Raw genomic sequence first — 54,098 nt, 5'->3', positions numbered from 1 at the left:
CTGGCGCTGGACGGGCAGTCCGGCACGACCCTGCACGCCGTGACCGCCGGCCGGGCCTGGCTCAGCGTGCCCGGTGCGGAGCCGGCCGAACTGGGCAGCGGCGACGTCGTCCTGGTGCCGGCCGGTGCGGCGCACCGCCTCGGTGACCAGCCCGGCTTGGCCGAGCCCGCCCAGCCCGCCGGGCCGGCCAGCGGTGAGGCGGGTGAGGTGATCCGGCTGGGCACCGGGCCGGTCACCACCCGGATCGCGACCATCCACTACCGCACCGACCCGGTCACCCTGACCCAGATCCTCAGCGCGCTCCCGGCCCTGGTGCACGTGCGGGCCGACTCCGGCACTGCGGGACTGAACGACACGGTGCGGATGCTGGCCCGCGAGCTCGCCGACCCGGGGATCGGCACGTCCGCGGTGCTGCGCAGCCTGGTCGACATCGTGCTGGTGGAGATGCTGCGCGCCTGGCTGTCGGAGAGCCCGCCGGAGTGCTTCGGCACCTGGCTCGGGGCCCTGGGCGACCCGGTGGTGGGCAAGGCCCTGCAGCACCTGCACCAGGACCCGGCGACCCCGTGGACGACAGCCTCACTCGCCGAGGCCATCTCGGTCTCCCGGGCAACTCTGGCCCGCCGCTTCCCGATCGCCGTCGGCCAGACCCCGGCGGCCTATCTGGCTCTGTGGCGGATGGACCTGGCGGCGGTCCGGCTGCGCGACACCCACGACTCCCTGGAGACGATCGCCGAGAGCGTGGGCTACGGGTCGGTCCCGGCCTTCACCCGTGCCTTCACCCGGGCCCACGGCCGCACCCCGGGCCGTTACCGCAGCCAGGCCCGTAGCCACTGATCGGCCTTCGGCCCGCCCTCCCGCCGTTCCTGCCGCACGCGCAGCCGATCAGGAGGGCACCTCAAGGTGTACAAACGGTACGCAGCGTCCCATGTGTACACCTCGCAGTTGGGCTCGGTGGTGGCCGGCACCTCCAGGTAGGCGAGGTGCCGCAGGAAGCTGCTGAACACCTCGGCGGCCTGGCTTTCACCCGGGTGGGGTGCGTTTCTGCGCACGGGCTAACGGCTTTCCGGGAGGCACGGCCTGGTCGCTCCTACGATGAACGGCTGATCCGGAACATGTAGCACCCGGCCATGGGGTTCCGGGAGTGCACGAAGTCGATCTCCGGGTTCGCCAGCAGCGCGGTCAGTTCGGCGTCGGCCTGGGCGCCTTCGACGAGGGTGTTGCTGAACTGGTGGCCGTTGCGGTCGTAGGCGCGCAGCAGTTGCCGGCGGTGGCGGAAGGCGGGCGGGTAGCGGTCGGTGTCGCGGTAGCCGCCGCAGTCGTGGGGGTGGACGAAGATGGGCCCGACCTCGGCGTAGGCGCCGCCCCGGTTCTCGGGACGGTAGGCGATCAGGGCGATCTGCTCACCCACCTCGGCCTCACGCAGGCAGCAGCGCAGCGGTGCTCCCTGAGACTCGGTGTTCACCAGGCTCCGGACCGGGTTGCCGTGCTGGTCCACGCCCTGCTCGCGTACCTGCGCCAGCACCGGTGCGGGGATCGCGCTCACCTGAAAGGTGTTCATCTGTTGTGTTCTCGCTTCTCGTGGTCGAGGAGGGACTGCTTCACGCTCAGGCCCCAGCGGAAGCCGCCGAGGGTGCCGTCGCTGCGCACCACGCGGTGGCAGGGCACGACCAGGGCCAGGCGGTTGCGGGCACAGGCACTGGCCACCGCACGCACCGCGGTGGGGGCGCCGATCTCGGCGGCAACCTCGCCGTAGCTGCGGGTCTCGCCCGCCGGGATACGCCTCAGGGCGCTCCACACCCGGGCCTGGAAGGCGCTGCCACGCACGTCGAGCGGCAGCGCGGCGGCGGCCGGATGCCCGGCGGCGAGGGCGGCCAGACCGCTCGCCACGTCGGTCAGGGCCTCGTGCTCGGGGGTGAAGGTGGCGGCGGGGAACTCTGTCTGCACCTCATCGAGCAGACGCGGCAGGTGGGGCCCGATGCGGACCGCGCACAACCCACGGGCGCTGGCCACCGCCAGAACGGTTCCCACGACGGTGTTCACACTGGTCCAGCTCAGGTGCTCACCCACGGCGCCGCGGGCGTAGGAGCTGGGCGTCATGCCCAGGGTGGGGGCGGCCGTGTCGTAGAAGGCCCGCACCGAACCGAAGCCTGCGGCGAAAACTGCCTCCGTGACCGGGCTCCCCGTACGCAACAGGACTCTGGCCGTTCCGGTGCGGACAGCGTCCCCAAAGGCTCTGGCACTTGTTCCGGCGACCGCCGCGAAGGCGCGGGAGAGGCCACGCTGACTGAGCCCCGTGATCGAGCGCAGTTGTGCGGCCGGGAGTGGACCGCCGTGGGCCCGCATCGCCCGGCAGGCGGCAATGACGGCTGCCTCGGCCGACGTGTGCCCGGCTTCCCCCTGCCGGTCGGGTTCGCAGCGCAGGCAGGGCCGGTACCCCGCAGTGCGGGCCGCGACGGTGGTGTCGAAGAACGAGACGTTGGCCGGTAGCGGGCGGCGCGAGGGGCAGGTGGGCCGGCAGTAGATGCCCGTGGTGCGCACCGCGTAGACGAACGCCTGCTCGGGTTCCTGACGCGCCAGCACCAGACGCCAGCGCGCCTCCTCGATGTCCGCAGCGGTGTTGCTCACGACGTAGACGTTAGGCAGTGGCCTGGGGGCTCGGCACTCCACTTGCGGCCATCGAAGTCTGGGTGGCGCCGGCGCGCAGCAGTTCCAGTGCCCGCGCGGCCGGGCGGTTGCGGGCACTGGATTCGCGGACGATGGCGTAGATCGAGCGCACCGGACGGGGCCGGATCAGGGGGACGATCACCAGGCCTTCGGGGATCTCCTTGGCTCCCAGCCGCGGCATCACGGTGATGCCGACGCCGGCGGCGACGAATGCGATCCCGGTGGGGTAGTCGTGCGCCTCCACGTGGAAGGGCGGGCTGAAACCGGCCGCGGCGCAGGCGTCCAGCAGGTTCTCCCGGCACCAGCCGTGGGCGAAGTCGTTGTCGATCCAGCGTTCCCCGGCCAGTTCGGCCATCTCGATCTCGGCGCGAGCGGCCAGCGGATGGTCGCGGCGCAGCACCACCACGTACGAGTCGTCGAGCAGGTGGTGGGCCACGAAACCGCTGCCCGGCACGAACGTGCGATTGGCGACGGTCAGATGGATGTCGGCGCGCTCGTCGGGGTTGTCCGGCGGAGTGTCTCTGAGCTGCAGGTCGAGCCGCAGACCGGGGAACTCCTCGGTCAGCCGGCTCACCACCGGCGGTAGCCAGGCCGCGCCGACGGAGGCGAAGTAGGCGATGGACAGGCCGCCGGTGCGCCCCGAGCGAAGATCGGCCACCAGGGCCTCGGTCGCGCCCAGCCGGGTGAGCAGTTCGTCGGCCTCGGCCGCCAGCGCCAGACCTGCCGGTGTGGGACGGAGCCCCCGGCCCACCCGTTCCATCAGGGGCAGGCCGGTCTCTCGCTGCAGGGCGGTGACGTGCTGACTGACGGCGGACGGGGTGTAGCCGAGGTTGGTGGCGGCGGCCTGGACCGATCCGCTGGCCACCACCGAGCGGAACACGCGCAGTCGATGCAGATCGAGCATGCCCCGACAATACAGTCCGGCTTAAGAGTCAGGAAGAAACTCGCGCTGGTGCTTAAAGGTCTGCAGGCTCGACGATCGGTCCATGACCGCACTGGCCAGTCCTCCGGCCCCCTCCACGTCGCCCCGGCCCGCACCCACGTTCCTGCCGATCGCCGCCACGGCCGTGACCATCGTCCTCTGGGCCTCGGCGTTCGTCGGGATCCGCTCGGCCGGGCACGACTACTCCGCCGGGCCGCTGGCCCTGGGCCGACTGCTCGCCGGCTCGGTCGTGCTGACCGTGGCCGTCCTGATCAGCGGCCGCCTGCGGGCCCGGCGCCCGGACCGGCAGACCCTGCTCTGGGCCCTGGTCTGGGGTGTGGCCTGGTTCGGCCTGTACAACGTGGCCCTGAACCTGGCCGAACAGCGCCTCGACGCCGGAACCGCCGCCCTGCTGGTCAATCTCGCCCCGGTCCTGGTCGCGGTGCTGGCCGGACTCCTGCTCGGCGAGGGCTTCCCAGCCCGCCTGATGATCGGTATGGCCGTTGCGTTCAGCGGCGTCACCATCATCGCGGTGACCACCTCCACCGGCCGTGGTGACCTGCTCGGCGTCGTCCTGGGGGTGGCCTCGGCGGTGCTGTACGCGCTCTCGGCGACCGGTCAGAAGCGCCTGCTGGCCCGCATCGACGCGCTGACCCTGACCTGGATCGGCTGCCTGACCGGCACCGTGGTCACCCTGCCGTTCGCCCCCACCCTGATCAGCCAGGCTGCTGAAGCGCCCGCCTCGGCCACCCTCAGCATGATCTACCTGGGCGTGTTCCCGACCGCCGTCGCCTTCCTGACCTGGGGCTACGCCCTATCCCGGACCAGCGTGGGCCGCCTGGCCGCCTCCACCTACGTGGTGCCGCCCCTGGTGGTGCTGCTGTCGTGGACCCTGCTCGGCGAGGTGCCCGGCCTGCTCGCCCTGGCCGGTGGGGTGCTCTGCCTGAGCGGCGTGGGGATCGCAACCCTGCGTCGTTCGGCCCCGACGCCGCAACGTCAGGTCTCGAACAGCTGATCCTGCTCACCGTCGGGCACCGCCCGCGTGGGCGGTGCGGCCATGTCCTGGTCGCGGGTGGCCAGCTCCCAGCGCATGGCGTACTTGTCGTGCCGCACCACACCTTCGCGGGCCAGCTGGTTCAGCGAGCGGCTGACCTGGTCACCCACCAGCAGCACCTTCCAGGACGAGCGGATCTCGGCCGGGATCTGCGCCCATAGACGCTCGCGGATCTCGCGCAACGTCATCGGGGCCGGGCCGGCGGCGAGGCACGCCAGGATCCAGGTGTCGGTCTGGGCGCTGATCTGCTTGCTGTCCATCGCCCGTCATCACACCACACTCGCCGCCGGCCGGGCTGCGTCTTACCGGCCGGCGGCCAGACCTCGCAGGAAGCCCTCGACGTCGCGCTCGTTCTCCAGGGTCTGCATACCGTGCTCGACCGCCGCGGCCATGATCTTGGCCGACCTCTCTCCGGTGACCAGGGCCGACCACTCGTCGTGCTCGACGCGCAGGCCCGGGGTCAGGTCGGCGGCGGGCAGGGCGCGCTTGGCCGCGGCGATGAGGTCGGAGCCTACGGCGGCGATGTCGGTGGCCAGCTTGTCCACGTAGGCGTCGAGTTCGGCGGCCGGGATCGCGCGGTTGATCCAGCCGTACTGCGCGGCCGTGTCTGCGTCGAGCAGTTCGGCCGACAGGACCAGTTCCAGGGCCCGGCTGCGGCCGACCCGCTCGAGCAGGTACTGCGTGGCGCCCCCGCCGGGCAGGATGCCCAGGAGCGCCTCGGTCTGGCCGATCCGGGCGGTCTCGGTGGCGGCGAAGGCCAGGTCGGCCGCGATCACGAACTCCGCGCCCCCGGCGCGGGCGATGCCCGACAGCTTGACGATGCTGACCTGCGGCTGGGTGCGCAGGAGCTCGCCGATGCCCTGGTGCACGTTCACCTGCGGGAAGCGGGCCGCGACCGGCTCGAGTTCCTTCAGGTGCTCGAAGATGCCCATGTCGACGTGGGCGAGGAAGAACTCCTCGTGGGAGCTGGAGAACAGCAGGACGCGTACGTCGGTGTCGTCCCGCAACCTCTCCAGGAGGTCGTGCAGTTCGATCATCATGGCCGCCGAGAGCGTGTTGACCGGGGGGTTGTCGAGCTGGATCCGGGCGATCCCGCCGGCGACGGCGACGTGCAGGGTGGTGTAGCGGGGGAGGTCCATGGCTGCTTCCGTGGTTGTCGAGAGGCCTGTAGGTTCCTGATGCATACCTACCGTCCCCCGGCCCGGCGGGAACGGGCAAGAACGCACTTTCCGCATACCAGGTATCCGAAAGGGAACCGATGGCAACGCCCTTGGACCGCCCGCAGCCGCGCTTCTACGTCAACTGCCCGACCCGGCCGATCCTCGACCAGATCGCCGACAAGTGGTCGATGATGGTGATGACCGTGCTGGAGGAGCCGACCCGGTTCAACGAGATCAAGCGGCAGCTGGAGGGCGTGACCCAGCGCGTGCTCACCCAGACGCTGCGCCGGCTGGAGCGCAACGGCATGATCCAGCGCCGCATCCTCGAGACCACACCGGTGGGCGTGGAGTACTCACTCACCCCGCTCGGGCGTTCCTTCCGCGAGCCCTTCGTCCGGCTCTACGAGTGGACGCTCGAGAACAGCGACGAGATCACCCGGATGCAGGCGGACTACGACGCCCGCAGCGCCGGCTGAGCCGGCTGAGGCGTTCAGGTGTTGCGCTGCAGGGCCTGAAGGGTGCTGGTCGGGTCGGCGTTGAAGGCGAAGCGCGCCTGCGGGGCCAGTTCGTGCCCGGCGTTGACGATCTGCTCGAACAGTTCGGTGAACTCGGCCCGGCCACGCACCCCGTTGCCGATCATCACGATGTCGATGGTGGGGTCGGCCAGGAGCCGGCGGATCTCGGCGAGGCCGGCGGCGTGGTCGTTGCCGATCAGGGCCCGCACGATGTCGTAGCCGGCCTGCTCCACCGCCGCATTGCCCTCGGCGATCCGGGCCCGCAGGGTCTCGGCGTCCAGGCCGGGCGGCAGGGTTACGGCTTCGGGGGCGAGCCCGATCAGCAGAACACGCGTCATACCGTCATGCTAGGCAGACCGTCCCTGGTCGTGGGGGGCGGTTCAGCCCACCACCCGCAGCCCGCTGTGCTGCGAGATCATCGAGCGCAACGCCTCCTCGGACTGGGCGTCGGCCGGGGTGATCGCCGAAAGTCGTTGCTCGGAGCCGTCTTGCACGGCCAGCACGTCGTAGCGCAGGGTCATCACCCCGGCGGTCGGATGTAGCACCCGCTTGGTCCCGTTGGTGCGTTCCTGCACCGTGTGGTCGTCCCACCAGGTGGCGAAATCCGCACTCTTGCGCCGCAGATCGCCGACCAGGGACTTCAGCCGCGGATCGTCGGGGTGCCGGGCCAGGTTCGCCCGCAGGTTGCCCACGTGCTCCTGCGCGATGCGGGTCCAGTCGAGCTGGAACTCGCGGGCTCCCGGATCGAGGAAGAGCGGTTCGGCGGTGTTGGCCGTCTCGGCGAACCCGGGGCCGAACAGGGCCAGAGCGGCGGCGTTGTGGGCCAGCTTGTCGAACCGGAAGTCGACGATCCAGGCCGGGGTGGTGGGCATGCTGCGCAGCAGGGTCTGCAGCGACTCGCTGGCGGGGGCGGGCACGTGCCGGGCCGGTGGGGCCTCGCCGCGGGCGATCAGGTGCAGGTGGTGGCGTTCGGTCTCGGACAGCATCAGGGCCTGAGCCACGGCGTCGAGCACGGCGGCGCCGGGCACACCCACGCGCCCCTGCTCGAGCCGGATGTACCAGTCGATACTGACCGCGGCCAGCTGCGCGACCTCCTGGCGGCGAAGGCCCGGTGTGCGGCGCCGGTCGGAATCCGGAAGCCCCACGTCGGCCGGCTGCACGCGGGCCCGCATCGCCCGCAGAAAAGCCGACAACTGGGGACGATGGGTGGCACGGATCGCGGTCACCTCGCCAGCCTGCCTCACCCCCTGGGCGGTGGTCGACCGCTCAGGGTGGTACTCCGGGCACCAGCATGCCGAGGATCTCCCTGCCCCCGGCGGTCGGCCGCAGATTGGAGGTGTTCACCGAACCGTCCGATCGATGGAGCACAACCAGCATGAACAACCCGTTCGACCGTCTTCCCCAGGTGCCCGCCTTCGAGCTCAGCAGCTCGGCCGTCGTCGAGGGACAGCCCCTGGCCCCGGCCCAGATGTCCGGCGCCTTCGGCATCCCCGGAGGCCAGGACATCTCGCCGGACCTGACCTGGTCGGGCGCCCCGGAGGGCACCCGGAGCTACGCCGTGACCATGTACGACCCCGACGCCCCGACCATGTCCGGCTTCTGGCACTGGGCCGTCGCCAACATCCCGGCCTCGGTGACCACCCTGCCCGCCGGTGCCGACCTGCCGGCCGGGGCTGTGCACCTGCCCAACGACGCCCGTATGCCGCAGTACATCGGTGCGGCCCCGCCCGCCGGGCACGGCCCGCACCGCTACTTCATCACCGTGCACGCCCTGGACGTCGAGGACATCGGCGTGCCGGCCGAGGGCACTCCGGCCTTCCTGGGCTTCACCATCGCCGGTCACATCCTGGCCCGCGCCACGATCGTGGCCACCGCCGAGACCTCGGCCGCCTGAACCGGATTGGGGCTGGGTGCTTTCACAGCACCCAGCCCCGTGGTTTCGCGTCAGCTCACGTGATCGAGCTGGGACTCCCGCGTTCCCGGCTCGCCCGGGTCACCCGTCCTCTGTTTCTGCTGTGCCTGAACCACGAGAACCGCGGCGACGGACCAGAGAACGATCAGACCGGGCAGCGCCAGCACGCCGAGCTGATCGGCCACCTCGGCCACCGGGTTCGCCGCGCCCAGCCGGTCGGCCAGCCAGCCCAGGGCCGCCACCGCGGTCAGCGCTGCGGCGGCGTTGCGGGCCACTGCATACCGGCCGGAGCGAGCCAGCACGATCAGCGGGGGCAGGACCAGCACGACGACCAGCAACTGCATGGCCTCGATGCCCAGGTTGAAACCGAGCAGCGACCAGGCCAGCTGGGCCCCGGTCAGGTCCAGCTCGCGCAGCGCCTCGGAGAACGCCAGCCCGTGTACGAGCCCGAAAGCCCCGGCCACCAGCGCTTCCCGGCCGGCGAAGAGCGGACGGACGGCGTGCAGCGCGGCGACCAGGATGCTGACCGCGATGAGGGATTCGACGAGCTGTTGCGGCACCGGCGCACCGAGGGTGCCCAGGGCCAGGGTGAGCGAGTGGCCGAGGGTGAAAGACAGTGTGATGGCCGCAATCCGGTGAACCGCCCGCTGAGCCGGGGCAACGCCTGTCCAGCGCCGGCCGACGGCCAGCAGGGGAGCGGGCAGCAGCAGTGTCAGCAGGAACAGCTGATGGTCGGTGCCTTCCCGGATGTGCTGCACCCCCAGGCTGAACATCGCCGAGAATCCGCTCGTGGCCGTGAGATCCACGTGCAACGGCTGCACCTTGTTGGTCACCGTACTGCGCCGCACCGTACCCACCGTGCGGACACTGTCGTCATTTTCGGTGCGGGCCGTGACGATCACCGTGTGGGTGGCCACCCGGTCGACCACGGCGTCGTAGCCCAGGTTGAACGACTCGTGCTCGCTCCCGGCCGGGGGAGTCAGGGTGAACGTGGTCTGCACCTGCTCGTACAGGCCAGTGGTTGCCTTGTTGCCGGTGGTACTCACCGTCAGCGAGCCCATGCCGACGTCCCAGGCCTGACCGTCGTCGCTGGTCGGGGTGAAGTGGGCGAGTAGGTACTGCTGAAGCTGCTCGCTCTGGGCGTCCACGTCGGCCTGCGACTCCAGTGTCGTTCCGGTGGAGTCCTGCAGGTCCGACAGCGGAATGGCCACCGCGGCGTCGATCTCGTCCTCGTGCACCAGGAGCTGGATGCTCGAGGTGGGCACCACGTGCGCCGAGGCGGCCGGGGCGAGCGCGAGCCAGACGATCGCGCCGGCCAGCATCAGGACGAGTACGCGCAGGGTTCGGCCCCGGGGTGCGATCAACTCTGCGTACCGCCGTAGTCGCTGGTCCGGTCGCGCCAGACCGAGTGCGGGTGGTTGCCCGACAGCACGATGCCGTTCTGCATGGAGAACTCGATCCACACCGACGGCCCGTCGATCCGGATGTAGTCGTTGCGCTCGGTGAGGGCGGTCGTGCCGGAGTAGGCGATGTAGGTGTCGTCCAGTTCTTCCTCGTACTTGGCCAGGACGGTCGCGGCATCGTCGTCGGCGATGTCGTTCACGTAGCCGGCGATCGCGGCGAGGGCGAGCTTCTTCTGCTTGGCCGAGAGCGTGGAGATCTGCACGCCCTCGTACTCGGTCGGGAAGGCCCAGTCGTTGCCCGGGCCGAGCACCAGGTCGGAGTAGGTGTCGGCGAGCTTGGCCGCGGTGAGCTGCTTCGTGTTCAGGCCGGCCAGCAGCGCCGCGAACGCCTGGTGCTTGGCCTTCATCGGCTGGTAGCTCTGGCCGTCCAGCTCGAACTTCTGGAACGGCTCGGAGCCCCGGAACGAAGGTGTGGCGCCGGCCAGCTTGCCGTCGACGTAGGTGTTGGCCACCGCCATGTGGTGCCCGCCGAACTGGAACTCCCAGGTGCCGGAGTCCTGCGGGCTGCCCAGGATGGCCACGTAGAACTGGCCGCGGCCGTAGGTGTCGCCCCCGCCGTTGTCCTGGAGGTAGTCGTCGGCGGCCAGTTGCTGCTCGATCTCGTCGTACCCCAGCCCGGACGTGGTACCCGTGGCCGCCTTGAGCAGGGTGGTGAACGCGGCCAGTTGCTCGTCGCTCAGCTCGCCCAGAGCGATGCCTACCCGGCCCTGGCTGCTGCCACCTCCGCCGCCAGGGGCTCCGCCGCTGGTGCCGCTGCCGCTGGGCATGCCGCCGCTGGGAGGACCGCCGCTCGGCATCTCACCGGTCGCTCCACTGGGCATCCCACCGGAGGGCATCCCACCGCTGGGCATGCCGCCCCCGCCACCGGCGCCGCCGGTGATCAGGCCCTGCGGCAGGTTGGACCAGCGCTTGGCGTTGTCGAGGGTGTAGTCCAGCAGCACCGTGGTCTTCTGGTCGGCGTCCAGGGTGTTGTAGAAAGCCTGGGCCAGCGCCGCGACACTGCCCGCCGCCGCCTCCCCGTCGGCCGTGGCGGTGGAGGTGCCGGTGGACGTGGCCGTCGAGCCCGTGCTGCTTTCGTCGTCCGAGCTGGAGCATCCGGCGACCAGGAGGGCCAGGCCCGGGATGCCGGCCAGGAGGGCCCGGCGCCCCAGGGGCCGGTCGGCGAGATTCAGGTCGTTGCTGGTGGACATGGCGCGAAGCTAGGAGTGACGCACGAGTAATTCCTGCATGCTGGCTATGCGCCTTCTGTGATCACGCGTGGCTGACCCCTCAAATGGGGACGCGCCGTCTACGAGCCGCCGCCCCCACCGCCGTCGCCGCCCCCACTGCCACCGTCGCCACCGCCGTCCCCACCGCCGTATGTGCCGGCCGCCGCAGCGCCGCCGGCGATGGTGGCCACCGAGGCTGCGATGGCCGCACTGGCCACCCCGGCGCCCCAGTCGCCCTTCTGGATCTCCTTGGCCCGCTGCTTCACCTCGGGTGTCCAGGACACGTCCTGTTCCTTCAGCACGTGCTTGAGCGAGTTGCCGGCCGACAGCAGCGCGATCAGCGCGGCCACCCGCGACCGGGCGGTCAGGCCGTCGGCGAGCACGGCGCGGATCTCGTTGCGGACCGCGCGTTCGCGGGACTGGTCGATGCTGGGGTAGCGGGTCTGGGAGAAGATCCGCATCACCTTCTTCTGCTCCAGTCGCACCAGACCGCGTTCGGCCAGCCGGGCCGGTACCCGCTTGTGCAGGTCCTTGCTGATCTTGGAAAGTACCGACTGCGGGTCACGGGGTTTGTCGACGACCTCGTCGTACGCCTCCTGCAGTAGGGGGTCGGGCAGCGGCCCCTGGCCCAGGGGCAGGAGCTTGCGCCGGCCGAAGAGGCCTTCTTTCTCGCCCTGGGCCACGCGTTCCAGCAGCGTCAGTTCCGACAGCAGCGCCCCGGCCAGCAGATAGGGCGCGCTGGACTCGCTGTGGATCGTGCCCTTCTCGTCGTCGAGCAGCAACAGCATCAGGTCCTCGGCGATCAGGAAGTCTTCCAGCCCGTGCCCTGTCATCGTCCCCTCCAGCATCCGTCCGGTCGGCCTCCAGTCAATCTTGATCGCCCGGGTATCTCAATTGAGGACGTCGGTGGCGGGCTTCCGGGGTCCCGCACCTGCGCGGATAACTGGGTTGGCATCGACAGTGCACCCATCGTGTCTTTTTTGCCCGCTTTGATTAGCCTGGCCCGCGCGTGGGGTAGTGCCAAGGTCGCAGACCGTGACAAGTGCGCAGGGGGTGGGATGAGGATCGACGATCGGGTGGAGGGCCTGGTGCGCGAGAGCCTGGCCGCGGTGATCGCCGCGGACCCGGGCCGGATGACCGTCGCCGGGCAGGCCGTCCTCGATGCGGGTGAACAGACCCTCGACGAGGCTTCCGACCTGCTCTTCGCGCTGAACGACCGACTGCTCGCCGATCTGCACGACGGCCCGGTGCGCCCGGACAGCGTGGCCGCCCTGGCCGAGGCGGTCGCCCGGATGGAGGCCTGGACCGGCCTCGACTCCTCGGTCGCCTGGCAGTTCCTGATGGCCCTGGCCCAGGGCCGCGACCCGTCCGAGGCCCTGCCGCCCGACGAGGCGGTGAGCACGGGCCTGGTCGTGGGCGGCTGGCTCCTGTCCGCCTTCACCCCGGCCGGTCAGCACTGGGAGAGCGTGCTCGACGAGTGCCTGGACTGCCTCGAGAACAACGTTCTGCAGGGTTCTTTCGCGAGCTGACCGGCTCCCGGGGGGCCGTCTCGAATGGTGATGCCCGGTCACGGCGGGTAGACGTTGGGCATGTCCCGTCTAGCCAACGCGCTCGAACGTGTCGCCACCAAGGTCGAGAACCTGAGCGCTCTCGACCCGGCTGCGGATGCGGCCCAGAAGGTGACCGGGGCGCTGCCCGCGGGCCGGGTCAAGGACCTGCTGTCGGGCAGCGACGTGGGCCATCCGGTGCACCCGCTGCTGATCACGGTGCCGATCGGCGCCTTCACCTCGGCCGCGGTGCTGGATTTGACCGGCGACCACGCCGCCGCCCGGCGGCTGATCGGGCTGGGCATCCTGTCCACCCTGCCGGTGGCCGCCACCGGCGCCTCGGACTGGTCGGACACGGCCGGGGCCGAGCGGCGGGTGGGGCTGGCGCACGCCGCGCTGAACACGGTCGCGCTCGGCGCCTTCGCCACCTCGTGGGTGCTGCGGCGCTCGCCGGGGCGCGGCAAGATCTCCAGCCTGGTGGGCCTGGGCATCCTGGGCGCCTCCGGGTGGCTGGGCGGGCACCTGTCCTACGCCATGGGAGTCGGCGTCGACACCACTGCCTTCAGTCAGACCCCGACTGACTGGAGCGACGTGTGCGACACCGCCGACCTGGTCGACGGCAGCCCGAAGGCCTTCACCGTCGAGGGTGAGTCCGTCCTGGTGGTGAACCGGGCCGGGCGGATCCACGCCCTGCTGAACCGGTGCACGCACCGCGGCGCGCCGCTCAACGAGGGCCAACTGGTCGGCGACTGCATCGAATGCCCCTGGCACGCCAGCCGTTTCCGCCTGGAAGACGGCATGATCGAGCAGGGCCCGGCCACCCGTCCCCAGCCGGTGCTACAGACCCGGGTCGAGGGCACGCGCGTGCAGGTGCGCCGGTCCGAGCCCCGCGCGCTCCGGGTGAACGCTGTCTGACGGAACGTTGGTGGTGCACGCCGGACGGGTGGAGGGTGTCGGCACACCACCCTGGACAAGCGTGAGGACGCCGTCGAGTCACTCACGGCTATCGAACGCCTCGCCCTGGAATGGCTGAAAGTCCAGGCCTACCCGCGGACCATCATGCGTGGACTCATCGAACGAGAACGCCGCGGCAGAACCAGCCAGTTCCACGACCTCGCCGAACGAGTTGGCGTGCTGACGTAAACTCGCCTCAATCCAGCGCCCAAGGGAAGGCCCTTCGGGTGCAGCGTCATCTCAGTAACAGGTTTAGTACGATCGCGCACGCAGTGGTCGTGCAGCTTTCGCAGGTCAGGCAGCGTCTTCGACGCGAGCCCGGATCACCTCATCGACTGTGACCCCACGCTCCGCCGCCTCGGCCCGCAGGGCCCGCTCGGCCTCTGGCGACAGATCCAGCACATGCCGGTGCACAACCGGCGCGTCCAGCGGAGGCAGGGCGTCGATATCGAATCCGCCGGTCTCACCCTCAGGCAGAAGTTCCAACCGGTGAACATCCAGCGGCAGCCGCGCGCGCTCCGCCGCGCTCAGTTCAGGCATCATTCCGTCGGGCACGGTCAGCCTCCCATCCAGCAAGCTCAGCATCTTCGGCAGCCGTCAGAGGACGGGCACCAACGATTTCCCAGTCTCTCCCACTCAACGGCCGCGTCGCCACCAGAACTCCCCGGCCGGCCGACGTCCGCCCCCAGACCGTCAACGTGAACACCCCCGTATCCGGCGCACGCATCGGCCTCGGCCACCGCGGATCATGCGACAGCACCCACAGCACCTCCCCCGGCTCCAGCCCCTCAGCCAGGACGCTCCGCATGATCGGATCCGGCCCCCACGTCCACACCATGCCGCCGACAATACCGGAAAATCACAAATCGCCCGGGGTCGTGCAGATCGCAGACGAACAGCCGGCCTGTCACGCAGTTCGCTAGCTGAAGTCGGCTGCCCCGTACATCGGCCGCTCAGTCGGACTCAGTCGAAGCTGTCCGATCACTACGCTTTGTCATCGAACGATGCTAATGCCGTTCACGCCCGGTGGCCTGAGCGGGCCCGGCACGGAGCAATACATTGAGGGTTTCGCCCTCTCGCCCAGCACGATCAACTGGGTCACCTACACCGTCGACGGTAGTGGGACCTCAAGCCTGGGGAACTACATCCTTCATCAGCGCCCGCGCAAGGGTGGCAACGGTCCTGGCTGGCGCCCCGGACACGGTCCAAGTGTTCGACGGCCGCACCTGGTGGACCGTGACCCTGCCCGGGGCCGCGTCGGGCCTGGCCGGAGCTGGCTACACCTTCGTGACCGCCGTCAGCGGCTCTTCTGCCACCGCGGGTGTTTATCAAATCAAGGCCGGCGCCAACACGGCTCAGCGAGTAGCTACCGCCCCAGGGCCTGACCCGGCTCCCTAACCCTGTCCGTAGCCGATTCACACCCCAAAAATGTAACGCGAACCCCCGAGCGTGTGGCAAGGGCGCGGTCACGGGCCCCGTTACACCGGCGTCCAGGGACGACGTTCGAGCCTTCGAAGTGTCTCGCAAACGATCGTTACTGCCGTCACCACGGATCGGTCAGACTAGGCGCCATGAGCAGAGCGGCTCGACGCACGGTCGGCGTGGAGGAGGAGTTCCTCCTGCTCGACAATCAGGGGGTGCCCACTCCGGCGGCGCCTGCGGTCATCGCGCTGGCGGGGGAAGTCGCGCACGGTGAGCTTCACCAGGAGCAGATCGAGATCGCCTCCCGGCCCGCCGCCGATCTGGACGTGATCGCCGCCGATCTGCTGCTGGCCCGTCAGCAGCTGGCCGAGGCGGCCGCGGGCGCCGGTGTGCGGGTGGCGGCCTCGGCGACGAGTCCGCTGCGGTGCGCCCCACCCCCTCATCCGATGACCGGTACCAGCGGGTGGTCGACAGGTACGGGCTGACCGCCCGGCAGAACCTGATCTGCGGCTGCCATGTGCACGTGGGCGTCAGCTCAGAAGCTGAGGGGATCGCCGCGATCAACGGTATCCAGCCCTGGCTGCCGGCTCTTCTGGCGCTCAGGGCGAACTCGCCGTTCTGGGACGGCGCCGACACCGGGTACGCCTCGTACCGGCGCCAGCTGTACGAGCGCTGGCCGACCACCGGCGCGAACAGTCCATTCGCCGACCCGGCCGAGTACCACGCCCTGGTGGCGGATCTGGTCTCCACCGGCGTGCTTCTGGACGCGGGGATGGTCTCGTTCGACGTCCGGCTCTCGCACCGGTATCCCACCGTGGAGATCCGGGTGGCCGACGTGGGCCAGGAACCGGAGAGCGCACTGGTGGTCGCGGCCCTGAGCCGGGCCCTGGTGGACGAGGCCGCCCGGGCCGCTGTCTCGGACCAGCCGTGGCCGGTGGCCCGGCCGGAACTGCTGCGGGCGGCGGCGTGGCAGGCCTCCCGCCACGGCCTGTCCGGCGATCTGCTGGATCCGCTGACCGGCCGGCACCGGCCGGCGGCCGAATACCTGCAGCAACTCCTGGAACGGGTGCGGCCTTTGCTAGTAATGAATGGCGATCTACAGCGGGTGGAAACGGCTTTCGACGATCTGCTGAGCAACGGCACCGGTGCGCAACGGCAGCGGGCGGCGCATAGCTGGCGTGGTTCTCTAAAGGATGTGGTCGACGACGTCGTCGCCCGCACCTGCCCGCCGGAGCGCACCGGGGGTGTTCAGGCCCGGCAGCTGATCTCCATTCCGTCTTCCACCGGGAAGTCCACGCTCGCGTAGCCGTTGGCCGGGTCGCGGATGTAGGCCATGCTGTGAGGACAGGACGGCGGGTCAGGGCTGGGCGATCAGTTGTGAGCGGTTCTGCTCGAAGCGAGCGTAGAAGTTGTCGACGGTGAGCCCGAACGCCTGCTCGAAAGCGTCGTGCCAGGGCTGACCTCGGCCGACTGAGCGGCAGAAATCCATCATTGCGGACGCTTTCGGGGCCAGTGCGTCGAGGTGTCGGGTGGCGATGTGGAACAGGGCGTAGGCAGCGTCGCCGATGACCGCGCCGCCGTTCTCGTACGCCCTGAGCTGGTCGAGGTCAGGATCGGCGGCACCCCACTCCCGCATCAGCGGCACCGTGCGGGCGTCCGGCCAGCGTCCGGCCCGGCTCATCGCCTGGAACGACAGGTGCTCGGCCATGCCCTCGAACAGCCAGAGCCACTCGTGCTCGTCGCGGGCGGCGAAACAGCCCAGCTGAGCCTGGGCGTTGTGGACGTGCTCGTGGGCGGCCACGATCGACGCGAGCGCCGGGTCGTCGGCGAACTGCTCCCGCCAGCCCGGGGCCTTGGTGTTCAGGCACAGCCGGCGGGCATCGGCCCAGCCGGTGGGGGGCCCGGCGGGTGAGGTGAACGGCTCGCACCCGTCCTGGTGCGCGAGCCGCACCTGCACCCGCTGCCGGACACCGGCGTCCATCTGGGTGTTCAGGTACTGGAATCCGACGCTGAGCCCGTCGCGGACCGCCGCCACCTCGGCCTCGCTCACGCCCGGCTGGATCAGCAGGTCGAAGGGAGCCTGGGCCACGGCCTCGCGCCGGGCCTCGAACCGCAGCTCCTTCCAGGCCACGCTGGCCGCCGCGACCACCAGCAGCACGAGCGCGCCGGCGATCACCCGCCGCCGCGGCCAGTTCCTGGTCGGGCGATCTGGTGGGGCCGCCTCGGATCCGGGCATATCCACAGAATAGGCGAAGCGGACTGCGGGGAACCGGGGTTCGGGGCTACTAGGGCGTAGGCCGCGTGGGTGATCACGGCTCCGGTGTGGCGGCGCAGGTCAACCGGCCCCGGGCTCGGCCCGATACCCCCTGAGCACCGCATCCGGCAGTGCCGTCGAACCACCGGCGGTCGTGAGGAGCGGGCGAGCAACGGCGGACGAGGCGGCGTGACGTGATGGGAGAAGGCGGTCTGACGTACCGGGCTCTCTTCAGGAGCCTGGCGTTCGCGGTGGTCTTCGCGGTGGCGGTTCTCCTGGGGCGCCTGACCGTCCTGGAAGGCACGAACCTGAGCCTGGTCTGGCCCGCCGCCGGAGTCGCCGCGCTGTGGTTCGCCGCGCAGCGGGCGGCCGACACCCTGTATCTGGACTACGCGCTGCTGGGGGGCCTGACCTTCGCGCTCAACCTGGTGACGGGTGCCCCGCTGATGCTGGCGCTGTGTTTCGCCGGGGCCAACCTGATCCAGGTCGCGCTGCTGCACCACCTGCTGCAGCGCTGGAACCCCACGCTGTGGGGTGCGGGCGGAGACCGGCCGCTGACCGGCACGCAGCAACTGCTGGGGTTACTGCTGGCCGCGCTGCTGGCGACCGGCGCCGGGGGACTGCTCGGCCCGACCGCGGTGGGCGTTCTCACCGGGCAGTGGTCGCTGCTGTCGGCCGTGGTGTGGATGGTGCGCAACTGCGTGGCCGTCGTGCTGATCCTCGGGCTCGGCCTGCGGGTCGGGTACCTGATCAGCGCCCACCAACGGGCCCGCCGGGCCGAGAACGGCCCGCATGCCCTGCCCGCCCCGTCGATCGTCCTGCCCTTCATACGTCTGCATGGTTCCCGGGGTCTGGAACTGACGTTGTTCGTGCTGCTGTCGGTGACGGCCTACCTGCTGGTGTTCGTCCTGAGCTCGCAGTTGCCCATCGCCTTCGTGCTCATCACCCTGCCGGTCTGGGCGGCCCTGCGGTTCGACACCACCATCGTGGTCGTCCACAACTTCGTCGCCGGGGTGGCCGCGGTCGTCTTCACCCTGGCCGGGAGCGGACCCTTCGCCTCGGTGGCCGACTACGCCGTGCGGGCGCTGATCGTGCAGATGTTCGTGGGCGTGGTGGCGCTGGTCGGGCTGGCCCTGGCCCTGGGCCGGGACGAGCGCGAGCTCCTGCTGGCCCAGGTGCGCAGTCATGCCCGCGAGGCCGACGAGCGGGCCGAGCACGTGGAGGTCCTGGCCCGTCTGGCCCGGCAGCTGTCCACCTCCGACGACGTGCGCACCGACATCTGCGTGGCGGCCCGGCAGATCACCGGCGCCGACATGGCCTACCTGTTCGAGCCGGGCGGGGACGACGAACTGGTCACCGCCGCCTCCTCGGCGGGCGAGGGCATCGAGGTCCCTCCGGTCGCGTTCAGCCTGAACAGCGACGAGCCCTCGCTGACCGTCCAGGCCTTCCGGGGCCACGAGCTGCGGTTCGTGGCCGACCTGCCCGCCCGCGACGACGCCACCGTGCGGGTGGTCGAGGGGCTGAGGATCGTGGCGGCCGCCTGGCAGCCCATCCACACCCACACCGACCAGGCCATCGCCGTGCTCTCGCTGGCCTGGCGTCAGCCGGTGCGCTCACTGCCGGCCCACGTGGCGCCCATGCTGCAGACGCTGGCCGGTGAGGCAGCGGTCGCCATCGAACGCGGCGATCTGCTGGCCCGGTTGGCCACCGTTGCCAACCAGGACGCCCTCACAGGCCTACCCAACCGCCTGCGCTGGGACCAGGCGGCGGGGGAGGAGATCGCCCGCGCGGAACGCAACGGCCTGCCCTTGACCTTCGGCCTGATCGACCTGGACCACTTCAAGCGCTACAACGACAGTCGCGGGCACCTGGCCGGCGACGCGCTGCTGCGGGAGTTCGCGAGCAACGCGCGCCAGCACCTGCGGGTGGTGGACACGCTGGCCCGCTGGGGCGGGGAGGAGTTCGCCATGGCCCTGCCCGGATGCACCGCGGAGGAGGCGGTGGCGGTGGCCGACCGGATCCGCGCCAGTGTGCCGCGCGCCCAGACCTGCACCATCGGCGTGGCCCAGTGGCAGCCCGGGCAGAGCGTTCAGGACGTCCTCGACGAAGCCGACATTGCGCTCTACCGGGGCAAGAGTGAGGGGCGGAACACGACCGTCATCGCCCCACCGAAGCTGAGGAACACGGCCGCGCTCCTGCCGCACCAGCGGCGCAAGGACAACCACCCCCAGCTCAGCTGAGCTCCAGCCCGCCAGGCTCGGGCACAGATCCACCGAAGACGCCAGGAACTGCCCCGGCCGTGGGGTTCCGTGAAGTGAAGGGATGCCAGGTGCACAGTACGTATGCGTTCCTGGCCCTGTGCGGGGCGCTGCTGTGCCTGATGACGACCGCGTTCGTGTGGCGCCGCCGGCGGCAGGCCCGGGCGGCGACGGTGCTGGCCGGCACGATGAGCGCCACCGCCGTGTGGTGTCTGGCCGATGCGGCTGTTGCGTACTGGACGTGGCTCCCGCCCACCGCGTTCTTCCTCGTCCTGATCGCGAGTGTGCATGCGGTCTCGGCCGGGACCCTGTGTTTCAACTACATGGTGACCGATCCGCAGTGGCGGTTACGCCGTCGCTGGGGCTGTCTGCTGCTGGTGGCGCCGGTGCTGGCGTGCGCCGCCGTCGCCACCAACGGCCAGCACGGCCTGTTCTTCCAGGCGAGCACCGACCAGCCGGACGCGGCGGTCGTCCTCGATTTCGGGCCGTTCTTCTGGGCGCACACGGCCTACTGCTACGCCTTGGCCGGGTGGGCGCTCTCCCGGCTGGTGCGCGCCTGGTGGCGGGCGCCGTCGGTGTTCCGGCGTCAGTACCTGACCATGATCATCGCCGACCTGGCGCCCTCCGCCGCACTGGTGGCCGGGGGGTTGGGTGGGCACGCGTCCTCCGGTATGGACCTGACCCCGTTCGGGTTCGCGCTGACCGGGGTGCTGATCACGTATGCCCTTCTGGCCCAGGGCATGCTGCGTCTGGTCCCGGTGACCCGGGCCCGGATCGTCGACAGCCTGCCGGACGGGGTCTTCGTGGTCGATCCCGCCGGGACGCTGATCGATGTGAACACGGCCGGGCGCGCCCTGCTGGCCACCGCCCGCCCCGACCTGCCCACCGAGGTGGTCGGCTGGCCGGCCCGGGACCTGCTGATCTCCGCGGACCTGATCGCGGCCCTGGACAGCCGGGCCGAGACCGGCAGCGACGGCATGGTCAAGGAGGTCAGGCCCGGCCTGCACCTGGCCTTCCAGTTCAGCAATCACCACGACGAGCGCGGCCGGATGCTGGCCCGGGTGGTCACCGCCCGGGACATCAGCGCGGTGGTGGCGGCCGAGCGGGCGCTGCACGAGCACGTGCGCACGATCGAGGCGCTGCGGGCGAACCTGCAGGAGGAGGCCGTCCGGGACGCGCTGACCGGCCTGCACAACCGCCGGCACGCCAATGTCGTGCTGGAGGAGGCGGTGGCGGCCCGGAGCGCGTTCGCCGCCCTGCTGCTGGACGTCGACCACTTCAAGGCGGTCAACGACACCTTCGGCCACCACGGGGGCGACCAGGTGCTCAGGGCGGTGGCCCGGGCCCTGAACGGCTGCGTGCGCACCAGCGACCTGGTGGCCCGCTGGGGAGGCGAGGAGTTCCTGATCGTGCTGCCCGGAATGGATCTGGAGGCCGGAGCGGCCCGGGCCGAACGGGTCCGCCTGGCCTGTTCCCGGATCGGCCAGGGCACCTCCCGGCCCGGTGCGCCGCCCCAGCCCACGGTGACGGTCTCGGTGGGCGTGGCGGCCTACCCGCTCTGCGGGCAGAGCGGCGAGGAGGTGCTGGCCGCGGCCGACGCCGCCCTGTACGAGGCGAAAGGTTCCGGCCGCAACCGCGTTTGCGTGGCGTCGGGCGGCGTCTCCCACAGCTTCGCCCCGTTCCTGCCGGCCTGACTACCGGTTGACGGCCTGCACGAGCCAGACGGCGGCCGGCACTCGCAGCGTCCCGGTACCGGGGTCGCGAGCGGCCCGCAGGTCCTGGCGGATCTGCTCGACCAGGTCGTTCCAGCCAGCGGGCCCGAGAACCGGTTCCAGTTCGGCGCGGGCGTGCCGGGCGCGAGGCCCGCCGAGCACCACGGCAAGGCGTTCCTCCACGCCGTCGGTGCCGTTGAGCGCACCGAAGTCGCAGACGAAGTCCAGCGCCTCGATGCTGATCTGCTGCCAGCCGCTGTCGTCGAGGATGCCCCGCAACAAGTCGGGATCGGCGAACGCGACCGGGCCGGGAGCGCCCGGGCTCACGGGAGCGGCCGGTTGGGCCACCCGCTCGGTGAGCCGTTCCAGACCGGCGGTGAAGATGGTGTTCTCGCTCAGGCCGCGCCAGCAGGCGAACACCAGTCGCCCGCCGGTGCTGGTGGCCAGGCGCAGGTTGCTGAAGGCCGCCACCGGGTCGGGGAAGAACATCACCCCGAAGCGCGAGATCACCCGCTGGAACGGCGCCCCGGGCAACGCGTTCAGGTTCTCGTCCTGGGCGTCGCCCAGGACGATCTCGGCCTGCGGCACCCGGTTCTTCGCGGCCTCGACCATGGCCGGTGAGATGTCGATGCCGGTGGCGGAGGAGCCGGCGTGGCTCGCGGCCTGCACCAGCGTGCCGGTGCCGCAACCGACGTCCAAAATTGTTGTTTGAGGACGAAGATCAGCCGCGCCGAGAACGGCCGCGGTGACGGGGGCGTAGACGCTGTCGTAGATGGCCTCGTTGGCCACCCACCCGGCCGCCCCGGTGGCCCACAGCGCCTTCTGCTCGTTCGTGCTCACGATCGGCTCCTTCGCAGTCGAGACGGTCGAAACGGTCAGCGCCCGGTCAGTGCCCGGTGAGGCCCAGCCGGACCGCGGCCATCACCACCTCGGCGCGGTTGCCCGCCCCGAGCTTGCGGTAGATGTTGCGCACGTGGGTCTTGACGGTGGCCGGGCTGATGTAGAGCCGGCGGCCGATCTGGGCCACCGCCAGGCCGTTGACCAGCAGGTCGAGGACCTCGTGCTCACGCGCGGACAGACTCGGCCCGGCCGCCTCGTTGCTGCGCCGGTGCAGGGCGCCGGACAGGTCGTTCGCGGTGAAGGTGCCCGGGCTGGCCGCGGCATGGCGGGTCGCGGCCAGGACGTTCTCGGCCGGTGCGTCTTTCCCGACGAAACCGGAGGCGCCGGCGTCGAGTGCGGCGAAGAGGTGGTTGTCGTCGGCGTGCATGGTGAGCACGACGATCCCCACGCTGTCGTCGGCCGCGCGCACCTGGGCGGTCAGTTCGAGGCCGTTGCCGTCGGGCAGTTCGACGTCGGTGACCAGCACGTCGGGCCTCACCCGCTGCAGCAGCTGCAGCGTCTCGCCCACCTGCGCGCTCTCACCCACCACCTCGAAGTCCCCGGCCGACTGGAAGGCCTGGCGCAGCCCACTCCGGATTAGGTGGTGGTCGTCGACCAGGACGACCCGGATGCGCTCCCTGGTCGCTGTTGCTGTTGTGGCGTAAGTGTTCTGGGCCGTTCCGTTCACCGTGGCTCCTTCTGGCGAGAAGAGTGGGCCCCAGCCCCCGGATTCCGAGCCTAGAGGTGCCATCAGACGTATTCACGGTTTCTGCGCTCGACCATTCGGTTGAACGGTCGGCGCGATCTCGGCTTGGGTAGCGTGAGCCCGGTGAGCGCCGCGGGCAAGAGCTACGTGTGGGTGGACGCGTCGGAGCAACGGTGCTGCGGTGAGCCGTTCCGGACCGGGGATGTGGTCGCCTGGGAGGCGAACGAGCGCCCGGGGGCGCAGCGGGTGGTGGTGCGGCTGGGTCAGGACTGGGCCGAGCGGATCCGGTTCGCGCCGGAACACCACGGCGACGATCCGCAGGGAGTCCTGACCGGCACGGTGGCGCGGATCGACGCTGTGGCCTGCCGTAGGGAACCGCACGGCCGCAGTCTTGACCTGGTGGTCGGGTCGGGCCGGCTGTACGAGGTGCACGCCGACGTGCCCTGGGTGCCCCTGGTGCCCGACGACAACACCGAACTGTGGACGCACGAGGGCTGGGTGGTCGAGCTGGGGGCCGCCCGGTTCGAACGCTAGGACGGCCCCTCAGCTGCGGCACCGGTCAGGTGCCGGTCACGTGCTGGTCGGGTTGGGCCCGGGTTGGGCTCAGATCACGCTGGCGCGGGCGCGGGTGAGCCGCTGCTGCACGTCGGCCCAGTTGACCAGGTTCCAGACCGCCTTCACGTAGTCGGCCTTGACGTTGAGGTAGTCGAGGTAGAAGGCGTGCTCCCACATGTCCAGCATGAACAGCGGCACGATCCCGACCGGAACGTTGGCCTGCTGGTCGTGCAGCTGGAAGACCAGCAGCTTCTGCCCCAGCGAGTCCCAGGCCAGCACGGACCAGCCGGAGCCCTGGATCGAGGTGGCCACGGCGGCGAAGTGCTTGCGGAACGCCTCGACCGAGCCGAACTGGTCCTTGATCGCCTCGGCCAGCTCGCCCTCGGGCTCGCCCCCGCCCTCGGGCGAGAGGTTCTGCCAGAAGATCGTGTGGTTGACGTGCCCGCCCAGATGGAACGCCAGGTCCTTCTCGAGCATCGTGATCGCGCCGAAGTTCCCGGTGTCGCGGGCCTCGGCCAGCTTCTCCAGGGCGGCGTTGGCGCCGCTCACGTAGGCGGCGTGGTGCTTGTCGTGGTGCAACTGCATGATCTTGCCGCTGATGTGCGGCTCGAGGGCCGCGTAGTCGTAGGGCAGGTCGGGCAGGGTGTAGACGGCCACGGGACTTCCGTTCCTTAGTGATCGCACGGGCGCCCACGACGCTAGAAGCTCAACTCGACTTGAGGTCAAGGGGCTCGGGGGGCGAACTGCTGCTGCCCGAGAACGGCCAGCAGGGCCAGCTTCTCGCTGGCCTCGGTGCGCGGGGCGGCGGTGAGCACCAGCAGGGTCTGGCCCTGGTCCTCGGTGAACAGGGCCTGGCAGTCCAGTTCGATCCGGCCGACCTCGGGGTGCAGGAGCACCTTGTGGTCGGCGAAGCGCCGGGCCACCTCGTGCCGCTGCCACAGTTCGGTGAACTCGGAACTGACCTTGTGCAGGGCCCGCACCAGAGCCCCGGCGCGGGAGTGCTCCCCGCCCAGGCCGTAGCTGGCCCGCAGGCCGGAGACCAGCGCGCGGGCCTGGTGGTCGTGGTCGCCGGGCTCGTACACCTCGCGCTCGGCCGGGTCGGTGAACCACCGGTAGATGCCGCTGCGGGCCAGCCCGGTGTGCTTCGACTGGTCGCCGTGCAGGGCCAGGGAGAGGTGGTTCTGGACCAGGGTCTCGCTCAGGCTCGACAGGATCAGGGCGGGGGTGTTGTCGAGCCGGTCCATCACCCGCAGCAACCCCGGGGCCACGTGCGTGTCCAGGGGGCTGCGGTCCGGGGCGGACTGACCGGCCAGCCGGTACAGGTAGTCGCGCTCGTCGTTGTCCAGGCGCAGGGCCCGGGCCAGCGAGGCCAGCATCTGCTCGGAGGGCTGCCGGCTGCGGGCCTGCTCCAGGCGCACGTAGTAGTCGGTGGACATTCCGGCCAGCAGGGCCACCTCGTCCCGGCGCAGGCCCGCAGTACGCCGGCGGGGGCCCGTGCTGAGGCCGACGTCCTCGGGACGCAGACCGTCGCGGCGGGTGCGCAGGAACTCGGCCAGGGTGGTGCGATCCATGCCCTCACCATCTCGCAGCTACGCGGGCCGAAACAGGGACCCGCGGTCCTACGAAACGAAGTCCTCTCCCGCCGTCCGGGCCGCCGCAGCAGGCTGACGGCCATGAACATCAGCGGAAACACCATCTTCGTCCCCGGCGCCACCTCCGGTATCGGCCTCGCCCTGGCCCTGCGGCTGCAGGCCGAGGGCAACACCGTCGTGATCGGCGGGCGCCGCACCGAACTGCTGGCCGAACTGGCCGACAAGCACGGTCTGGCCACCGTCACCGTGGACACCACCGACCCGGCCTCGGTGCTGGCCGCCCGCGACGAGGTGCTGCGCCGGCACCCGGACCTGAACGTCCTGATCGCGATGGCCGGGATCATGCTGGTCGAGGACGTGACGTCGGAGCAGTTCCTGGCCGGGGCCGAGCGCATCGTCGAGACGAACGTGCTGGGCCCGCTGCGCCTGGTCTCGGCCTTCGTCGGGCACCTGCAGACCCGCCCGCAGGCCGCCGTGCTCACTGTCTCCTCGGGCCTGGCCTTCACGCCGCTGGCCTTCACGCCGACCTACAACGGCTCGAAGGCCTTCGTGCACGCCTTCAGCGAGACCATCCGGCTGCAGCTGGCCGCCACCTCGGTCCAGGTGATCGAGCTGGTGCCGCCGGCCGTGCGCACCGAACTGCTGCCCGGCGGCTCGGACGTGGAGCAGTACATGCCGCTGGACGACTACGTGAACGAGACCGTGGCGCTGCTGCAGTCCCAGCCGCAGGCCAAGGAGATCCTCGTCGAGACGGTCAAGTTCCTGCGCTTCTCCGAGGTCGAGGGCCGCTACGACGCGGCGGTGACGGCCCTTAATCATCACTGACTGACTTTGCGGGTGAGCCAGGTCGAGCTCGGCCGCTGGAGAAGTGCGGTTCCCTCGGCGTGGGCCCAGGTCTGGTAGTCGCTGGAGTACAGGCGTTCACCCACCCAGTGGTAGTTCCCGGCGACCGCAGCGGGCTTGTGGGGGACGAAGTTCGCTGCGTCGTCGGTACTTCCGCTCCCGTCGTAGCGGGCCACCGTGGGATAGGGGTACACCGGACGGGTTCGGGTGCCGGCCGAGGCGGCCACCCGGGCCGGGGCCTGGCCGTTCTCGGCCCAGGCCATCACCGGGCTGAAAATGTCGAAGGTGTTGGGGCCCTCGCCCCCTCCGCAGTGGGCCACGCCGGGGAACAGGTACAGCTTGGTGAAGGAGTCCACGGTGCGCGGGCCCATCGCCTCACGCATGGCGTCGTAGTAGGCCAGCGTCGAGCGCGGCGCGATGTGCTGGTCGTTCCAGCCGTGCCAGAGCACGAGTTTGCCACCGCTCTTAAGGAATTCGCTCAGGTCCGGGTCCAGGGCCGACATGTACGCGGACGACTGCACGGTCTTCCAGAACTCGCTCACAGTGAACTTCAGGTCGCTCAGCTGGAAGTCGGGGTCCTGGGCGCCCGGGAAGGCCAGGTAGCGCAGGTACGAGAGGGCGAAGTTCTCGCTCGCGACGCGCTGGCCCTGGGCGGTGGGAACGAACAGTGTCCACTCCAGTTCGGATCCCCACTCGTGCCCGACGGCCGGTTCCAGACGGCGGCCTTTCGCGTCGGTGGCCCCGTCATGCAGACGGCGCACCACGTTCGCCTCGGCCTTGCTCAGGCAGCCACTGGGATCCTGCCCATCACGACAGACAATTGAGGACGGGTCGAAAGCGCACCTACGGGGGTCGTCGATCACGCCGTCCTTGACGCCGTCAATGGCGTCGCACGTGGCCAGCACCGCGGTGTGGATCAGCGGGAGTTTCCCGGCCAGCAAAATGTACTTGCCGTCGGCGTCGAGGTTGGCGACCACGTTCCAGGCGTGGTGGTAGGTGTTCTGTACGGCCATGTTGTTGGCCGGGGCACCCGCGGCGATGCCGTCGAAGTCGTCGGGGAAGCGCTGGGCCTCCATCAGGGCTTCGCGGCCGCCGTCGGAGCAGCCGGTGAAGTACGAGTAGGCGATCTTGTGGTGGTAGAAGCGGGTGATCACCGCCTTGGCCACTACGCTGGTGAGATGCACGCTGCGGTAGGCGAAGTCGATCTGCGCCTGCGGGTTGGCCAGGGCCCAGGAGCCGTCCGGCTGCCCCTGGTGGCCCATGTCGGTGGTGGCGCTGGCCACCGTGCCGTCGCGCACCGGCGGGCAGGTGGAGGCCTGGGTGAAGTTGATGTTCGCGCTGCCGCACAGGCCGCCGCAGCCGGTCTGCACGTAGCGCTGGGTCCAGCCGTTCACCGGCAGCCGCAGCACGATCGTGCTGGCGGGGGCGATGGTGCCGCGCACCTCGCAGTACGGGGCGGCGGTGCCGGTGGTGACGACGGCCGCCGACTGCCAGGTCACTTTCGTTCCCGCGGCCCGGTCCACGTCCAGTTCGGTGACGTCCGCGCAGTCCATGGCCGGGGGCAGGGCCTTGAGGTCGGACGATTCGGCCTGTGCGGTGGCGGTATTCAAGGCCGACAAGGAGACGGTGGTCAGCACCAGCGCGGCGGTCAGGGCGAGGCGGCGAACCGCTCGTGGGCCGAAGATCGGAAACCGGTGCATGAAGGCCTCCTCGTGGGCGCCGTCGCCCAGTTCGGTCTGGTTCCAGCGACCGTAACCGCCGTGCGGAGATTGTTACAAGTAGTGTGGACACGATTGTTGACAGTTTCTGGACAGGCTCAGGAGGGGTAGTGGCGACGGACTACGAGGGCGCCGCCGGCACGCAGGTGGCCGGCCAGGCTCTGCGCGAGGCCATCGGCCGGGGTGACCTGGCGCCCGGTCAGCGGCTGGTCGAGGCGGAGCTGGCCGAGCTGCACGGGGTCACCCGGGCCAGCCTGCGAGCAGCGCTGATCGACCTCACCGCCGAGGGGCTGGTGGAGCGCATCCCCAACCGCGGCGCGCGGGTGCGGGTGGTCTCGGTGGCCGAGGCGGTCGCCATCACCGAGTGCCGGATGGTCCTGGAGGGCCTGTGCGCGGCGCGGGCGGCCCGGCTCGCCACCGACGCCGAGGTCGAGTCGCTGCTGGAGATCGGGGGCCGGATGCGGGCGGCGGTCACCGGTGGTGAGCCGGTGAAGTACTCCGAGCACAACCGCGAACTGCACCGCCGCATCCGGGAGATCGCCGATCAGCCGGTGGCGGCGTCCGTGCTCGATCGCCTGAACGCCCAGCTGGTGCGCTTCCAGTTCCGGCTCTCGCTGCGCCCCGGCCGCCCGCAGGTCTCGCTGGGCGAGCACCTGGCCATCATCGACGCGATCGCGGCCCGGGACCCGGAGGCGGCCGAGGCGGCTGCGCGCGCCCACCTGAGCAGTGTCATCGCCGCCCTGCAGGAGAGCGAAGGCTGACCCGCACCCGGCGCTACGACGCTACGACGAGCGATCGATGCGGTAGACAACGTGGGTGGCCAGGGGTGAGGCCGCCACGTCGACGGGCTCGGCCCTGAATTCGCGGACGCCGTCGAAGAGCCGCTCGCCGCTGCCCAGCAGCACGGGGGCGGTGCTGAGCATGATCTCGTCGATGATCCCGCGCTGCAGGCCCTGCCGGACGGCGCTCGCCCCGCCGGCGATGGTGACGGTCTGCTCGCCGGCTGCGGCCTCCGCTTGCTCGAGTGCCTCGTCGAAGTCGCTGACGAAGTGGAAGGTGGTGCCGCCCGCCATCTCGATCGGTTCGTGCGGGTGGTGGGTGAGGACGAAGACGGGTGCGTGGTAGGGCGGCTCGTCACCCCACCAGCCGCGCCAGTCGGAGTCGCCCCACTCGCCGCGGACCGGCCCGTACATGTTGCGGCCCATGACGAAGGCGCCGCGCGGTCCCATGAGCCGCTGGTTCATGCGGCGGTCGGCGTCGTTCGTGGGCTCGCCGAGGTGCCAGCGGTGCACCTCGATCCCGTTGGTGCCGAGCGGGTTCTCCTGGCTCTGGTCCGGGCCGGCGACGAAGCCGTCGAGGGAGATGGACAGGTGTGCGGTGACAAGAGACATGCCCTTGCAGACTGCGGCCGGCCGCCGATCTCATCGCACCGTCTGCGCACTGTCGAACAAATGGTTGACACGATTGTTGACAATCTCTAGCGTTCGCAGCGAACCCCCGGGCGCGTCCACTCAAGGAGGAGCTATGCACCCCCAGGTATCCCGAGCCCCCTCAGCCGCCGCCGGCACCGAACGAGGGCGGATCTCGCGCAAGGCTCTGCTGGCCGGTGGACTGGCCACGGCACTCCTGCTGGCCGCCTGCGGCAGTGACGACTCCGGCGACGCGGGCTCTTCGGACGACGGCACCACCGACATCTCCGTCGGGGCCATCCCGATCGTCGACGTGGCCCCGCTGTACCTCGGCGTCGAGAAGGGCTTCTTCGACCAGCAGGGCCTGAAGCTCAAGATCGAGACCGCCCAGGGCGGGGCCGCCATCGTGCCCGGCGTGGTCAGCGACCAGTTCCAGTTCGGCTTCAGCAACACCACCTCGCTGCTGCTCGCCGCCTCGAAAGGGCTTCCGCTGAAGGTGGTCACCTCCGGGGTCGCCACCACCGGCAAGGACGGGGCCGACTTCGGGGCCGTCGTGGTGGCCGAGGACAGCGCGGTGAAGACCGCCGCCGACCTGGCCAGCAAGCGGGTCGCGGTCAACACCCTGAACAACATCAACACCACCACGGTGAACAAGGCGGTGCGCGACGCCGGGGGTGACCCCAGCGGGATCAGCTACGTGGAACTGCCCTTCCCCGACATCCCGGCCGCCATCGCCAAGGGCGACGTCGACGCCGGACAGGTCGTCGAGCCGTTCCTGACCGTGGCCCAGAACCAGGGAATGCGGCAGGTGGCGTCCAACTACGTGGCCACCCACCCCGAACTGACCATCGCCGCGTACTTCACCTCCGCCAACTACGCCAAGGCCAACGCGGAGACCGTCACCAAGTTCACCACCGCGATGAACGAGTCGCTGGCCTACGCCGACAGCCACCCGGACGAGGCCCGGGCGATCCTCAGCACCTACACCGAGATCGACCCCGCCGTGCAGGAGGCCGTCACCCTGCCCAAGTGGCCCAGCCAGGTCAGCGAGGAGTCGGTGAACGCGCTGTCCGAACTGGCCGTGCAGGACAAGCTGATCACCTCCGCCCCCGACATCTCCCAGCTGCTGCCGTGAACCGCTGGGCCCGGGCCGGGCTCGGCGTGCTCGGCCTGGTGATCGTCGCCGCCGTCGTGGAGGTGCTGCCACGCAGCGGCCTGGTCGACCGGGACTACCTGCCCCCGGCCAGCGACATGGCCTCCGCCCTGGGCACGCTGGTGCAGGAGAGTTCCTTCTGGACGGCGCTCGGCGACACGATGCGCGGCTGGGCCCTGGGCCTGGCCGTGGCGATGCTGATCGGCGTGAGCGGCGGCATCGTCATCGGATCCGTGCCCGTGCTCAGGGAGTTCACCGCCTCGACGATCGAGTTCCTGCGGCCGATCCCCTCGGTGGCCCTGATCCCGCTGGTCGTCCTCATCTTCGGCAGCCGGCCGCAGTCCGCACTGACCCTGGTGGTGTACGCGGCCACCTGGCAGATCCTCATGCAGGTGCTCTACGGCGTGGCCGACGTGGACCCGGTGGCCCGGGACACCGCCCGCTCGTACCGGTTCTCGCGCTGGAGCATCGCCCGCAACGTGGTCTGGCCGACCGCCCTGCCCTACGTGGTCACCGGTTTCCGGCTGGCCGCGGCGGTCGCGCTGATCCTGGAGATCACCGCCGAACTGGTGATCGGGGTGCCCGGGCTGGGCAAGACCATCGGGGTCGCCCAGTCCTCCGGCGCCGTGTCCCAGACGTACGCCCTGGTCATCGCGGTGGGCCTGATCGGGGTCCTGGTGAACCTGGCCGCCCGCACGGCCGAGCGCAGGGTGCTGCGCTGGCACCCGTCGATCCGGAGGGAAACGGCATGAGGAAGCTTGCGCGGTCGGTGTCGGCCGCCCTCCTGCTGCCCGTCGTCCTGCTGAGCGTCTGGTGGATCGTCACCGCCGACAGCACGAACTTCTTCTGGCCGCCGCTGCGCGACATCCTCGGCACGTTCGGCGAGACCTGGATGCACGGGCGCATTTCCACCGATGTCTTGCCCAGCGTCACCCGGCTGGCGGTCGGCTATCTGCTGGCCCTGGTCCTGGGTGTCACCGCCGGCCTGTTCATCGGCCTGTCGGCCGTGCTGCGGGCCCTGAGCGAGCCGGCGCTGGAGTTCTTCCGGGCCGTCCCGCCCCCGGTCCTGGTGCCGATCATCGCCCTGTTCACCGGCTACACCGGGGCCACCTCCAAGATCGTCACGATCGCGCTCGGCTGCCTGTGGCCGGTCCTGCTCAACACGGTCGAGGGGGTGCGAGCGGTGGACGAGGTACTGCTGGACACCGCCCGCAGCTACCGGATGAGCCGGCGCAGCACCCTGGTCCACGTCATCCTGCGCAGCGCCAGCCCGCAGATCGCCGCCGGGGCCCGGCAGGGCCTGTCCATCGCCGTCATCCTCATGGTGATCAGTGAGATGTTCGGCGCCAACCACGGTCTGGGCGCCAGCGTCGTGCAGTTCCAGCGCAGCTTCGCCGTGCCCCAGATGTGGACCGGGATCATCGTGCTCGGCCTGCTCGGCGTGACCCTGTCCGTGATCTTCCGCATCGTCGAGAACCGCGCGCTGGCCTGGTACCGGGGCCTGCGCCAGGCCGACCGAGGAGCCTGAACCGATGGAAAAGACCGCCGAGAAGACCGTGCCGAAGAACCCGCCGGGCCGGCTGCCCGCCCTGGAGGTCGAGGGCCTGCACAAGGTCTACGACGGGCACGGCCGCCGGGTCGAGGCGATCCGCGACCTGACGTTCTCCGTGCAGCGCGGCGAACTGGTCTGCGTCGTCGGCCCTTCCGGGGCAGGCAAGACCACCCTGCTGCGCTGCATCGCCGGCCTGCTCGACTCCACCCGCGGCGAGGTCCGGCTGGACGGCCAGCGCGTGACCGGGCCGCCGCCGGGCATGGCCGTGGTCTTCCAGGAGTACGGGCGCAGCCTCTTCCCCTGGATGACGGTGCAGCAGAACGTGGAACGACCGCTGATCGAGAAAGGGCTGGGCAAGCAGGAACGCCGGCGGCTGGTCCAGGAGGCCGTGAACGCGGTCGGTCTGGGTGACAGCCTGGCGGCGCACCCGTGGCAGCTCTCGGGCGGTATGCAGCAGCGGGTCGCCATCGCCCGGGCCGTCGCCTACGAGCCCTCCGTGCTGCTCATGGACGAGCCGTTCGCCGCCGTGGACGCCCAGACCCGGGCCGACCTGGAAGACCTGGTGCGCTCGCTGTGGCAGCGTCTGGGGGTGACCGTCCTGTTCGTCACCCACGACATCGACGAGGCGATCTACCTGGGCCAGCGGGTGCTGGTGCTGTCCAACCGGCCCACGGTCGTCCTCGAGGACGTCACCGTCGACCTGCCCGACCAGCGCGACCAGCTGCAGACCCGTTCGGCGCCGCGGTTCGGGCAGTTGCGCGGGCACGTCTACGAACTGATTCAGAAGGCGAAACAGGGCTACCGGCCGGAGGAACGATGAACGAGTACCAGGAACGGGTGCGGGACGTGGCGCACCTGAGCGCCGTCGAGCTCTTCACCCCTGATCTCGAGGCCACCGTGGACTTCTTCGTGCGGCTGATGTCGCTGGAGGAGGTCGGCCGCCGGGACGGGGTGGTGTTCCTGCACTGCTGGGACGACTACGAGCGCGTCACCCTACGGGTGGTGGCTCGCGAGCAACCGGGCATCGGGCGCACCTGGCTGCGCACCACCTCACCGCAGGCCCTGGAACGCCGGGTCGCCGCGCTGGAAGCGGCCGGGGCGAAAGGCCAGTGGGTGGAGGGGGAGGCCGGTTTCGGGCGCACGTACGAGGTCGAGGACCCGGACGGGCACGTGCTGGCGCTGTACTGGGAATCCGAGCGCTACCGTGCCCCCGAGGGGCGGGGCCCGGCGCTGAAGAACCAGGCCGCGCCGTTCCCCGGGCGGGGCGCGAACGTGCGGCGCCTGGACCACATCAACTTCCTGGCCGCCGACGTCAGCCGCAACGGCACCTTCCTGGCCGAGGCCCTGGGTGCGCGCCTGAGCGAGCAGATCGTCACCGACGAGGGCCAGCAGGCGGCCGGCTGGTACACCTTCACCGACAAGTCCTACGACCTGGTCCACACCGGCGACTGGACCGGCGCGAACGGCCGCCTGCACCACATCGCCTTCGCCACCGACACCCGCGAGGACATCCTGCGCGCGTGCGACGTGTTCCTGGAGGCGGGCATCTTCATCGAGACCGGCCCGCACAAGCACGCCATCCAGCAGACGTTCTTCCTGTACGTGTACGAGCCGGGCGGCAACCGGGTGGAGCTGTGCAACGCCGGGGCGCGGCTGCTGCTGGCCCCCGACTGGGAGCCGATCACCTGGACTCCGGCCGAGCGGGCCAAGGGTCAGGCCTGGGGCCTGCAGACGATCGCCAGCTTCCACACCCACGGCACACCACTGGTCCAGGTTCCCCTTCCCTGAGCCGGCCGACCGACCGAGAGGAGGCCGACGTGCCCGTCGTCGTCCGCAACACCCCGCGCACCCCGCTGGAGATCGTCGATGCCTTGGCCGAACTGGGCGTGGCCACGGTGCACGAGGCGCAGGGCCGCACAGGTCTGATGGCCGAGCGGCTGCGCCCGGTCTACCGGCCCGCTCGCGTCGCCGGCACGGCCCTGACCTGCACGGTGGCCCCCGGGGACAACTGGAGCATCCACGTGGCGGTCGAACAGGCCCGGCCGGGAGACCTTCTCGTGGTCACCCCGACCAGCCCGTCGCACGCCGGGTACGTCGGTGACCTGCTGGCCGAGAGCCTGCGCGCGCACGGTGTGCGGGGGCTGGTCATCGACGCCGGGGTACGGGACGTGGCCACGCTGACCCAGATGCAGTTCCCGGTCTGGTCGGCGGCCGTGTTCGCCCAGGGCACGGTCAAGCAGACGGTCGGAGACGTGCAGGTGCCGGTGCGCTGCGCCGAGGCGCTGGTGCACCCGGGGGATGTCGTGGTCGCCGACGACGACGGTGTGGTCGTGGTGCCCCGGCAGGAAGCGGCCGAGGTGCTGGCCCGGGCGCAGGAGAGGGAGGCGCGCGAGGTGGACAAGCGCGAGCGGTTGCGGGCCGGAGAGCTGGGCCTTGACATCTACGGAATGCGGGAAGCGCTGGCCGAGAACGGCTTACGCTACATCGACTGGTCCCCGGGGCAGTCGTGAACCAGATCGCCGTACCGGGGGCGCTCATGCGCGGCGGAACGTCGAAGGGCCTGGTGCTCAATGCGGACGACCTGCCGGGCGACGCCGCCGCCCGTGATGCCCTGCTGCTGGCCGCCATGGGTTCACCCGACGTCCGGCAGATCGACGGAGTGGGCGGCGCGCACCCGCTGACCTCGAAAGTGGCCGTGGTGAGCCGGTCCACACGGTCCGGCGTGGACGTGGAGTACCTGTTCCTACAGGTCTGGCCGGACCGGCCGGAGGTCTCCGACAGCCAGAACTGCGGCAACATGCTCGCCGCGGTCGGGCCGTTCGCCATCGAGACCGGTCTGGTGGCCGCGCGCGACGGGGTCACCCCGGTGCGGATCTGGATGACCAACACCAGTTCCCTGGCCACCGCTCACGTCCCCACCCCCGGCGGCGAGGTGACCTATGCCGGAAACGCGAGCATCGACGGGGTTCCCGGCATGCATGCGCCGATCCTGATCGAGTTCGCCGACCTGGTCGGCTCCAGCACCGGTGCGCTGCTGCCGACCGGCCGTCCTCGCGACCGGATCGCCGGGTTCGACGTGACCTGCATCGACAACGGGATGCCGGTGGTCTGCCTGCGGGCCGCCGACCTGGGCCTGGGCGGGCAGGAGACACCGGCGCAGATCGAGGCCAACGCAGAAGTGCGGGCCGCCGTGGAGAGGGTTCGCCTGGCTGCCGGCCTACTGATGAACCTGGGCGACGTCACCGATCAGACGGTGCCGAAGATGAGCCTGCTGTCGCCGCCGGCGCAGAGCGGTTCGATCTCCACCCGTACCCTCATCCCGCATCGGGTGCACGAGGCGATCGGTGTGCTGGGGGCCATCTCGGTGGCCACCGCCTGCCTGGTGCCCGACTCGATCGCCGCCGAACTCGCGCCGGAAAACCTGACGTCTAGCGGGCATGTCGAACTGAAGGTCGAACATCCCACCGGCTCGTTCACGGTCGGGCTGGATCTGGCCTCTGCGGAGTCCGGGAACGTGGTCGAGCGGGCCGGCCTGCTGCGTACGGCCCGGATGCTGATGCGCGGAGACGTACTGATTCCGCGGGAGACTCAATGATCATCGACTGTCACGGCCACTACACCACTGCCCCGTCCGCCCACACGGCCTGGCGAGAACAGCAACTGCAGGCCCGTGAGGCCGGCCGCCCCGAACCGGCCTATCCAGACATCGCCGACACCGACGTCCGTAAAAGCATTGAAGGCAACCAGTTGCGGCTGATGCTCGAACGCGGTGGCGACCTGACCCTGTTCTCGCCGCGGGCCTCCACGATGGGCCATCACCTGGGGGATCTGCAGGCCAGCATCTCCTGGACGCAGGTCAGCAACGATCTGGTGGCGCGGGTCGCCATGCTCTTTCCTGAGCACTTCGCCTGCGTCGCGCAACTGCCGCAGAGCCCAGGGCAAACAGTGGACGCCTGTGTCGCCGAAGTCCGCCGGGTCGCCGAACTGGGTTTCGTGGGGGTGAATCTCAACCCCGACCCCAGCGGTGGGCACTGGAGCGCGCCGCCGCTGACCGACCGCTACTGGTACCCGCTGTACGAGGCGTTGTGTGAGGAACAGTTCCCGGCCATGGTTCACGTCTCGGCCAGCCAGAACCCGGCCTTCCACGCCACCGGCGCGCACTACCTCAACGCCGACACCACCGCCTTCATGCAACTGGTGCAGGGCAACCTCTTTGCCGACTTCCCGCAGTTGCGGCTGGTGATCCCGCACGGTGGGGGAGCGGTGCCCTACCACTGGGGCCGCTACCGCGGGCTGGCCGACATGCTCGGCCGGCCCGACCTGAACGAACATGTCATGAACAACGTCTTTTTCGACACCTGCGTGTATCACCAGCCGGGCATCGACCTGCTGCTGAACGTGATCGACCCCACGAACATCCTGTTCGGCTCCGAGATGGTCGGCGCCGTGCGGGGAATCGATCCGGCCACCGGCCACTACTTCGACGACACCAAGCGCTACGTCGAGGCCGCAGCCCTCAGCGACCAGGAGAGGCGGGCCATCTACAGCGATAACGTGCGCCGGGTGTACCCGCGGCTGGACCAGATGCTGGCCGCGCGTTCGTAGCCCAGTGCGCTGGGCAAGCCGGGGGAAGGCCGCTGCACTGCGTGACCGCGGCGCCGCTCGACCACCTGGCTGGTGGGCGCTCATGCCTGGCCGGCAGCGACCGATCCGGCCTCTGTCGTGCTCGGCCGTACGCGTCCTGAGGGGTCGGTCATGGAACTGCTGATCTGGGCACTGGTGTTCGGTAGTGCCGTATGGGTGGGTATGGACGCCTCGCGCCTGGGCGCCCACCGGGGCCGGCTCGGCGGCGGCTTCCTCGACATGGGACCGGTGGCCTGGTTCCTCGTGGTCTGGCTGTTCTGGATCATCGGGATGCCCTGCTACTTGGCCACCCGCGGCCGCCTTGTCGAGGCGCAGCGCCGTGCGCAGACCTTCTGGCCCCAGCAGGGCGGCTACCCCGGTCAGCCCTACCCACCTGGCCCATATGTCCCGCCCGGCTCTTATGGCGGGGGAGCCCAGCCCTGGGGGGCCCCGGCGCCGCCGCAGCACTACCAGCCCTATCCGCCCCAGCCGGTCGCGTACTACCCGCCCAGCTACCAGCAGTCCAACCCACCGAACGCTCCGGGAGCCTTCCCGCCGCCGCAGGGGCAACCAATGCCTGCTCCACCGCAGGCCGCGCCACCGGTTCAGCCTTCCTACGAGAGCGGAGCCGCGTACCAGGCCGAGCCCGAGTACCAGAACCAGGCTCCGAGGGTGATCTACCCGCCTCCCAAGGAGTAGCGAGCCCGGTCATTCAGGGGCGAGCAGCTGGTGCATGCGCCGTGGGATGAACTCCTTCAGCACCAGACTGGTGGCCGTCCGCCGGATCCCCCGCGCCTGCATGATGCGCTGGGTGATCCGGTAGACGTCGTCCGCGTCACGGGCCAGGATCTCGATCTGGAGGTCGCTGGGCCCGGAGATCGCCACGCACTCGACCACCTCTGGAATCGCGGCCAGGGTGTCGATCGTGTGCTCGAACTCCGACTGGTCGACCTCCGCGGTCACCAGTGCCCGCAGCGGCCGCTCCACGCTGGCCGGATACAGGCGGGTGCTGACCGGGGCCAGGTGATCCCCGTCGAACAGCCGGTTGGTGTGAGCCTGGGCCGTACCCCGGGCGATGCCCAGGTGCTCGGCCAGGTACTGGATGGTGGCGCGGGGCGTGCGGTCGAGCAGCCGCAGGATCCGCCCGTCGGTCGCGTCGATCTTGGCCAACCTGTCTCCCTGGTGATCATTGTGACCGGCAGATAGGGCCAAAAGGCCTGCTCATCTGCTCAGAATGTTCAGTGCTGGGTTCAAGTATTGCCCGTTTCTCGCATCATCTCGACACTTCGGTGATCGAAGCGACAAGCCCCCAGCACGAGAACCGGAGCCGGACCTTGGCCCACGTACGTGAACGACCGGCTCCGGTAGCCCCGTTCGGACACCCGCACCAGGCCGTCGGCGCCGTGGCGGTCGCCGCCTTCTGCACGGTGCTGGCCGGCGTCAACCTGCCCAACCCGCTGGTGCCTCTGTACGTCGACCGCTACGGACTGTCGCCGCTGGCCCAGTCCACGCTGTTCGGTCTGTACCTGCTGGCTCTCGTCCTGACCCTGGTGCTCATCCTCTCCCGCTCGGAACGCAACGCTGCCTCGGGCGAGCGGGCCGCGGCCATCTTGATGACGGCGCTGCTGCTGACCATCGCCGCCGACGTCCTCATGGTGTTCGGCGCCGAGGCCCTGCCCTTCCTCCTGGCCGGGCGCATGGTCTCCGGAGTCGGCGTGGCCCTGGCCACCGGAGCCTCAGCCACCCTGGCCCTCGCCGGGCTGGGGGAGCAGGCCCGCACAGTCGTCGCCTCCGGTGCGGTGATCGGCTCGCTCATCGGGAACGTCGGCGGCGGCTTGCTCGGATCGGTACTGCCCACTCCGCAGACGCTGGTGTTCGTCGCTCACCTGGCGCTCACCGCGCTCGTCCTGGCCGTGCTCGTGCTCCTGTCGCGCGCGCCCCGGTCGTCAGCGCCCAAGCCGCAGGCGGGGGAGCGCGGCGGCGCCTTGTGGAAAGCCGACTACGGCCCGCGGCACCGGGCCGCCGGGCTGCTGCTGGGCGCCATGGCCTGGAGTGCAGCCGGCGTGGTGCTGGCCCTGGTGCCGGGAGCCCTGCGTAGTGCCGTGCCGTCGATGTCGTTGCTGGCAGCGGTCTTTCCCGGCGGCGCGTTCCTCACCGCCGCGTGGGTGGGTCAGGTGATCTGTGGGCGGCGACTGCTGCGCATGCGGGCCTGGCAGCTGTCCATCCCCGTGGTCGGCGGCATGGCCATGATCGCGCTCGCCCTGGAAACCGCCGACCTCACCCTGCTCGTGGCGGGCGCCATCGTGTGCGGAAGCGGTCAGGGCCCGGCGTACAGCCTCGGTCTGGCCACCGTGACCCACGGCCTGAGCGCCGGGCACCAAGGACGATCGGCCTCCGTCTTCGCCGCCATCGCCTACGGAACCTGCGGTGTGGTCACCATTGCCACCGGTGCCCTGGCCCGGACGGTCGGCGTACCCTTGGCGGTCGAGGTCCTGACCGTGGTGCTGGCCGGGGTTGCCCTGATCGTCGCTGCCCTCGCCGGCCGGCCCCAGCCGATCCGTCCGCTCGCCAGCGCCTGACACGTATCGCGTCCGGCCGCTCACTACCCCGCTCAGACCCCCGTATCCGGATCGGTCCGGGCGGGGTGCTGGCGCCCAGCCACGCGCTCCGAGCTAAAACCTTTCGAACTGAGGACGGGTGTGAGCCTCGAAGCTGGTCGCGTACAGGCTGCTTTCGATCACCTCGGGCATCGGGTACGACGAGCCCGCGGGATCTCCATGACCGCAGGCCACCGCGAAAACGTTTCGGCTCCCGGAGGCCGGGTCGAGCTGTTGACACCCGCTGTTGGCCAACTGATGCTGAAAAGCACTATCTGCGCACCTCTCATCCCTGAGGAGACTCAGTGCGTATCAAAAAGTGGATCACCCATGCGCTCGCCGCCCTGATGGTGAGCGCTCCGATCGCGGTCGTCACCACCGCCGCCCCGGCCCAGGCCGTCGGCCCCGCGGTTCTTCCGGTCACCGTCACCAACAACACCGGGCGAGCAGAGGCCGTCCATCTGTATGTTCTCGGCACGAATCTGAACACCGGCCGCCTCGGCCACGTCAATCAGGCCGGTGTCTTCACGCCCTGGCCGGCCGGTTCGATCCCGCCGTCTCCCGCGCCCGACGTCGCCATCAGCGGCCCGGGCACCGGCGGCTCGGCGACAATCCGCTTCCCGCGCGGGTTCTCCGGCCGGGTCTACTTCTCGCTGGGTGAGAAGCTCAAGCTGTTCCTGACGCCGGACGGCTTCGTCCAGCCGGCCCCCTGGACCAGCGCCGACCCCAACCGCAACATCCTGTTCGACTGGAGCGAGTTCACCTACAACGACGCCGGCCTCTGGCTGAACAGCACCCAGGTCGACATGCTGTCCGTGCCGCACGCGGTCACGGTCACCGGCGCCAACGGCGTCACCACCCGCACCGGCGACCTGGTGGCGGGTGGGCGCAACAAGGTGTTCAACGCGCTGCGGGCCCAGCCGGGCTGGGCCAACACCGTCTACACCAGGCCGGACGGCACCGTCCTGCGTGCACTGGCCCCCGGCAAGGCCTCGGAGACGGGGTTGCTCAGTTCTTCCTACCTCGACGCCTACATCACCTCAGCCTGGAACGCCTACACCAGCAAGACACTCACTGTGGTCCCGTTCGCCGGGCAGCCCGGCGTTCGCTACTTCGGGCGCACGTCCGGCAACGTCATGCGTTTCACCAATACAGCTGGCCAGACCGTCGCCACCTTCAACAAGCCGTCCTCGGCCTCGGTCTGGAACTGTGACCGGGACCTGTTCGCGCCCAACGACAACGTCGTGGGCCCGATCGCCCGCACTCTGTGTGCCGCCCTCAACCGCGGCACCCTGGGCACCGTCGACACCCAGCCCTCCACCGACGCCTCGCAGTTCTACCGCAACAGTGCACCCAACCACTACGCCCGGATCATGCACCAGAACATGGTCGACGGCCGGGCCTACGCCTTCGCCTTCGACGACGTGGGCAACTTCGAGTCGCTCGTGCACAACGGCGACCCGCGGGCGGCGAGCATCGTGCTGACGCCGTTCGGCTGAGCAGGTTCGCTGATCCGGTGACCTGGGAGTGTGGGCACCGACGCGCTCATGGTGCCCACACTCGTCCACTGTTTGAACTGCGTACTTACCGAAAAACTGCTTGCCGCAGGATTCGGCGAACACCGACCCTGGGCCGATGAACCTCGAAGATGCGGAACAGGTTTGGAATCGCGACGCATTCGTCATCTTGCCGGGTTTCCTGCCGAGGGCCGAGTTGACCGCGGCTGTTCAGACGCTGGATGAGCTGTTCCCGACGGCCGAGGGTCTTCATGGCGGCACCGATCCCCGGCGTGAGCGCTTCATCGGCGACGAGTTCGCCGGGATCGACACTTTCCCCTTCGCCAGTGCGCAGATCAGCCTGCTGGCCGTGCACTCCCGGATCCTGGACCTGGCCGAGACGCTGCTGCAGGACAAGGACATTCATCTCTACGGGGCGCAGGCCTGGGCCAAGTACACCGGTGCCTGTGACTACGACCAGCCCCTGCACCGTGACTACCTCAATCACACGATCCTGGTGCCCAGCACCACGCCCGGCTGCCGGCAGGTCGAGATGTTCGTCTACCTCTGCGATGTTCCCGACGAGCTCGGACCGCCGCATCTGGTCCCGCGCAGGCACACCGCCGACCTTCCTGCCGTGCCGAACTGGCTGCTACCGACAGAGCCGGACGCGGGCGACCGGTACACGGCTCGCGCCGATCCAGCGCTCTACGAGGCTGAGGTCAGCGCAGCCGGACCGGCCGGCACGGTCATCGCCTTCGAGCCGGGCACTTTCCACCGTGGTACCCAGCTCACCGCGCCTCGAGGCGCTCGATTCAGCATGCATCTGTGCTTCCGGCCTCTCAGCCTTCAGTGGGGGCAGCGCGACGGCTGGGCGGCGAAGAGTTTCACCCCCGAGTGGAACGATTTCGTCCCTCAGGCCGACCCGCGCCAACTCCAGGCTCTGGGCTTCCCGCCACCCGGGCATCCCTACTGGACCCCCGAGACCCTGGCCGGGATGGCCCTGCGTTACCCCCGGCTCGACCTTTCCCCGTGGAGCCCTCGACCCTCCTGAGTCTTCGGACTCCCAGGTGATCACTCGCTGTACAGTTTTTGGTCACTTGACCGGCGATAGTCTGGCACGGTGCTGTGTGGGAGGGCCCTGATGAGGGTCTCCCCGCTGCCCTCGTCCAGATCTTCTTTGTGAGGAAGCGTTTTCGTGGAGAATCCCGTTGTCGTCGTGGGGGCTGGGATTGCGGGCCTGGCCCTGGTCCGTGCGCTGCACCGCCGTGAAGTGCCGGCCGTTGCGCTGGAGCGACGCGAGCAACTGCCGTCGTCCGGTCTGGCCATCAACATCCCGGGCAACGGCATGACGGCCCTGTCTCATCTGGGGCTGACCGACGTGCTGGGGGAGACGGGAGCGCCGATTCAGCGCCGCGAGTACCGCGATTCCCGCGGAAAGCTGTTGTACGCGGTCGATGAGGCGGCGTTCTGGAGCGGCCGGGTGCCCAGCCGGATACTCGGGCGCCCTGAGCTGCTGCACGCTCTGGCGCAGGATCTGCCGTCTGAGGCGGTGCGGTTCGGGGCGGCGCCGGAGGCCTTCGAACAGGGGCCGGACGGCGTGACGGTTCAGCTGTCTGGGGGCGAAACGCTGCAGGGTGCGTTCCTGGTGGGCGCCGACGGTGTGGGATCGGCTGTGCGCAGGGCGTTCCTGGGTTCGGAGGGCCGCCGCACCGGGCTGCTGGCGCAGGCCAGCTGGCGCTTCATGGCTCCTGATCCGGGCGTCGCCTGCTTCACCGTCTGGCTCGGCCGGGGTCGTTCCTTCCTGGCTATTCCGGCTGGTGAGGGCCAGGTGTACTGCTTCGCCTCCGGTGTGGGTGGGGCCTCGGTCGCGGCGGACGAGAGCTGGCTGCAGGAGTCGTTCGAGGACTTCCCGGCGCCGGTGCGTTCTATCCTCGAGCACGTGCGTTCCGGTGGGATCAAGCTGCATCACTCGCCGATCGAGGAGGTGCGGATCCCGGCCTGGCATCAGGGACGGGTGGCGTTGATCGGTGACGCGGCGCACGCGACCGCCCCCGTGTGGGCCCAGGGGGCGGCGCTGGCGGTCGAGGATGCGCTGGTGCTGGCCGAGCTGCTGGATCAGGAAAAGGACTGGGCCGGGGTGGGCGCTGCTTACGATCAGCGGCGCCGGGCCCGGGTCGAACACGTTCAGCGGATGACCGACCGGGGCTCACGGGCGGCCGGGCTGCCGGACTGGCTACGCGGGCTGGTTCTGCCGCGGGTGGGCCCCTCTGCCTACCGTTCCACCTTCACCGAGCTGCGAGAGCCGGTGGTGTGACGAGTCGAGGGCCGCTGTGCGTGTCGCACAGCGGCCCTCGAACGAATGGTTCCCCCGGCGAAGAGGTCACTTCACCTCGGAGCGCATGAGCGCGACCAGGCCGATCGCCAGCGGCAGAGCCAGCCAGACGGCGCTGGTGACGGCCAGGTTCGCCCACTCCTCACCGCTGAGGTTCCCACCGAACAGGGCGCCCTGGGCGTAGTTGAAGTCCAGCCACCCCCGGCGCTCGTCGTACCAGGAGGCGTTGGCGGCCAGCAGTTCCGAGAGGCCGGGCAGCACCAGGGAGAAGACGAAGTAGCCGACGATGGCGCCGGCCGAGTTACGGATGACCACGCCGAGCATGAACCCCACGAGCATGCCGAGCGTGTTGCCGAGCACGATGTACAGCAGGTCGCTGACCGAGGCGTCCCAGGTGGCGTCCACCCCGGCCAGGGCGGAGCCGGCGACGTTGCCGAGCACGCCGATGACCATGGCCAGGACCATCGAGGTGACCGCGACGGTGAGGGTGGCGATCGCCTTGGCGGCCACCACCCGGCCGCGGTGCGGCACCAGGGTGAACGTGGTCAGGCCGCTGCGCTGGCTGTATTCGCTGGTCACGGACAGGACGGCGATCATCGGCAGGATGACGCTCATCGGGAAGCCGACGGCGCTGGCGAAGGAGGTGTAGGTGACGTCGGCGTCGGGGGCGAAGATGATGACCGCGACGGTGGCCAGGGTGGCGGTGATGGCGATGCTGGCCATCAGCCAGAAGCCGGAACGGGTGTCGAACATCTTGCGCAGTTCCACGCCGACCACGCGGCTCAGGGGGATGGGCCGGATCGGCCCGGCCTCCTCCAGCGCCACGCGCCGGGTACGCAGGGATGTCTCGGGCGTGCTGAGGGCGGCGGTGCTCATGCCACGGCTCCTTCGCGCTGGGTCTCGGCGGTCAGTTCCAGGAACATGTCTTCCAGGCCCGCCCCGTCGGCGGTGCGTAGTTCGGTGAGGGCGACCCCGACAGCCAGGGCGGTCTTGCCCACCAGTTCCGGCTCGGCGGAGGTGCGCAGGCCACCGTCGGGCAGGACCGTGGTGTCGAAACCGCTGCTGCGCAGAGCCCGTTCCAGCTCGGCCAGCCCCGACGAGGCACGCACGGTCGTCCCGGCTCGTTGCAGCAGAGAGGCTTTCGTGCCCGAGGCGACGATCCGGCCCTGCCCGATCACCACGAGGTCGTCGGCGATCACCTCGATCTCGTGCAGCAGGTGCGAGGACAGCAGCACGGTGCCGCCCTGGTCGGCGTACCCGCGCAGCAGGTCGCGCATCCAGCGGATACCGGCCGGGTCCAGGCCGTTGGCCGGCTCGTCGAGGATCAGCACCTGCGGGTCGCCGATCAGCGCGGTGGCGATGCCGAGGCGCTGGCGCATGCCCAGGGAGTAGTTGCGGACCCGACGGTCGGCCTCGCTGCTGGTGAGGCTGACCTGCTCGAGCATGGCTGCCACCCGCGAGCGGGGCAGGCCCATGGTCTGCTGGGCCACGGTGAGGATCTCCCGGCCGGTGCGCCCGGCGTGCTGGGCGGAGGCGTCCAGAAGAACGCCGACCTCGCGCCCCGGATTGGGCAGGTCGGCGTAGTGGCGCCCGAGGATGGTGGCCTGCCCGGCCGTGGCCTTGGTCAGGCCGACCAGGACGCGCATCGTGGTGGACTTCCCGGCCCCGTTCGGTCCGAGGAAGCCGGTGACGCGGCCCGGTTCGGCCGTGAAGGAGACGCTGTCGACGGCGGTGAAGCCGCCGTACTTCCGGGTGAGTGACTCGATCGAGATCATGAGGTTCAGCGTGGCGGTGGTCACAGGTGCGCCACATCGGGGAACACGCTGAGCCGCGCCCTGGAAGTCCTCAGGGTCGTCCCTGATCACCCCCTTCCGGGACGCGGACTGACAACGGTGCCAACAAACGTCCGAACGGCTTAGTACTGGGTGTATCTGATCCATTCGTAGCGGGCGGTCAGGGCCCGGCCGGGATAGGTGAACGGGCCGAGCCACTCGTCCACCCCGATGCCGGGCCACAGGTTGACCATGATGCGCTGCGGGTGGCTCGGCAGGGGGCCTCGTGAGCCGTCCTCCTGATGCACCAGCCGGCCGTCCACGAACCACTTGATGGTGCTCTCGCGCCACTCGATGGCGTAGTTGTGAAAGCCGGTGGAGGCGTCGAACCCCAGATCGATGACGCTCTCGTGCCCACCCACGCCGTCGGTGTAGTAGTTGGTCTGCATCTGGGTGGTGTTCCGGCCCAGGATCTCGACGTCGATCTCGTCCCACGGCTGGCCGTCGCTGGGGCCGGTGTAGGTGAAGAACGACGTGACGGTTCCGGGGCGTTTGACGGCCTTCATGCGTACCTCGAAACGCCCGTACGAATAGTGGGCGTTGGTGCGGTATTCGCCGGAGGCATACGGTTTGGCCGAGCAGCCGCTGGGGCAGGTGGCCGTGTCGAGGTTGATGGCCATGACGCCGCCGCTGTGCCGGATGTGGTCGGCGCGCCAGCCGGCGTTGAACACGCCGCCGTTGCTCCAGCCGTTCGCCTTGTGCCAGCGGCGGGTATCGAAACCGTTCAGGTGGTCGAGGAATCCACTGCCGGCGGCCGCCTGGGCCGGGGCGCTGGCGCTGGGGCTCACCACGGCGGTGAAGACGGCCAGCGTGGCCACGGCGGCGGCCCGGGCCAGACGGGGTCGGTTCCACTGCACGGTGATCTCCCGCCTGCTCTCGGCTACCCTGCGGCGAGTGTGAGCCTGCGCAAAGGGGCTGTCAAGCGGGAGGGTTCGGGTCAGCGGCGGCCCTTTTGCGCCGCTTGCCCTCGTGCATGGCCTGCACGCGAGCCACCGGAATGGTGTGGCCCTCGGCGACGAGGTCGGCATCGAGGGCCTGCGGTGCCGGCATCAGCTCGCGCCACGGGTCGGCATCGCCGAGTCGTTCTGGGGCCGTCCTGATCGTGAAGTCGCCGGGGGTCACCGCATCGATCTCGTCCCACCGCAGGGGGAAGGACACCGGCAGGCCGGGCCGGATCCGGGGGCTGTAGGCGGCTACCACTGTGGCACTTCCGGCGCGGGTGGAGTCCAGGAACACTCGCCCGCCACGATCGTCCCTAATGAAAGCCGTTGTGGTCAGCGCCGGATCGAGCCGCTCGGCCCGGGCGGCGACGGCGCGGGTGGCGGCCGCGACGTCTTCGATGCTGAAAGTCGGCTCGAGCGGGACGAACACGTGCAGACCCTTGGCTCCGCTGGTCTTGACCACGCTGTCCAGCCCGACCTCGTCCAGCACCCGTCGCACGAGGTGTGCGGCGGCGGCCACCACGGCGAAAGGGCCCTCCGGCGGCGGGTCGAGGTCCAGCACCAGGTGCGACTGGCCGGAGCCCACGGGGGACAGCGGCACGTGGAACTCGACGGCGCGCTGGTTGGCGAACCACAGCAGGGTGCGGCGGTCGTTGCCGAGCGCGTACCTGACCTCCCGTTGCGACGAGCGCGCCGGGATGGTGACGGTGCGGATCCAGTCGGGGGCGTGCTTGGGCACGTTCTTCTGCATGAACGGCTCCTGCCCGGGCCGGACCCGCACCACCGACAGGGGCCGGTCGGCGAGCACCGGCACGATCCGGTCGGCGAGCGCGTCGAGGTAGTCGACCAGGTCGCGCTTGGTCACCCCGGTCTCGCCGGTCAGCGGCTGGTCCAGGTGCGTGAACGTCACGTCCTCGTCGTCGCTCATCCCGGCGGGCCCCCTCGGTGCTGGATCAGTGCTGGGTGATGCCGGCCTCGTCGGCCGGGGTGGTGAGCACGCAGAACTCGTTGCCCTCGGGGTCGGCCAGTACGGCCCAGCCGCTGTCGTCGCTGCGCAGGTCGTTGACGATGGTGGCGCCCAGGTCGAGCAGGCGCTGGACCTCCTCGTCGCGGCTGCGGTCGACCGGGCGCAGGCACATGTGCATGCGGTTCTTGACCGTCTTGGCCTCGGGCACCCGCAGGAAGATCAGTTCCCGCCCGGCCGGGCCGGTCAGCGCCACCTCGTCGTCGTCGTCCTCCTCGACGGGGCGGAAGTCGTCGAGCACCTGGGCCCACCACTCCGCCTGGGCACGCGGGTCATGAGCGTCGATGCAGAAGTTCGCGGTGCGGGAAGCCATGTGTCACCTCGACGAGGACGCGGGTAAGACGGGCCGAAATTACCAGTCCTGACCGTTCGCGCGAGCGCCGACGGCCCCTCGTCCATCGGCTACGGTTTGTCCCAGTTCAACATTTCGCAGCGAGGTGGGATGGAATTCCTCTGCTATCACCGCGACCGGCCGGGCTCGGCCGCGCTGCGTGAAGAGCTGGCCGAGCGCCACTGGTCATACATGGACCGCTTCGCCGACCGGATGATCGCCCGCGGCCCCACGCTGGCCGAAGACGGCACCGCCACCGGCAGTCTGCACATTCTCGACCTGCCCGACCCGGGTGCCGCCCGCGCGTTCGCCTTCGACGAGCCCAACTACCAGGCCGGTGTCTACCGGGACGTCCTGTTGCGGCGTTGGCGCAACGTCCTGGGCCGCACCATGTGGCAGTTCCCCGGCGCCGCCGCTGCGGGCAACCGTTACCTGGTCATCGGTCTCGGTGCCGGCGCCGGTGCCGAGGAACTGCCACCAACAATGGACGATCTGATCGCCTACGGCCCGCTGCTGTCGGATGACGGGGTGGCCCGGTTGGGTACGGCGCTCCTGGTGCAGGCGCCGGATGCCGATGCGGCGCTGGCCGTTCTGCCCGCTCAGGGGTACGCCGCGACCGAGGTGCACTCCTGGCGTTTCGGTGGGCGCCCCTAGGGGTCTCAGCTCTCGCTGGTCCAGTCGGTGGAGGCGGCCAGGGTTTCCTGCGGTTCAATCTGGGCCAGGCGCTCGCGCAGGGCGCCGGTGACGAAACGGTAGGAGTCGCTGCCCAGGACCAGGCGCAGCGGTGCGGGTTCCTCGCCGGCGCTGTCGATGATCCGGGCGGCCATCTTCGCCGGGTCGCCCAGCGGGAGACGGCTGCGGTCCTTCGCGCCGCGGACCATGGCGGCGGGGGTGTCGTCGTAGGCCGTGAGCGGCTCGGCCAGCTGCAAGCTGTCGAAGCGGAACTCGGTGCGCGCCCCGCCGGGCTCGACGATGCTCACGCCGATCCCGAAGGGCGCGACGTCGCGGGCCGTGCCTTCCATGAAGCCCTCGATGCCCCACTTCGCGGCGTGGTAGAGCGAGGCGCCCGGGTTGGTGGCCAGGCCGCCGTAGCTGGAGATCTGGATCAGCCGGCCGCCGCCCTGGGCCCGCAGGTGCGGCAGCGCCGCCCGCACGACCTGGATCGAGCCCAGCAGGTTGGTGTTCAGCTGGGCCACCACCTGCTCGTCGGTCAGTTCCTCGGCCGCCCCGAACAGGCCGTACCCGGCGTTGTTGACCACCACGTCGATGCGGCCCAGCTCGGCGAACGCCCGGTCCACGACGGCCCGCACGTTCGGGGTGTCGGTGACGTCCAGGTGCCCGACCCAGAACTGCTCGCCGTAGGTGCGCCGCAGGTCGTCCACCGATCCGGGCCGGCGCACGGTGCCGGCGACGCGCTCACCGCGCTCGAGCAGTTGCTCGGTCATCCGGCGGCCGAAGCCACTGTTGACGCCGGTGATGAACCAGGTGCGAGATGCCATGTCGCTCGTTCTTCCTCTTCTGGCGCCCGCCGCCTCGGCGTGCGCTCGTGCCTTCACTCTGCGACCGGGCCGCCGGCGTCGGCAGATCCCTGTTGTTCCTGGTAGAAGCAGGGACAGGCAGGCCGCACGGTGATCGCCTACGGTGAGGGCCATGGCGACGAGGAGTGCTCTGGGGGACTTCCTGCGGGCCCGCCGGGAGCTGGTCCAGCCGGCCGACGTGGGCCTGCCCGGCGGCGGCCTGCGGCGCACGCCGGGCCTGCGCCGCGAAGAGGTGGCCATGCTGGCGGGGATCAGCGCCGAGTACTACCTGCGCCTGGAACAGGGCCGTGACCGCACTCCCTCGCCGCAGGTGGTGGAGGCGCTGGCCCGGGTGCTGCAGCTGGACGCGGCGGGCACGGAGCATCTGACCGGGCTGGCTCGCCCGAAGACCCGCAGGCGCCCGGCCGCCTCGGCCGATCGGGTGCCGGCCGGTCTCGAGATGCTGGTCGGCACCCTGAACGTGCCGGCGTTCGTGGTCAACCGGTACCGCGACGTCCTGGCCGCCAACCGGCTGGCGGTGAGCCTGTCGCCGCTGATGCGCCCGGGCACCAACCGCCTTCTCACCTTGTTCACCGACCCGCAGGCGCGCGAGTACCACCCTGACCTGGACGAGAACGCGGCCAGCGTGGTGGCCCAGCTGCGCGCCGAGGTCGGCGCCGACACCGAGGACCCGCGGCTGCAGTCGCTGATCGGTGAGCTGTCCCTGAAGAGCCAGCAGTTCCGCCGGCTCTGGGCCCGGCACGACATCCGCAGGGGAGGCTCCGAGGTCAGCCTGATCCGCCATCCGCAGGTCGGTGAACTACGGTTGCGGCGCGAGAAACTGGCGGTGGTGGGTGCGGAGGGCATGCAGCTCGTCCTCTACCACGCCGAGCCGGGTAGCCCGGCCGCCGACGCTCTCACCCTGCTCGCCACGCTGGAGGCCGCAGACCCGGCGCAGGTGCTCAGGCCAAGGGGTGCAGAAGCAGGCTGAGCCCTCCGGCCACCAGCGCCGAGGCCGGCAGGGTCAGGACCCAGGCGGTGAGGATGTCGCCCGCCACCCCCCAGCGCACGGCCGAACGCCGTTTCGTGGCGCCCACTCCCATGATGGCCGCGGTGATGGTGTGGGTGGTGGAGATCGGCGCGTGGAAGGCGTACGCGGTGGTGTAGAGCACCGACGAGGCCACGGTCTCGGCGACGAAGCCGCGCGCCGGGTCGAGCTCGATCACGCCGCGCCCGAGCGTGCGCATGATCCGCCAGCCGCCCGAGGCCGTTCCCAGGCTGATCGCGATGGCGGCCGAGAGTGTCACCCACAGCGGGATTCCCGCGCCCTCGGCGTGGTACCCGCCGGCCACCAGGGCCAGCGTCATCACGCCCATGGTCTTCTGCGCGTCCTGCAGGCCGTGCCCGAACGACATGGCCGCGGCGGAAAAGATCTGGCCGGTACGGAAACCCCGCATCACGGGCGTGGGCCGGGCCTTACGGAAGGCCCACAGCACGCCGACCATGGCCAGGTAGGCCAGCCCGAACCCGACCAGGGGCGAGAGGATCATCGGGATCACGACCTTGTCCAGGATCACCGACCAGTGCACGGGGGAGGAGACCACCACCGCGGCGCCGGCCAGGCCCCCGATCAGGGCGTGCGAGGAGGATGAGGGCAGCCCCAGCGCCCAGGTGAAGATGTTCCAGGTGATCGCCCCGACCAGGCCTGCCAGCACGATCAGCAGACCTGCGTGACCGTCGGGTGGGCTGATGATGCCGCTGCCGACGGTCTGGGCCACGCCGTGCCCCATCAGCGCCCCGACCACGTTGAACACGGCGGCCATGGCCAGGGCCTTGCGCGGGGTCAGGGCCCGGGTGGAGACGGCGGTGGCGATCGCGTTGGCCGCGTCGTGGAAACCGTTGGTGTAGTCGAACACCAGGGCCACGGACACGACCAGCACCACCAGGGTGAGGGTCAGTGACACCGGTCAGGACTCCTTGACCGCGATGGTCTCGACGTGGTGGGAGACCAGCTCGAACGCGTCGGCCGCGTCCTCCAGGGCGTCGATCACCTCGCGCACCTTCAGCAGCTCGAGCGGCTCGTAGGCGCCGGAGTACAGCTCGGCCAGCATGTCCCGCCAGGCGTCGTCGCCCACGTTCTCCAGGCGGTTGATCTCGACCCAGTACTCCTCCAGGCCCTCCATCGTGTGCAGACGGGGCAGGGCCCGGGCGGTGACCCGGGCCTGTTCCTGCAGGACCGCCAGCTGGGTCTCCACCCCGTCGGGCAGGCGGGCCGGGTTGGCCAGGACGAGCATGTCGGCGGCGGCCTCCATGTTGTCCATGCAGTCGTCCAGGGCCGAGGCCAGGGAGAAGATGTCCTCCCGGTCGAAGGGCGTGACGAACGTGCTGTTCAGCTTGCGCTTGGTGGCATGGACGATGTCGTCGCAGGCGTGCTCGGCGTCGCGCATCCGCACCAGCAGGTCGGGCCGGTCGTCCGGCCCGGCGTTGATCACGGCCTGCAGCAGTTCCGCCCCCTCGACCAGGGCGTTACCCGCCTGCACGAGCAGGTCGATGATCGTCGTGTCTCTCGGCGTGAGTCTGAACCGCATCTGCGCATCTCCTGTGTCCACCCGTGTCCGCGCTGACTGTAGCCAGAAACCGGACACAGTGGTCACTCGAAAGACGCGCCCCCATCAATCGTCGTTCATCCCCTGGTCACCTTGCCCGGTTCGGTGCCCGACTGTCCGGAAGATCCGGTGGCGGCCACCCGACCGAGGTGACCACCACCGTCCTTCAATTCAGCCCGAACTCGGGACGTCACGGAACCACGCGGGTCTCCGGTGTGTCCCCGATGTTCGCCCGGGAGCCCGCCAGGCTCCGCACCGGCGTGGAGCCCATCTCGGAACCGTCCGGCGCGTAGGCGGTTGCGATGGCCTCCTTGGCCGGGTCGGCGTCCACCGCGCCGATCCCCGCCTTCAGGTCGACCTCGATCGGGTCTTCTCCCTCGACCGTCACCGTGACCCGCTCGGCGCCCTCGGGGGCCACCACGATCGTCTCCTCGCTGGGACCGTGCTGTTCCTGGGGGTGGTAGGCGATCGGCCGGGAGTCGATCCCCTCGGCCGGAAGCAGCAGTCGCAGGCTGACCCCGCTGCCCTCGGAGCTCCAGTAGTAGGCGAAGGCCAGCACTCCCTGACCGGGCTGCTGCAGGGTGAAGACGTTCAGGTCCTGGCCCCGGAACGTCCCGGCGTAGCGCACTTTCAGGTCAGTACCCTCCAGGGGCAGGGCGGCCGTGTCCAGCGCGTCCTTCAGGCGGGCCCCAAGAGCCGCCGGGTCGGAAGAGTTGTCCCCGAGCGCTGCTTCGGCCTTGGCGGTGTAGGCGTCCATGTCCACGCCGCTCTCGCCCCAGGCCATGCCTTCGGACTCGATCGGAAGAGTCTTGCCGTCCTTGGTCAGGGTGGCCGTGATGGAGGGCGGGACTGCGTGCGGCGCGAGCACCTCCTCGACGAGCCCGCTGTCCTTCTTGCTGCTGGCGAAGACGCCGCCCTGCTCGACCGTGCCCTCGGCGGTGTAGCGGGCCTGGGTGCTGTTGGTCAGTTCGACGGTGTAGCCCACCGGGCCGACCATGACCGCCAGTCCTTCGGCGTCGTTGCTGACATCCGTCACTCCGCTGGCCGGCCGGGTGCCCTCGGCGCCCTGGCTCTTGGTGAGCCGTTTCGCGGAGGCTCCGCGCGGCCCGGTGAACCACGACAGGCTCGAGGCCTCGCTGGGCTGGTCCTCCAGCGACGCCGACGGGGCGGCGACATAGGCCAGTACCAGTCGCTGGTTGCCCACGTCCGAGGCGTACAGCAGCTTCGCCTCGCGGTTCTCGTGCGCGACGACCTTCGGCAGCATGGCATTCAGGAACTTCTCGTTCGTGGCCAGGGAGCCGCGCAGCGGGCTGTCGACGAGAGCCCGGCTGGGGACGACCAGGCTCGGCTTCTCCTGCTCGGAGGCGGGCGCCGAACGATCGGCCTGACCCGAGCCCAGGGCCTGCATACCGGCGGCCGCCCCGACCACGGCGACCACGGCCGCGACCGAGGTCGCCACCCGGATCCGCCGCGCCCGCTGGTTCTTTCGCTCGCGCTGCAGGAACGCAGGGTAGGGCTGCACCTCGTCGCCGGCGAAGGTGGCCTCGTCGGCGAGGGCCGCCCGCAGTTCGGTCTCGATGTTCATCACGGCCTCCGCAGAGCAGGGGTTGTCTTCACGGACGGGGTAGCGCCGGCCGGGCCGGCCGCCATCGTGCTGCGCAGGCGCTCCAGGCCCCGCGAGACCTGGCTCTTGACCGTGCCCACCGAACAGCCCATGGCTGCGGCGACCTCGGCCTCGGACAGGTCCTCGAAGTAGCGCAGGACCAGGGCCGCGCGCATCTTGACCGGCAAACGGCGCAGGGCGGCGATGAGCTGCTGACGCTGATCGATCCGCTCGTAGGGGTCGTGGTGACCCGGATCCACCGACAGGCTCGGGATCTCCCCGAAGCTGCGCCGCCGGCGCCACGAGATCGCCGTGGTCACCATCGCCCGGCGCACGTACTCCAGCGGGGCATCCATGCGCGAGACCTTGGGCCAGTGCCGGTGCACCTTCTCCAGGGCGCTCTGCACCAGGTCCTCGGCCCGGTCGCGGTCCCCGGTGAGCAGGAACGCGGTCCGGTTCAGCGAGCGCCAGTACTGCTGCACGAAGACCTGGAACCCGTCTTCGTCACTCGTCACGGTCGGCACCGTAAAGCACTCTCCAACCGTCATCGTGGGTACGCATCACCTCCTAAGAAACGTGCGTTGACCCAGCAAAGGTTGAGAGCCGATCCGCCGAATCTTCAGCGCCCCTCAGGCGGGCCAGTCGAGGGTCTCGTCGAAGACCTCGGCCAGGCGGCGCATGTCCTCTCCGGCCGCGTGCTGCGACGTGGCCTGGAACGACCAGACCGGCTCACCGAGCACCACGTGCGACAGAGTCCAGGTCAACTGCACCCAGCCGGTGTGCGTCGCCGAGATCTGCAGGCCGCCGCCGTGCGGGTTCCAGGTGCGCTCGCCGTCCCAGCCGCGGAAGTCCTCGTAGAGCGAGCGCAGGAAGGACGACGGTCCCTCTCCCTGCAGCAGCACGACCTGCACGTCGACCTGCACGGACGGACCGCTCGCGCGGACCCGCAGGCCGGCCACGGCGGGGTCGTCCGGACCCCAGGGATAGTCCTTCTCGAGGTGCAGGACGACGTCGCCCTCGGCGCGGATCTGCATGGGCTCAGCTGGTCGGCCGGAAGATCCGCATCGGCCGGATGCTCACGTCACGCCAGACGTCGCCGGTCACGTACGGCTCGGCGTCGTACCAGGCCCGGAAGGCCGCCTCGTCGGCGAAGGCCACGTGCATGGACGAGCCGATCATGCGCCCGTCGTCATCGAGGATGGCGCCACCGCTGAGCAGTTCGCCCCGCTCGCTGAGGACCTGGGCGCCCGCGAGGTGTGCCTCCCGCACCGCCAGACGCCGCTCCAGCGCGTGCTCGTCCGTGCCGTCCCAGGCGGTGATCAGGTATTCGACCGACGTGGTGCTCATGGGCGCCAGCGTATTCGAGACGGAGCCTGACGAAAGTCCTCAGAAGTCCTGCCCGAGGATCGTCACCGCCATCCCCAGGGCCATCGCGCTGGTGGCAGCGGCGAACACCCGGTAGAAGGGCGGCGAGATGGTGGGCATGCCCTGCTCGCGCATGGCGTCGTTCACCCCGGCGGCGTTGCCCCGCACATTCAGAGCCACGACCAGCCCGGAGGCCATTCCGATCAGGAGGAACGGCAGGACGAACCATTTCAGCAAGGACACGTCGAGATCGAAGATGAAACCGCTCAGGAAACCGATGATGGCGAAGAGCCAGGCCAGCGGCAGGGCGTAGGCCAGTGCCCGGCTCGGCTGGGGCATGGCCCGGATCGAGCGCAGGTATGAGGCCGGCGTCAGG

59 protein-coding genes and 1 pseudogene (2 of these 60 running past the window's edge) are annotated in these 54,098 nt (G+C 70.2%); 28 read left to right on the top strand and 32 right to left on the bottom strand.

The genetic code is table 11. From position 1 onward, the window contains the following. A protein-coding gene (locus tag QSK18_RS18805) for an AraC family transcriptional regulator (protein WP_232809706.1) crosses the window boundary here: on the top strand, positions 1 to 834 show its 3' portion. Its footprint begins 84 nt before the window's first position; only the last 834 of its 918 coding nucleotides appear in the window; its start codon lies beyond the left edge, outside the window; its stop codon occupies positions 832 to 834. Between the two features lie 253 nt (positions 835 to 1,087). Here the strand turns inward: QSK18_RS18805 and QSK18_RS18800 are convergent, their stop codons facing one another. Genes QSK18_RS18800 through QSK18_RS18790 form a run of 3 tightly spaced genes read right to left on the bottom strand, consistent with a single transcriptional unit; the run spans position 1,088 to position 3,568 of the window. Next, the gene (locus tag QSK18_RS18800; RefSeq protein ID WP_232809707.1) at positions 1,088 to 1,558 is read right to left on the bottom strand and encodes a DUF1203 domain-containing protein; all 471 of its coding nucleotides are present in this window, start codon (positions 1,556 to 1,558) and stop codon (positions 1,088 to 1,090) included. After that, a complete protein-coding gene (locus QSK18_RS18795) occupies positions 1,555 to 2,625 on the bottom strand; it encodes a bifunctional transcriptional activator/DNA repair enzyme AdaA (protein WP_232809708.1) in 1,071 nt (356 codons plus the stop codon). The genes QSK18_RS18800 and QSK18_RS18795 overlap by 4 nt, the downstream gene beginning before the upstream one ends. A gap of 10 nt (positions 2,626 to 2,635) precedes the next feature. Next, positions 2,636 to 3,568: a LysR family transcriptional regulator gene (locus QSK18_RS18790; RefSeq protein WP_232809709.1), complete on the bottom strand. Its 933-nt coding sequence runs from the start codon at positions 3,566 to 3,568 to the stop codon at positions 2,636 to 2,638. Between the two features lie 82 nt (positions 3,569 to 3,650). On the opposite strand from QSK18_RS18790, the gene QSK18_RS18785 reads away from it, so the two are divergent. Further along, entirely contained in the window at positions 3,651 to 4,601 is a 951-nt protein-coding gene (locus QSK18_RS18785) for a DMT family transporter (RefSeq protein ID WP_232809710.1), read from the top strand. Here the strand turns inward: QSK18_RS18785 and QSK18_RS18780 are convergent. Together QSK18_RS18780 and QSK18_RS18775 are read right to left on the bottom strand one after the other, a co-directional pair. Next, a complete protein-coding gene (locus QSK18_RS18780; protein WP_232809711.1) occupies positions 4,583 to 4,900 on the bottom strand; it encodes a hypothetical protein in 318 nt (105 codons plus the stop codon). The genes QSK18_RS18785 and QSK18_RS18780 overlap by 19 nt on opposite strands. A gap of 42 nt (positions 4,901 to 4,942) precedes the next feature. Further along, the gene (locus QSK18_RS18775; protein ID WP_232809712.1) at positions 4,943 to 5,779 is read right to left on the bottom strand and encodes an enoyl-CoA hydratase/isomerase family protein; all 837 of its coding nucleotides are present in this window, start codon (positions 5,777 to 5,779) and stop codon (positions 4,943 to 4,945) included. Between the two features lie 119 nt (positions 5,780 to 5,898). On the opposite strand from QSK18_RS18775, the gene QSK18_RS18770 reads away from it, so the two are divergent. After that, complete coding sequence (locus tag QSK18_RS18770; RefSeq protein WP_232809713.1) at positions 5,899 to 6,276, top strand: winged helix-turn-helix transcriptional regulator; 378 nt, start codon at positions 5,899 to 5,901, stop codon at positions 6,274 to 6,276. 14 nt (positions 6,277 to 6,290) lie between these two features. Here QSK18_RS18770 and QSK18_RS18765 read toward each other — a convergent pair whose 3' ends face one another. Together QSK18_RS18765 and QSK18_RS18760 are read right to left on the bottom strand one after the other, a co-directional pair. Then, the gene (locus tag QSK18_RS18765; RefSeq protein WP_232809714.1) at positions 6,291 to 6,653 is read right to left on the bottom strand and encodes a hypothetical protein; all 363 of its coding nucleotides are present in this window, start codon (positions 6,651 to 6,653) and stop codon (positions 6,291 to 6,293) included. Between the two features lie 42 nt (positions 6,654 to 6,695). Then, on the bottom strand, positions 6,696 to 7,541 hold the full coding sequence (locus tag QSK18_RS18760; protein WP_232809715.1) for a helix-turn-helix transcriptional regulator: 846 nt from the start codon (positions 7,539 to 7,541) through the stop codon (positions 6,696 to 6,698). 149 nt (positions 7,542 to 7,690) lie between these two features. On the opposite strand from QSK18_RS18760, the gene QSK18_RS18755 reads away from it, so the two are divergent. Continuing rightward, positions 7,691 to 8,209, top strand: coding sequence for a YbhB/YbcL family Raf kinase inhibitor-like protein (locus QSK18_RS18755; protein WP_232809716.1), 519 nt, complete (start codon positions 7,691 to 7,693; stop codon positions 8,207 to 8,209). A 50-nt stretch (positions 8,210 to 8,259) separates the two neighbouring features. Here QSK18_RS18755 and QSK18_RS18750 read toward each other — a convergent pair whose 3' ends face one another. The 3 genes from QSK18_RS18750 to QSK18_RS18740 all read right to left on the bottom strand — a co-directional run bounded on the left by QSK18_RS18750 (position 8,260) and on the right by QSK18_RS18740 (position 11,731). Then, positions 8,260 to 9,591: a HupE/UreJ family protein gene (locus QSK18_RS18750; RefSeq protein ID WP_232809717.1), complete on the bottom strand. Its 1,332-nt coding sequence runs from the start codon at positions 9,589 to 9,591 to the stop codon at positions 8,260 to 8,262. Then, a complete protein-coding gene (locus tag QSK18_RS18745; RefSeq protein WP_269809763.1) occupies positions 9,588 to 10,880 on the bottom strand; it encodes a DUF3500 domain-containing protein in 1,293 nt (430 codons plus the stop codon). The genes QSK18_RS18750 and QSK18_RS18745 overlap by 4 nt, the downstream gene beginning before the upstream one ends. Positions 10,881 to 10,978: 98 nt before the next feature. Continuing rightward, entirely contained in the window at positions 10,979 to 11,731 is a 753-nt protein-coding gene (locus QSK18_RS18740; RefSeq protein WP_232809719.1) for a GOLPH3/VPS74 family protein, read from the bottom strand. 225 nt (positions 11,732 to 11,956) lie between these two features. On the opposite strand from QSK18_RS18740, the gene QSK18_RS18735 reads away from it, so the two are divergent. Together QSK18_RS18735 and QSK18_RS18730 are read left to right on the top strand one after the other, a co-directional pair. Continuing rightward, positions 11,957 to 12,427 (top strand): hypothetical protein, encoded by a 471-nt coding sequence (locus QSK18_RS18735; protein ID WP_232809720.1) that lies wholly within the window; start codon positions 11,957 to 11,959, stop codon positions 12,425 to 12,427. A gap of 60 nt (positions 12,428 to 12,487) precedes the next feature. Further along, complete coding sequence (locus QSK18_RS18730; RefSeq protein WP_232809721.1) at positions 12,488 to 13,360, top strand: Rieske (2Fe-2S) protein; 873 nt, start codon at positions 12,488 to 12,490, stop codon at positions 13,358 to 13,360. 333 nt (positions 13,361 to 13,693) lie between these two features. Here the strand turns inward: QSK18_RS18730 and QSK18_RS18725 are convergent, their stop codons facing one another. Further along, on the bottom strand, positions 13,694 to 13,984 hold the full coding sequence (locus tag QSK18_RS18725) for a hypothetical protein (protein ID WP_232809722.1): 291 nt from the start codon (positions 13,982 to 13,984) through the stop codon (positions 13,694 to 13,696). A gap of 986 nt (positions 13,985 to 14,970) precedes the next feature. Here QSK18_RS18725 and QSK18_RS18720 point away from each other — a divergent pair. Together QSK18_RS18720 and QSK18_RS18715 are read left to right on the top strand one after the other, a co-directional pair. After that, positions 14,971 to 15,306 (top strand): glutamate-cysteine ligase family protein, encoded by a 336-nt coding sequence (locus QSK18_RS18720; RefSeq protein WP_269809764.1) that lies wholly within the window; start codon positions 14,971 to 14,973, stop codon positions 15,304 to 15,306. Continuing rightward, the gene (locus tag QSK18_RS18715) at positions 15,246 to 16,127 is read left to right on the top strand and encodes a carboxylate-amine ligase (RefSeq protein WP_285621103.1); all 882 of its coding nucleotides are present in this window, start codon (positions 15,246 to 15,248) and stop codon (positions 16,125 to 16,127) included. The genes QSK18_RS18720 and QSK18_RS18715 overlap by 61 nt, the downstream gene beginning before the upstream one ends. A 51-nt stretch (positions 16,128 to 16,178) precedes the next feature. Here QSK18_RS18715 and QSK18_RS18710 read toward each other — a convergent pair whose 3' ends face one another. After that, positions 16,179 to 17,057, bottom strand: a complete 879-nt coding sequence (locus QSK18_RS18710) for a hypothetical protein (protein WP_232809723.1) — start codon at positions 17,055 to 17,057, stop codon at positions 16,179 to 16,181. A 215-nt stretch (positions 17,058 to 17,272) separates the two neighbouring features. On the opposite strand from QSK18_RS18710, the gene QSK18_RS18705 reads away from it, so the two are divergent. Both QSK18_RS18705 and QSK18_RS18700 read left to right on the top strand, forming a co-directional pair. Then, positions 17,273 to 19,315, top strand: coding sequence for a sensor domain-containing diguanylate cyclase (locus QSK18_RS18705; RefSeq protein WP_232809724.1), 2,043 nt, complete (start codon positions 17,273 to 17,275; stop codon positions 19,313 to 19,315). Between the two features lie 89 nt (positions 19,316 to 19,404). After that, a complete protein-coding gene (locus tag QSK18_RS18700; protein WP_232809725.1) occupies positions 19,405 to 21,027 on the top strand; it encodes a histidine kinase N-terminal 7TM domain-containing diguanylate cyclase in 1,623 nt (540 codons plus the stop codon). Here QSK18_RS18700 and QSK18_RS18695 read toward each other — a convergent pair whose 3' ends face one another. Both QSK18_RS18695 and QSK18_RS18690 read right to left on the bottom strand, forming a co-directional pair. After that, positions 21,028 to 21,885, bottom strand: coding sequence for a class I SAM-dependent methyltransferase (locus QSK18_RS18695; RefSeq protein ID WP_232809726.1), 858 nt, complete (start codon positions 21,883 to 21,885; stop codon positions 21,028 to 21,030). 46 nt (positions 21,886 to 21,931) lie between these two features. Beyond that, the gene (locus QSK18_RS18690; RefSeq protein WP_232809727.1) at positions 21,932 to 22,612 is read right to left on the bottom strand and encodes a response regulator; all 681 of its coding nucleotides are present in this window, start codon (positions 22,610 to 22,612) and stop codon (positions 21,932 to 21,934) included. Positions 22,613 to 22,753: 141 nt separating this feature from the next. On the opposite strand from QSK18_RS18690, the gene QSK18_RS18685 reads away from it, so the two are divergent. Then, on the top strand, positions 22,754 to 23,164 hold the full coding sequence (locus tag QSK18_RS18685) for a DUF6578 domain-containing protein (RefSeq protein WP_232809728.1): 411 nt from the start codon (positions 22,754 to 22,756) through the stop codon (positions 23,162 to 23,164). A 69-nt stretch (positions 23,165 to 23,233) separates the two neighbouring features. Here the strand turns inward: QSK18_RS18685 and QSK18_RS18680 are convergent, their stop codons facing one another. After that, a complete protein-coding gene (locus tag QSK18_RS18680) occupies positions 23,234 to 23,842 on the bottom strand; it encodes a superoxide dismutase (RefSeq protein ID WP_232809729.1) in 609 nt (202 codons plus the stop codon). Positions 23,843 to 23,907: 65 nt separating this feature from the next. Then, on the bottom strand, positions 23,908 to 24,756 hold the full coding sequence (locus tag QSK18_RS18675) for a helix-turn-helix transcriptional regulator (RefSeq protein ID WP_232809730.1): 849 nt from the start codon (positions 24,754 to 24,756) through the stop codon (positions 23,908 to 23,910). A gap of 102 nt (positions 24,757 to 24,858) precedes the next feature. On the opposite strand from QSK18_RS18675, the gene QSK18_RS18670 reads away from it, so the two are divergent. Continuing rightward, positions 24,859 to 25,602, top strand: coding sequence for an SDR family oxidoreductase (locus QSK18_RS18670; protein ID WP_232809731.1), 744 nt, complete (start codon positions 24,859 to 24,861; stop codon positions 25,600 to 25,602). On the opposite strand, the gene QSK18_RS18665 is transcribed toward QSK18_RS18670, so the two are convergent. Beyond that, the gene (locus QSK18_RS18665; RefSeq protein ID WP_285621091.1) at positions 25,596 to 27,320 is read right to left on the bottom strand and encodes a tannase/feruloyl esterase family alpha/beta hydrolase; all 1,725 of its coding nucleotides are present in this window, start codon (positions 27,318 to 27,320) and stop codon (positions 25,596 to 25,598) included. The genes QSK18_RS18670 and QSK18_RS18665 overlap by 7 nt on opposite strands. Positions 27,321 to 27,448: 128 nt before the next feature. Between QSK18_RS18665 and QSK18_RS18660 the strand changes: the two genes are divergently transcribed. After that, positions 27,449 to 28,099, top strand: a complete 651-nt coding sequence (locus QSK18_RS18660) for a GntR family transcriptional regulator (RefSeq protein ID WP_232809732.1) — start codon at positions 27,449 to 27,451, stop codon at positions 28,097 to 28,099. A 21-nt stretch (positions 28,100 to 28,120) separates the two neighbouring features. Here QSK18_RS18660 and QSK18_RS18655 read toward each other — a convergent pair whose 3' ends face one another. Continuing rightward, positions 28,121 to 28,729 (bottom strand): dihydrofolate reductase family protein, encoded by a 609-nt coding sequence (locus tag QSK18_RS18655; RefSeq protein ID WP_232809733.1) that lies wholly within the window; start codon positions 28,727 to 28,729, stop codon positions 28,121 to 28,123. 133 nt (positions 28,730 to 28,862) lie between these two features. On the opposite strand from QSK18_RS18655, the gene QSK18_RS18650 reads away from it, so the two are divergent. The 9 genes from QSK18_RS18650 to QSK18_RS18610 all read left to right on the top strand — a co-directional run bounded on the left by QSK18_RS18650 (position 28,863) and on the right by QSK18_RS18610 (position 36,774). Then, entirely contained in the window at positions 28,863 to 29,882 is a 1,020-nt protein-coding gene (locus tag QSK18_RS18650) for an ABC transporter substrate-binding protein (RefSeq protein ID WP_285621077.1), read from the top strand. Beyond that, complete coding sequence (locus QSK18_RS18645; protein ID WP_232809735.1) at positions 29,879 to 30,652, top strand: ABC transporter permease; 774 nt, start codon at positions 29,879 to 29,881, stop codon at positions 30,650 to 30,652. Before QSK18_RS18650 ends, QSK18_RS18645 begins: the two co-directional genes overlap by 4 nt. Beyond that, on the top strand, positions 30,649 to 31,428 hold the full coding sequence (locus QSK18_RS18640; RefSeq protein ID WP_232809736.1) for an ABC transporter permease: 780 nt from the start codon (positions 30,649 to 30,651) through the stop codon (positions 31,426 to 31,428). Before QSK18_RS18645 ends, QSK18_RS18640 begins: the two co-directional genes overlap by 4 nt. A gap of 4 nt (positions 31,429 to 31,432) precedes the next feature. Then, positions 31,433 to 32,272 (top strand): ABC transporter ATP-binding protein, encoded by an 840-nt coding sequence (locus tag QSK18_RS18635; protein WP_232809737.1) that lies wholly within the window; start codon positions 31,433 to 31,435, stop codon positions 32,270 to 32,272. Beyond that, positions 32,269 to 33,240 carry a VOC family protein gene (locus QSK18_RS18630; RefSeq protein WP_232809738.1) on the top strand — a complete coding sequence of 324 codons (972 nt, stop codon included), beginning with the start codon at positions 32,269 to 32,271 and terminating at the stop codon, positions 33,238 to 33,240. Before QSK18_RS18635 ends, QSK18_RS18630 begins: the two co-directional genes overlap by 4 nt. A gap of 29 nt (positions 33,241 to 33,269) precedes the next feature. Further along, entirely contained in the window at positions 33,270 to 33,962 is a 693-nt protein-coding gene (locus QSK18_RS18625; protein WP_285621071.1) for a 4-carboxy-4-hydroxy-2-oxoadipate aldolase/oxaloacetate decarboxylase, read from the top strand. Beyond that, the gene (locus QSK18_RS18620; protein ID WP_285621068.1) at positions 33,959 to 35,047 is read left to right on the top strand and encodes a 4-oxalomesaconate tautomerase; all 1,089 of its coding nucleotides are present in this window, start codon (positions 33,959 to 33,961) and stop codon (positions 35,045 to 35,047) included. The genes QSK18_RS18625 and QSK18_RS18620 overlap by 4 nt, the downstream gene beginning before the upstream one ends. Next, on the top strand, positions 35,044 to 36,057 hold the full coding sequence (locus QSK18_RS18615) for an amidohydrolase family protein (protein ID WP_285621061.1): 1,014 nt from the start codon (positions 35,044 to 35,046) through the stop codon (positions 36,055 to 36,057). Before QSK18_RS18620 ends, QSK18_RS18615 begins: the two co-directional genes overlap by 4 nt. 150 nt (positions 36,058 to 36,207) lie before the next feature. After that, on the top strand, positions 36,208 to 36,774 hold the full coding sequence (locus QSK18_RS18610; RefSeq protein ID WP_285621058.1) for a hypothetical protein: 567 nt from the start codon (positions 36,208 to 36,210) through the stop codon (positions 36,772 to 36,774). A 9-nt stretch (positions 36,775 to 36,783) separates the two neighbouring features. On the opposite strand, the gene QSK18_RS18605 is transcribed toward QSK18_RS18610, so the two are convergent. After that, positions 36,784 to 37,245 (bottom strand): Lrp/AsnC family transcriptional regulator, encoded by a 462-nt coding sequence (locus QSK18_RS18605; protein ID WP_285621055.1) that lies wholly within the window; start codon positions 37,243 to 37,245, stop codon positions 36,784 to 36,786. A 164-nt stretch (positions 37,246 to 37,409) separates the two neighbouring features. Between QSK18_RS18605 and QSK18_RS18600 the strand changes: the two genes are divergently transcribed. The 4 genes and pseudogenes from QSK18_RS18600 (at position 37,410) to QSK18_RS18585 (ending at position 42,485) form a co-directional block, all read left to right on the top strand. Continuing rightward, a complete protein-coding gene (locus tag QSK18_RS18600) occupies positions 37,410 to 38,654 on the top strand; it encodes an MFS transporter (RefSeq protein ID WP_285621052.1) in 1,245 nt (414 codons plus the stop codon). 323 nt (positions 38,655 to 38,977) lie between these two features. After that, positions 38,978 to 40,165 (top strand): annotated as a pseudogene (locus QSK18_RS18595) (glycoside hydrolase family 64 protein); the annotation flags it as partial. Positions 40,166 to 40,307: 142 nt separating this feature from the next. Continuing rightward, positions 40,308 to 41,222 carry a phytanoyl-CoA dioxygenase family protein gene (locus QSK18_RS18590; protein ID WP_285621041.1) on the top strand — a complete coding sequence of 305 codons (915 nt, stop codon included), beginning with the start codon at positions 40,308 to 40,310 and terminating at the stop codon, positions 41,220 to 41,222. A 144-nt stretch (positions 41,223 to 41,366) separates the two neighbouring features. Continuing rightward, on the top strand, positions 41,367 to 42,485 hold the full coding sequence (locus QSK18_RS18585; RefSeq protein ID WP_285621039.1) for an FAD-dependent oxidoreductase: 1,119 nt from the start codon (positions 41,367 to 41,369) through the stop codon (positions 42,483 to 42,485). 66 nt (positions 42,486 to 42,551) lie between these two features. Here the strand turns inward: QSK18_RS18585 and QSK18_RS18580 are convergent, their stop codons facing one another. The 5 genes from QSK18_RS18580 to QSK18_RS18560 all read right to left on the bottom strand — a co-directional run bounded on the left by QSK18_RS18580 (position 42,552) and on the right by QSK18_RS18560 (position 46,613). Then, positions 42,552 to 43,379 carry an ABC transporter permease gene (locus QSK18_RS18580; protein ID WP_232809748.1) on the bottom strand — a complete coding sequence of 276 codons (828 nt, stop codon included), beginning with the start codon at positions 43,377 to 43,379 and terminating at the stop codon, positions 42,552 to 42,554. Further along, positions 43,376 to 44,278 carry an ABC transporter ATP-binding protein gene (locus QSK18_RS18575; RefSeq protein WP_232809749.1) on the bottom strand — a complete coding sequence of 301 codons (903 nt, stop codon included), beginning with the start codon at positions 44,276 to 44,278 and terminating at the stop codon, positions 43,376 to 43,378. Before QSK18_RS18575 ends, QSK18_RS18580 begins: the two co-directional genes overlap by 4 nt. A 140-nt stretch (positions 44,279 to 44,418) precedes the next feature. Continuing rightward, on the bottom strand, positions 44,419 to 45,171 hold the full coding sequence (bglS, locus tag QSK18_RS18570; protein WP_502894226.1) for a beta-glucanase: 753 nt from the start codon (positions 45,169 to 45,171) through the stop codon (positions 44,419 to 44,421). 82 nt (positions 45,172 to 45,253) lie between these two features. Then, positions 45,254 to 46,204, bottom strand: a complete 951-nt coding sequence (ligD, locus tag QSK18_RS18565) for a non-homologous end-joining DNA ligase (RefSeq protein ID WP_285621034.1) — start codon at positions 46,202 to 46,204, stop codon at positions 45,254 to 45,256. 25 nt (positions 46,205 to 46,229) lie between these two features. Beyond that, the gene (locus QSK18_RS18560; protein ID WP_285621032.1) at positions 46,230 to 46,613 is read right to left on the bottom strand and encodes a VOC family protein; all 384 of its coding nucleotides are present in this window, start codon (positions 46,611 to 46,613) and stop codon (positions 46,230 to 46,232) included. A gap of 129 nt (positions 46,614 to 46,742) precedes the next feature. Here QSK18_RS18560 and QSK18_RS18555 point away from each other — a divergent pair, with 129 nt between their 5' ends. Continuing rightward, positions 46,743 to 47,285, top strand: a complete 543-nt coding sequence (locus tag QSK18_RS18555; RefSeq protein WP_285621031.1) for a YciI family protein — start codon at positions 46,743 to 46,745, stop codon at positions 47,283 to 47,285. A gap of 5 nt (positions 47,286 to 47,290) precedes the next feature. Here QSK18_RS18555 and QSK18_RS18550 read toward each other — a convergent pair whose 3' ends face one another. Further along, positions 47,291 to 48,130 (bottom strand): SDR family oxidoreductase, encoded by an 840-nt coding sequence (locus QSK18_RS18550; RefSeq protein WP_285621030.1) that lies wholly within the window; start codon positions 48,128 to 48,130, stop codon positions 47,291 to 47,293. Between the two features lie 151 nt (positions 48,131 to 48,281). On the opposite strand from QSK18_RS18550, the gene QSK18_RS18545 reads away from it, so the two are divergent. Beyond that, entirely contained in the window at positions 48,282 to 49,139 is an 858-nt protein-coding gene (locus QSK18_RS18545) for a helix-turn-helix transcriptional regulator (protein WP_285621029.1), read from the top strand. On the opposite strand, the gene QSK18_RS18540 is transcribed toward QSK18_RS18545, so the two are convergent. From QSK18_RS18540 to QSK18_RS18510, 7 genes are all read right to left on the bottom strand, one after another. Then, a complete protein-coding gene (locus tag QSK18_RS18540; protein WP_269809828.1) occupies positions 49,111 to 50,106 on the bottom strand; it encodes an inorganic phosphate transporter in 996 nt (331 codons plus the stop codon). The genes QSK18_RS18545 and QSK18_RS18540 overlap by 29 nt on opposite strands. 9 nt (positions 50,107 to 50,115) lie before the next feature. Beyond that, a complete protein-coding gene (locus QSK18_RS18535) occupies positions 50,116 to 50,736 on the bottom strand; it encodes a DUF47 domain-containing protein (RefSeq protein WP_232809757.1) in 621 nt (206 codons plus the stop codon). 208 nt (positions 50,737 to 50,944) lie between these two features. Then, positions 50,945 to 52,339, bottom strand: a complete 1,395-nt coding sequence (locus QSK18_RS18530; RefSeq protein WP_232809758.1) for a hypothetical protein — start codon at positions 52,337 to 52,339, stop codon at positions 50,945 to 50,947. Continuing rightward, entirely contained in the window at positions 52,339 to 52,872 is a 534-nt protein-coding gene (locus QSK18_RS18525; RefSeq protein ID WP_232809759.1) for a SigE family RNA polymerase sigma factor, read from the bottom strand. Before QSK18_RS18525 ends, QSK18_RS18530 begins: the two co-directional genes overlap by 1 nt. 114 nt (positions 52,873 to 52,986) lie before the next feature. Next, entirely contained in the window at positions 52,987 to 53,391 is a 405-nt protein-coding gene (locus QSK18_RS18520; RefSeq protein WP_285621028.1) for a DUF6228 family protein, read from the bottom strand. A 4-nt stretch (positions 53,392 to 53,395) separates the two neighbouring features. After that, a complete protein-coding gene (locus QSK18_RS18515) occupies positions 53,396 to 53,704 on the bottom strand; it encodes a YciI family protein (protein ID WP_285621027.1) in 309 nt (102 codons plus the stop codon). Positions 53,705 to 53,743: 39 nt separating this feature from the next. After that, positions 53,744 to 54,098, bottom strand: partial view of a hypothetical protein gene (locus QSK18_RS18510; RefSeq protein WP_285621026.1) — the 3' portion only. 17 nt of this gene lie beyond the right edge of the window; the window shows 355 of its 372 coding nt (coding positions 18-372); its start codon lies off the right edge, out of view — the gene reads right to left on this strand; the stop codon is at positions 53,744 to 53,746.

The sequence above is a fragment of the Kineosporia sp. NBRC 101677 genome, assembly GCF_030269265.1.
Lineage (GTDB): Bacteria > Actinomycetota > Actinomycetes > Actinomycetales > Kineosporiaceae > Kineosporia > Kineosporia rhizophila.
Note: the sequence above shows the minus strand (reverse complement) of the source record. Positions and strands in the feature narration are given on the sequence as shown.

What these genes read in the sequence shown, in the direction of transcription:
- QSK18_RS18800 (WP_232809707.1), bottom strand. Translation starts at nt 1,558, where the DNA reads ATGAACACCTTTCAGGTGAGCGCGATCCCCGCACCGGTGCTGGCGCAG.
- QSK18_RS18790 (WP_232809709.1), bottom strand. Translation starts at nt 3,568, where the DNA reads ATGCTCGATCTGCATCGACTGCGCGTGTTCCGCTCGGTGGTGGCCAGC.
- QSK18_RS18785 (WP_232809710.1), top strand. Translation starts at nt 3,651, where the DNA reads ATGACCGCACTGGCCAGTCCTCCGGCCCCCTCCACGTCGCCCCGGCCC.
- QSK18_RS18780 (WP_232809711.1), bottom strand. Translation starts at nt 4,900, where the DNA reads ATGGACAGCAAGCAGATCAGCGCCCAGACCGACACCTGGATCCTGGCG.
- QSK18_RS18775 (WP_232809712.1), bottom strand. Translation starts at nt 5,779, where the DNA reads ATGGACCTCCCCCGCTACACCACCCTGCACGTCGCCGTCGCCGGCGGG.
- QSK18_RS18770 (WP_232809713.1), top strand. Translation starts at nt 5,899, where the DNA reads ATGGCAACGCCCTTGGACCGCCCGCAGCCGCGCTTCTACGTCAACTGC.
- QSK18_RS18765 (WP_232809714.1), bottom strand. Translation starts at nt 6,653, where the DNA reads ATGACGCGTGTTCTGCTGATCGGGCTCGCCCCCGAAGCCGTAACCCTG.
- QSK18_RS18755 (WP_232809716.1), top strand. Translation starts at nt 7,691, where the DNA reads ATGAACAACCCGTTCGACCGTCTTCCCCAGGTGCCCGCCTTCGAGCTC.
- QSK18_RS18745 (WP_269809763.1), bottom strand. Translation starts at nt 10,880, where the DNA reads ATGTCCACCAGCAACGACCTGAATCTCGCCGACCGGCCCCTGGGGCGC.
- QSK18_RS18740 (WP_232809719.1), bottom strand. Translation starts at nt 11,731, where the DNA reads ATGACAGGGCACGGGCTGGAAGACTTCCTGATCGCCGAGGACCTGATG.
- QSK18_RS18735 (WP_232809720.1), top strand. Translation starts at nt 11,957, where the DNA reads ATGAGGATCGACGATCGGGTGGAGGGCCTGGTGCGCGAGAGCCTGGCC.
- QSK18_RS18730 (WP_232809721.1), top strand. Translation starts at nt 12,488, where the DNA reads ATGTCCCGTCTAGCCAACGCGCTCGAACGTGTCGCCACCAAGGTCGAG.
- QSK18_RS18725 (WP_232809722.1), bottom strand. Translation starts at nt 13,984, where the DNA reads ATGCTGAGCTTGCTGGATGGGAGGCTGACCGTGCCCGACGGAATGATG.
- QSK18_RS18720 (WP_269809764.1), top strand. Translation starts at nt 14,971, where the DNA reads ATGAGCAGAGCGGCTCGACGCACGGTCGGCGTGGAGGAGGAGTTCCTC.
- QSK18_RS18710 (WP_232809723.1), bottom strand. Translation starts at nt 17,057, where the DNA reads ATGCCCGGATCCGAGGCGGCCCCACCAGATCGCCCGACCAGGAACTGG.
- QSK18_RS18705 (WP_232809724.1), top strand. Translation starts at nt 17,273, where the DNA reads ATGGGAGAAGGCGGTCTGACGTACCGGGCTCTCTTCAGGAGCCTGGCG.
- QSK18_RS18675 (WP_232809730.1), bottom strand. Translation starts at nt 24,756, where the DNA reads ATGGATCGCACCACCCTGGCCGAGTTCCTGCGCACCCGCCGCGACGGT.
- QSK18_RS18670 (WP_232809731.1), top strand. Translation starts at nt 24,859, where the DNA reads ATGAACATCAGCGGAAACACCATCTTCGTCCCCGGCGCCACCTCCGGT.
- QSK18_RS18665 (WP_285621091.1), bottom strand. Translation starts at nt 27,320, where the DNA reads ATGCACCGGTTTCCGATCTTCGGCCCACGAGCGGTTCGCCGCCTCGCC.
- QSK18_RS18655 (WP_232809733.1), bottom strand. Translation starts at nt 28,729, where the DNA reads ATGTCTCTTGTCACCGCACACCTGTCCATCTCCCTCGACGGCTTCGTC.
- QSK18_RS18650 (WP_285621077.1), top strand. Translation starts at nt 28,863, where the DNA reads ATGCACCCCCAGGTATCCCGAGCCCCCTCAGCCGCCGCCGGCACCGAA.
- QSK18_RS18640 (WP_232809736.1), top strand. Translation starts at nt 30,649, where the DNA reads ATGAGGAAGCTTGCGCGGTCGGTGTCGGCCGCCCTCCTGCTGCCCGTC.
- QSK18_RS18635 (WP_232809737.1), top strand. Translation starts at nt 31,433, where the DNA reads ATGGAAAAGACCGCCGAGAAGACCGTGCCGAAGAACCCGCCGGGCCGG.
- QSK18_RS18630 (WP_232809738.1), top strand. Translation starts at nt 32,269, where the DNA reads ATGAACGAGTACCAGGAACGGGTGCGGGACGTGGCGCACCTGAGCGCC.
- QSK18_RS18615 (WP_285621061.1), top strand. Translation starts at nt 35,044, where the DNA reads ATGATCATCGACTGTCACGGCCACTACACCACTGCCCCGTCCGCCCAC.
- QSK18_RS18610 (WP_285621058.1), top strand. Translation starts at nt 36,208, where the DNA reads ATGGAACTGCTGATCTGGGCACTGGTGTTCGGTAGTGCCGTATGGGTG.
- QSK18_RS18590 (WP_285621041.1), top strand. Translation starts at nt 40,308, where the DNA reads ATGAACCTCGAAGATGCGGAACAGGTTTGGAATCGCGACGCATTCGTC.
- QSK18_RS18580 (WP_232809748.1), bottom strand. Translation starts at nt 43,379, where the DNA reads ATGAGCACCGCCGCCCTCAGCACGCCCGAGACATCCCTGCGTACCCGG.
- QSK18_RS18575 (WP_232809749.1), bottom strand. Translation starts at nt 44,278, where the DNA reads ATGATCTCGATCGAGTCACTCACCCGGAAGTACGGCGGCTTCACCGCC.
- ligD (WP_285621034.1), bottom strand. Translation starts at nt 46,204, where the DNA reads ATGAGCGACGACGAGGACGTGACGTTCACGCACCTGGACCAGCCGCTG.
- QSK18_RS18560 (WP_285621032.1), bottom strand. Translation starts at nt 46,613, where the DNA reads ATGGCTTCCCGCACCGCGAACTTCTGCATCGACGCTCATGACCCGCGT.
- QSK18_RS18555 (WP_285621031.1), top strand. Translation starts at nt 46,743, where the DNA reads ATGGAATTCCTCTGCTATCACCGCGACCGGCCGGGCTCGGCCGCGCTG.
- QSK18_RS18550 (WP_285621030.1), bottom strand. Translation starts at nt 48,130, where the DNA reads ATGGCATCTCGCACCTGGTTCATCACCGGCGTCAACAGTGGCTTCGGC.
- QSK18_RS18545 (WP_285621029.1), top strand. Translation starts at nt 48,282, where the DNA reads ATGGCGACGAGGAGTGCTCTGGGGGACTTCCTGCGGGCCCGCCGGGAG.
- QSK18_RS18535 (WP_232809757.1), bottom strand. Translation starts at nt 50,736, where the DNA reads ATGCGGTTCAGACTCACGCCGAGAGACACGACGATCATCGACCTGCTC.
- QSK18_RS18530 (WP_232809758.1), bottom strand. Translation starts at nt 52,339, where the DNA reads ATGAACATCGAGACCGAACTGCGGGCGGCCCTCGCCGACGAGGCCACC.
- QSK18_RS18520 (WP_285621028.1), bottom strand. Translation starts at nt 53,391, where the DNA reads ATGCAGATCCGCGCCGAGGGCGACGTCGTCCTGCACCTCGAGAAGGAC.
- QSK18_RS18515 (WP_285621027.1), bottom strand. Translation starts at nt 53,704, where the DNA reads ATGAGCACCACGTCGGTCGAATACCTGATCACCGCCTGGGACGGCACG.